Annotated in this window: 79 protein-coding genes and 1 pseudogene; 69 read left to right on the top strand and 11 right to left on the bottom strand. The window is 36.5% G+C overall.

What is annotated here, in order from left to right:
- Window positions 1-589 precede the first annotated feature (589 nt).
- The 3 genes from KFD70_RS22400 to KFD70_RS22390 all read right to left on the bottom strand — a co-directional run bounded on the left by KFD70_RS22400 (window position 590) and on the right by KFD70_RS22390 (window position 2,298).
- Window positions 590-1,120 (bottom strand): DUF4236 domain-containing protein, encoded by a 531-nt coding sequence (locus KFD70_RS22400; protein WP_431613417.1) that lies wholly within the window; start codon window positions 1,118-1,120, stop codon window positions 590-592.
- Between the two features lie 235 nt (window positions 1,121-1,355).
- On the bottom strand, window positions 1,356-1,760 hold the full coding sequence (locus KFD70_RS22395; protein WP_431613416.1) for a hypothetical protein: 405 nt from the start codon (window positions 1,758-1,760) through the stop codon (window positions 1,356-1,358).
- Window positions 1,761-1,953: 193 nt separating this feature from the next.
- A complete protein-coding gene (locus KFD70_RS22390; RefSeq protein ID WP_431613415.1) occupies window positions 1,954-2,298 on the bottom strand; it encodes a helix-turn-helix domain-containing protein in 345 nt (114 codons plus the stop codon).
- Between the two features lie 505 nt (window positions 2,299-2,803).
- On the opposite strand from KFD70_RS22390, the gene KFD70_RS22385 reads away from it, so the two are divergent.
- Together KFD70_RS22385 and KFD70_RS22380 are read left to right on the top strand one after the other, a co-directional pair.
- Complete coding sequence (locus KFD70_RS22385; RefSeq protein WP_431613419.1) at window positions 2,804-3,979, top strand: AimR family lysis-lysogeny pheromone receptor; 1,176 nt, start codon at window positions 2,804-2,806, stop codon at window positions 3,977-3,979.
- Between the two features lie 26 nt (window positions 3,980-4,005).
- Window positions 4,006-4,149: a hypothetical protein gene (locus KFD70_RS22380; RefSeq protein ID WP_431613414.1), complete on the top strand. Its 144-nt coding sequence runs from the start codon at window positions 4,006-4,008 to the stop codon at window positions 4,147-4,149.
- A gap of 313 nt (window positions 4,150-4,462) precedes the next feature.
- On the opposite strand, the gene KFD70_RS22375 is transcribed toward KFD70_RS22380, so the two are convergent.
- Entirely contained in the window at window positions 4,463-4,804 is a 342-nt protein-coding gene (locus KFD70_RS22375; RefSeq protein WP_431613413.1) for a helix-turn-helix domain-containing protein, read from the bottom strand.
- 188 nt (window positions 4,805-4,992) lie between these two features.
- Here KFD70_RS22375 and KFD70_RS22370 point away from each other — a divergent pair, with 188 nt between their 5' ends.
- The 63 genes and pseudogenes from KFD70_RS22370 (at window position 4,993) to KFD70_RS22060 (ending at window position 44,924) form a co-directional block, all read left to right on the top strand.
- Window positions 4,993-5,235 carry a helix-turn-helix transcriptional regulator gene (locus tag KFD70_RS22370; RefSeq protein WP_431613412.1) on the top strand — a complete coding sequence of 81 codons (243 nt, stop codon included), beginning with the start codon at window positions 4,993-4,995 and terminating at the stop codon, window positions 5,233-5,235.
- A gap of 17 nt (window positions 5,236-5,252) precedes the next feature.
- Window positions 5,253-6,026, top strand: a complete 774-nt coding sequence (locus tag KFD70_RS22365; RefSeq protein WP_431613411.1) for a BRO family protein — start codon at window positions 5,253-5,255, stop codon at window positions 6,024-6,026.
- A gap of 3 nt (window positions 6,027-6,029) precedes the next feature.
- Entirely contained in the window at window positions 6,030-6,143 is a 114-nt protein-coding gene (locus KFD70_RS22360; protein WP_431613410.1) for a FeoB-associated Cys-rich membrane protein, read from the top strand.
- Window positions 6,136-6,273 (top strand): hypothetical protein, encoded by a 138-nt coding sequence (locus tag KFD70_RS22355; protein ID WP_431613409.1) that lies wholly within the window; start codon window positions 6,136-6,138, stop codon window positions 6,271-6,273. The genes KFD70_RS22360 and KFD70_RS22355 overlap by 8 nt, the downstream gene beginning before the upstream one ends.
- Before the next feature lie 424 nt (window positions 6,274-6,697).
- Complete coding sequence (locus KFD70_RS22350; RefSeq protein ID WP_431613408.1) at window positions 6,698-7,114, top strand: YopX family protein; 417 nt, start codon at window positions 6,698-6,700, stop codon at window positions 7,112-7,114.
- A gap of 105 nt (window positions 7,115-7,219) precedes the next feature.
- Window positions 7,220-7,420: a hypothetical protein gene (locus KFD70_RS22345; protein WP_431613407.1), complete on the top strand. Its 201-nt coding sequence runs from the start codon at window positions 7,220-7,222 to the stop codon at window positions 7,418-7,420.
- A 1-nt stretch (window position 7,421) separates the two neighbouring features.
- Window positions 7,422-8,357: a YqaJ viral recombinase family nuclease gene (locus KFD70_RS22340; RefSeq protein ID WP_431613406.1), complete on the top strand. Its 936-nt coding sequence runs from the start codon at window positions 7,422-7,424 to the stop codon at window positions 8,355-8,357.
- Window positions 8,358-8,370: 13 nt separating this feature from the next.
- Window positions 8,371-9,180, top strand: a complete 810-nt coding sequence (gene recT / locus KFD70_RS22335) for a recombination protein RecT (protein ID WP_431613405.1) — start codon at window positions 8,371-8,373, stop codon at window positions 9,178-9,180.
- A 14-nt stretch (window positions 9,181-9,194) separates the two neighbouring features.
- Window positions 9,195-9,386, top strand: a complete 192-nt coding sequence (locus KFD70_RS22330) for a hypothetical protein (protein ID WP_431613404.1) — start codon at window positions 9,195-9,197, stop codon at window positions 9,384-9,386.
- Window positions 9,379-9,599: pseudogene (locus KFD70_RS22325) on the top strand (hypothetical protein). Before KFD70_RS22330 ends, KFD70_RS22325 begins: the two are co-directional and overlap by 8 nt.
- Window positions 9,600-10,382 carry a conserved phage C-terminal domain-containing protein gene (locus KFD70_RS22320; RefSeq protein ID WP_431613403.1) on the top strand — a complete coding sequence of 261 codons (783 nt, stop codon included), beginning with the start codon at window positions 9,600-9,602 and terminating at the stop codon, window positions 10,380-10,382.
- 10 nt (window positions 10,383-10,392) lie between these two features.
- Window positions 10,393-11,700 (top strand): replicative DNA helicase, encoded by a 1,308-nt coding sequence (locus tag KFD70_RS22315; RefSeq protein WP_431613402.1) that lies wholly within the window; start codon window positions 10,393-10,395, stop codon window positions 11,698-11,700.
- 4 nt (window positions 11,701-11,704) lie between these two features.
- Window positions 11,705-11,917, top strand: a complete 213-nt coding sequence (locus tag KFD70_RS22310; RefSeq protein WP_431613401.1) for a hypothetical protein — start codon at window positions 11,705-11,707, stop codon at window positions 11,915-11,917.
- A gap of 12 nt (window positions 11,918-11,929) precedes the next feature.
- Window positions 11,930-12,325, top strand: a complete 396-nt coding sequence (locus KFD70_RS22305; protein ID WP_431613400.1) for a hypothetical protein — start codon at window positions 11,930-11,932, stop codon at window positions 12,323-12,325.
- Window position 12,326: 1 nt separating this feature from the next.
- Window positions 12,327-12,596, top strand: a complete 270-nt coding sequence (locus tag KFD70_RS22300; RefSeq protein WP_431613399.1) for a hypothetical protein — start codon at window positions 12,327-12,329, stop codon at window positions 12,594-12,596.
- Between the two features lie 19 nt (window positions 12,597-12,615).
- Window positions 12,616-13,023: a hypothetical protein gene (locus tag KFD70_RS22295; RefSeq protein WP_431613398.1), complete on the top strand. Its 408-nt coding sequence runs from the start codon at window positions 12,616-12,618 to the stop codon at window positions 13,021-13,023.
- A 12-nt stretch (window positions 13,024-13,035) separates the two neighbouring features.
- Window positions 13,036-13,767, top strand: coding sequence for a sigma-70 family RNA polymerase sigma factor (locus KFD70_RS22290; RefSeq protein WP_431613397.1), 732 nt, complete (start codon window positions 13,036-13,038; stop codon window positions 13,765-13,767).
- Window positions 13,768-13,795: 28 nt separating this feature from the next.
- Entirely contained in the window at window positions 13,796-13,942 is a 147-nt protein-coding gene (locus KFD70_RS22285; protein WP_431613396.1) for a Fur-regulated basic protein FbpA, read from the top strand.
- On the top strand, window positions 13,926-14,213 hold the full coding sequence (locus KFD70_RS22280; protein WP_431613395.1) for a hypothetical protein: 288 nt from the start codon (window positions 13,926-13,928) through the stop codon (window positions 14,211-14,213). Before KFD70_RS22285 ends, KFD70_RS22280 begins: the two co-directional genes overlap by 17 nt.
- Window positions 14,203-14,445, top strand: a complete 243-nt coding sequence (locus KFD70_RS22275) for a glutaredoxin family protein (RefSeq protein WP_431613394.1) — start codon at window positions 14,203-14,205, stop codon at window positions 14,443-14,445. The genes KFD70_RS22280 and KFD70_RS22275 overlap by 11 nt, the downstream gene beginning before the upstream one ends.
- A 12-nt stretch (window positions 14,446-14,457) precedes the next feature.
- Window positions 14,458-14,679: a hypothetical protein gene (locus KFD70_RS22270; RefSeq protein ID WP_431613393.1), complete on the top strand. Its 222-nt coding sequence runs from the start codon at window positions 14,458-14,460 to the stop codon at window positions 14,677-14,679.
- A complete protein-coding gene (locus KFD70_RS22265; RefSeq protein ID WP_431613392.1) occupies window positions 14,645-15,130 on the top strand; it encodes a dUTP diphosphatase in 486 nt (161 codons plus the stop codon). The genes KFD70_RS22270 and KFD70_RS22265 overlap by 35 nt, the downstream gene beginning before the upstream one ends.
- Window positions 15,131-15,169: 39 nt before the next feature.
- Window positions 15,170-15,445 carry a hypothetical protein gene (locus tag KFD70_RS22260; protein ID WP_063220754.1) on the top strand — a complete coding sequence of 92 codons (276 nt, stop codon included), beginning with the start codon at window positions 15,170-15,172 and terminating at the stop codon, window positions 15,443-15,445.
- 57 nt (window positions 15,446-15,502) lie between these two features.
- Complete coding sequence (locus KFD70_RS22255) at window positions 15,503-15,691, top strand: hypothetical protein (RefSeq protein ID WP_431613391.1); 189 nt, start codon at window positions 15,503-15,505, stop codon at window positions 15,689-15,691.
- 155 nt (window positions 15,692-15,846) lie between these two features.
- A complete protein-coding gene (locus tag KFD70_RS22250; RefSeq protein ID WP_431613390.1) occupies window positions 15,847-16,092 on the top strand; it encodes a hypothetical protein in 246 nt (81 codons plus the stop codon).
- Window positions 16,093-16,129: 37 nt separating this feature from the next.
- The gene (locus KFD70_RS22245; protein ID WP_431613389.1) at window positions 16,130-16,537 is read left to right on the top strand and encodes a hypothetical protein; all 408 of its coding nucleotides are present in this window, start codon (window positions 16,130-16,132) and stop codon (window positions 16,535-16,537) included.
- 44 nt (window positions 16,538-16,581) lie between these two features.
- On the top strand, window positions 16,582-17,631 hold the full coding sequence (locus KFD70_RS22240; RefSeq protein WP_431613388.1) for a phosphoadenosine phosphosulfate reductase domain-containing protein: 1,050 nt from the start codon (window positions 16,582-16,584) through the stop codon (window positions 17,629-17,631).
- 35 nt (window positions 17,632-17,666) lie between these two features.
- Entirely contained in the window at window positions 17,667-17,948 is a 282-nt protein-coding gene (locus tag KFD70_RS22235) for a hypothetical protein (RefSeq protein WP_431613387.1), read from the top strand.
- Between the two features lie 97 nt (window positions 17,949-18,045).
- A complete protein-coding gene (locus KFD70_RS22230; protein WP_431613386.1) occupies window positions 18,046-18,408 on the top strand; it encodes a YopX family protein in 363 nt (120 codons plus the stop codon).
- Between the two features lie 29 nt (window positions 18,409-18,437).
- Window positions 18,438-18,611: a hypothetical protein gene (locus KFD70_RS22225; RefSeq protein WP_431613385.1), complete on the top strand. Its 174-nt coding sequence runs from the start codon at window positions 18,438-18,440 to the stop codon at window positions 18,609-18,611.
- A 16-nt stretch (window positions 18,612-18,627) separates the two neighbouring features.
- A complete protein-coding gene (locus tag KFD70_RS22220; RefSeq protein ID WP_431613384.1) occupies window positions 18,628-19,050 on the top strand; it encodes a DUF1064 domain-containing protein in 423 nt (140 codons plus the stop codon).
- 254 nt (window positions 19,051-19,304) lie between these two features.
- Entirely contained in the window at window positions 19,305-19,676 is a 372-nt protein-coding gene (locus KFD70_RS22215; RefSeq protein ID WP_000441079.1) for an ArpU family phage packaging/lysis transcriptional regulator, read from the top strand.
- Between the two features lie 1,104 nt (window positions 19,677-20,780).
- Entirely contained in the window at window positions 20,781-21,062 is a 282-nt protein-coding gene (locus KFD70_RS22210) for a hypothetical protein (protein ID WP_431613383.1), read from the top strand.
- Between the two features lie 237 nt (window positions 21,063-21,299).
- Window positions 21,300-22,085 (top strand): prohibitin family protein, encoded by a 786-nt coding sequence (locus KFD70_RS22205; RefSeq protein ID WP_431613382.1) that lies wholly within the window; start codon window positions 21,300-21,302, stop codon window positions 22,083-22,085.
- An 83-nt stretch (window positions 22,086-22,168) separates the two neighbouring features.
- Window positions 22,169-22,648: a hypothetical protein gene (locus tag KFD70_RS22200; protein WP_431613381.1), complete on the top strand. Its 480-nt coding sequence runs from the start codon at window positions 22,169-22,171 to the stop codon at window positions 22,646-22,648.
- Between the two features lie 4 nt (window positions 22,649-22,652).
- Complete coding sequence (locus KFD70_RS22195; protein WP_431613380.1) at window positions 22,653-22,904, top strand: transcription initiation factor TFIIIB; 252 nt, start codon at window positions 22,653-22,655, stop codon at window positions 22,902-22,904.
- A gap of 14 nt (window positions 22,905-22,918) precedes the next feature.
- On the top strand, window positions 22,919-23,092 hold the full coding sequence (locus tag KFD70_RS22190) for a hypothetical protein (protein ID WP_431613379.1): 174 nt from the start codon (window positions 22,919-22,921) through the stop codon (window positions 23,090-23,092).
- A gap of 222 nt (window positions 23,093-23,314) precedes the next feature.
- The gene (locus KFD70_RS22185; RefSeq protein WP_241818301.1) at window positions 23,315-23,542 is read left to right on the top strand and encodes a hypothetical protein; all 228 of its coding nucleotides are present in this window, start codon (window positions 23,315-23,317) and stop codon (window positions 23,540-23,542) included.
- Window positions 23,543-23,625: 83 nt separating this feature from the next.
- Window positions 23,626-23,943, top strand: coding sequence for a hypothetical protein (locus tag KFD70_RS22180; protein WP_431613378.1), 318 nt, complete (start codon window positions 23,626-23,628; stop codon window positions 23,941-23,943).
- A 62-nt stretch (window positions 23,944-24,005) separates the two neighbouring features.
- Window positions 24,006-24,908, top strand: a complete 903-nt coding sequence (locus KFD70_RS22175; protein ID WP_431613377.1) for a terminase small subunit — start codon at window positions 24,006-24,008, stop codon at window positions 24,906-24,908.
- Complete coding sequence (locus KFD70_RS22170) at window positions 24,889-26,166, top strand: PBSX family phage terminase large subunit (RefSeq protein ID WP_431613376.1); 1,278 nt, start codon at window positions 24,889-24,891, stop codon at window positions 26,164-26,166. Before KFD70_RS22175 ends, KFD70_RS22170 begins: the two co-directional genes overlap by 20 nt.
- A 12-nt stretch (window positions 26,167-26,178) precedes the next feature.
- The gene (locus KFD70_RS22165) at window positions 26,179-27,693 is read left to right on the top strand and encodes a phage portal protein (protein ID WP_431613375.1); all 1,515 of its coding nucleotides are present in this window, start codon (window positions 26,179-26,181) and stop codon (window positions 27,691-27,693) included.
- Window positions 27,693-28,814, top strand: a complete 1,122-nt coding sequence (locus KFD70_RS22160; RefSeq protein ID WP_431613374.1) for a phage minor capsid protein — start codon at window positions 27,693-27,695, stop codon at window positions 28,812-28,814. The genes KFD70_RS22165 and KFD70_RS22160 overlap by 1 nt, the downstream gene beginning before the upstream one ends.
- A gap of 11 nt (window positions 28,815-28,825) precedes the next feature.
- Complete coding sequence (locus KFD70_RS22155) at window positions 28,826-29,458, top strand: hypothetical protein (protein ID WP_431613373.1); 633 nt, start codon at window positions 28,826-28,828, stop codon at window positions 29,456-29,458.
- 28 nt (window positions 29,459-29,486) lie between these two features.
- On the top strand, window positions 29,487-30,389 hold the full coding sequence (locus KFD70_RS22150) for a capsid protein (RefSeq protein WP_431613372.1): 903 nt from the start codon (window positions 29,487-29,489) through the stop codon (window positions 30,387-30,389).
- A gap of 47 nt (window positions 30,390-30,436) precedes the next feature.
- Window positions 30,437-30,691, top strand: coding sequence for a hypothetical protein (locus KFD70_RS22145; protein ID WP_431613371.1), 255 nt, complete (start codon window positions 30,437-30,439; stop codon window positions 30,689-30,691).
- 8 nt (window positions 30,692-30,699) lie between these two features.
- Entirely contained in the window at window positions 30,700-31,101 is a 402-nt protein-coding gene (locus KFD70_RS22140) for a head-tail connector protein (protein ID WP_431613370.1), read from the top strand.
- The gene (locus KFD70_RS22135; protein ID WP_431613369.1) at window positions 31,094-31,429 is read left to right on the top strand and encodes a putative minor capsid protein; all 336 of its coding nucleotides are present in this window, start codon (window positions 31,094-31,096) and stop codon (window positions 31,427-31,429) included. Before KFD70_RS22140 ends, KFD70_RS22135 begins: the two co-directional genes overlap by 8 nt.
- On the top strand, window positions 31,426-31,776 hold the full coding sequence (locus KFD70_RS22130) for a minor capsid protein (protein ID WP_431613368.1): 351 nt from the start codon (window positions 31,426-31,428) through the stop codon (window positions 31,774-31,776). The genes KFD70_RS22135 and KFD70_RS22130 overlap by 4 nt, the downstream gene beginning before the upstream one ends.
- 10 nt (window positions 31,777-31,786) lie before the next feature.
- The gene (locus tag KFD70_RS22125) at window positions 31,787-32,206 is read left to right on the top strand and encodes a phage tail terminator protein (protein ID WP_431613367.1); all 420 of its coding nucleotides are present in this window, start codon (window positions 31,787-31,789) and stop codon (window positions 32,204-32,206) included.
- Window positions 32,207-32,209: 3 nt separating this feature from the next.
- A complete protein-coding gene (locus KFD70_RS22120) occupies window positions 32,210-32,653 on the top strand; it encodes a phage tail tube protein (protein ID WP_431613366.1) in 444 nt (147 codons plus the stop codon).
- 53 nt (window positions 32,654-32,706) lie between these two features.
- Window positions 32,707-33,108 carry a hypothetical protein gene (locus KFD70_RS22115; RefSeq protein WP_000191450.1) on the top strand — a complete coding sequence of 134 codons (402 nt, stop codon included), beginning with the start codon at window positions 32,707-32,709 and terminating at the stop codon, window positions 33,106-33,108.
- A complete protein-coding gene (locus tag KFD70_RS22110; protein ID WP_431613365.1) occupies window positions 33,108-33,755 on the top strand; it encodes a Gp15 family bacteriophage protein in 648 nt (215 codons plus the stop codon). The genes KFD70_RS22115 and KFD70_RS22110 overlap by 1 nt, the downstream gene beginning before the upstream one ends.
- Window positions 33,756-33,760: 5 nt before the next feature.
- Window positions 33,761-36,991, top strand: coding sequence for a phage tail protein (locus tag KFD70_RS22105; RefSeq protein ID WP_431613364.1), 3,231 nt, complete (start codon window positions 33,761-33,763; stop codon window positions 36,989-36,991).
- Window positions 36,988-37,794, top strand: coding sequence for a distal tail protein Dit (locus KFD70_RS22100; RefSeq protein WP_431613363.1), 807 nt, complete (start codon window positions 36,988-36,990; stop codon window positions 37,792-37,794). Before KFD70_RS22105 ends, KFD70_RS22100 begins: the two co-directional genes overlap by 4 nt.
- Before the next feature lie 14 nt (window positions 37,795-37,808).
- Complete coding sequence (locus KFD70_RS22095) at window positions 37,809-39,809, top strand: SGNH/GDSL hydrolase family protein (protein WP_431613362.1); 2,001 nt, start codon at window positions 37,809-37,811, stop codon at window positions 39,807-39,809.
- Window positions 39,802-41,880: a phage tail spike protein gene (locus KFD70_RS22090; protein ID WP_431613361.1), complete on the top strand. Its 2,079-nt coding sequence runs from the start codon at window positions 39,802-39,804 to the stop codon at window positions 41,878-41,880. The genes KFD70_RS22095 and KFD70_RS22090 overlap by 8 nt, the downstream gene beginning before the upstream one ends.
- A 65-nt stretch (window positions 41,881-41,945) precedes the next feature.
- Window positions 41,946-42,452 carry a hypothetical protein gene (locus KFD70_RS22085; RefSeq protein ID WP_431613360.1) on the top strand — a complete coding sequence of 169 codons (507 nt, stop codon included), beginning with the start codon at window positions 41,946-41,948 and terminating at the stop codon, window positions 42,450-42,452.
- Window positions 42,453-42,481: 29 nt separating this feature from the next.
- Window positions 42,482-43,096, top strand: coding sequence for a hypothetical protein (locus KFD70_RS22080; RefSeq protein ID WP_431613359.1), 615 nt, complete (start codon window positions 42,482-42,484; stop codon window positions 43,094-43,096).
- Between the two features lie 37 nt (window positions 43,097-43,133).
- Window positions 43,134-43,319 carry a hypothetical protein gene (locus KFD70_RS22075; RefSeq protein ID WP_431613358.1) on the top strand — a complete coding sequence of 62 codons (186 nt, stop codon included), beginning with the start codon at window positions 43,134-43,136 and terminating at the stop codon, window positions 43,317-43,319.
- A gap of 50 nt (window positions 43,320-43,369) precedes the next feature.
- Window positions 43,370-43,651, top strand: a complete 282-nt coding sequence (locus tag KFD70_RS22070; RefSeq protein ID WP_431613357.1) for a hypothetical protein — start codon at window positions 43,370-43,372, stop codon at window positions 43,649-43,651.
- Window positions 43,652-43,653: 2 nt separating this feature from the next.
- Window positions 43,654-43,860, top strand: a complete 207-nt coding sequence (locus KFD70_RS22065; RefSeq protein WP_431613356.1) for a hypothetical protein — start codon at window positions 43,654-43,656, stop codon at window positions 43,858-43,860.
- Window positions 43,860-44,924, top strand: a complete 1,065-nt coding sequence (locus KFD70_RS22060) for an N-acetylmuramoyl-L-alanine amidase (protein WP_431613355.1) — start codon at window positions 43,860-43,862, stop codon at window positions 44,922-44,924. Before KFD70_RS22065 ends, KFD70_RS22060 begins: the two co-directional genes overlap by 1 nt.
- Window positions 44,925-45,121: 197 nt before the next feature.
- On the opposite strand, the gene KFD70_RS22055 is transcribed toward KFD70_RS22060, so the two are convergent.
- Window positions 45,122-45,352, bottom strand: coding sequence for a helix-turn-helix domain-containing protein (locus KFD70_RS22055; RefSeq protein ID WP_431613354.1), 231 nt, complete (start codon window positions 45,350-45,352; stop codon window positions 45,122-45,124).
- Between the two features lie 145 nt (window positions 45,353-45,497).
- On the opposite strand from KFD70_RS22055, the gene KFD70_RS22050 reads away from it, so the two are divergent.
- The 4 genes from KFD70_RS22050 to KFD70_RS22035 all read left to right on the top strand — a co-directional run bounded on the left by KFD70_RS22050 (window position 45,498) and on the right by KFD70_RS22035 (window position 49,249).
- Window positions 45,498-45,842 carry a hypothetical protein gene (locus KFD70_RS22050; RefSeq protein ID WP_431613418.1) on the top strand — a complete coding sequence of 115 codons (345 nt, stop codon included), beginning with the start codon at window positions 45,498-45,500 and terminating at the stop codon, window positions 45,840-45,842.
- 125 nt (window positions 45,843-45,967) lie between these two features.
- A complete protein-coding gene (locus KFD70_RS22045) occupies window positions 45,968-46,321 on the top strand; it encodes a glycosyltransferase (protein ID WP_431613353.1) in 354 nt (117 codons plus the stop codon).
- A gap of 14 nt (window positions 46,322-46,335) precedes the next feature.
- A complete protein-coding gene (locus KFD70_RS22040) occupies window positions 46,336-46,689 on the top strand; it encodes a hypothetical protein (protein ID WP_431613352.1) in 354 nt (117 codons plus the stop codon).
- 1 nt (window position 46,690) lies between these two features.
- Window positions 46,691-49,249 (top strand): ATP-binding protein, encoded by a 2,559-nt coding sequence (locus tag KFD70_RS22035; protein ID WP_431613351.1) that lies wholly within the window; start codon window positions 46,691-46,693, stop codon window positions 49,247-49,249.
- 69 nt (window positions 49,250-49,318) lie between these two features.
- Here the strand turns inward: KFD70_RS22035 and KFD70_RS22030 are convergent, their stop codons facing one another.
- From KFD70_RS22030 to KFD70_RS22005, 6 genes are all read right to left on the bottom strand, one after another.
- Entirely contained in the window at window positions 49,319-49,558 is a 240-nt protein-coding gene (locus KFD70_RS22030; RefSeq protein ID WP_431613350.1) for a hypothetical protein, read from the bottom strand.
- Entirely contained in the window at window positions 49,548-50,558 is a 1,011-nt protein-coding gene (locus KFD70_RS22025; protein ID WP_431613349.1) for a ParM/StbA family protein, read from the bottom strand. Before KFD70_RS22025 ends, KFD70_RS22030 begins: the two co-directional genes overlap by 11 nt.
- Before the next feature lie 195 nt (window positions 50,559-50,753).
- On the bottom strand, window positions 50,754-51,560 hold the full coding sequence (locus KFD70_RS22020) for a hypothetical protein (protein WP_431613348.1): 807 nt from the start codon (window positions 51,558-51,560) through the stop codon (window positions 50,754-50,756).
- A gap of 79 nt (window positions 51,561-51,639) precedes the next feature.
- The gene (locus tag KFD70_RS22015) at window positions 51,640-52,167 is read right to left on the bottom strand and encodes a DUF3967 domain-containing protein (protein WP_431613347.1); all 528 of its coding nucleotides are present in this window, start codon (window positions 52,165-52,167) and stop codon (window positions 51,640-51,642) included.
- A gap of 168 nt (window positions 52,168-52,335) precedes the next feature.
- A complete protein-coding gene (locus KFD70_RS22010) occupies window positions 52,336-53,397 on the bottom strand; it encodes a hypothetical protein (RefSeq protein ID WP_431613346.1) in 1,062 nt (353 codons plus the stop codon).
- A 68-nt stretch (window positions 53,398-53,465) separates the two neighbouring features.
- A partial coding sequence (locus tag KFD70_RS22005) for a hypothetical protein (RefSeq protein ID WP_431613345.1) occupies window positions 53,466-54,395 on the bottom strand: 930 nt, incomplete at its 5' end.

The following is a 54,395-nucleotide window of genomic DNA, read 5'->3' as shown; positions in this document are numbered from 1 at the left end:
GTGAACAGAACTGAATTAAAAGGTATTTTGCCATTCCTGTAAGGTTACAATCATCAAGTAGAGCGTTCTCCACAACGCTGTGTCCTCGTTTCCGAGCGTGTTTAAAAACATCATTTGCCATTAAAAAAACCTCCAATTTCCACCCCGACCGAAAAATGGGTATAGGAAACTAGAGGTTTGTTATTCACATTTTTAAAAATATATGCTATCATACAGATAGATATTAAATATGTGAAAACAAACCTCGCGTTCTCATTTTCATCGGTTGTCGGGCGGCCAAACTCAACAAACCAATGGAAATCCTGTCGGGGTTTTATTTTTTATATAAAAGTATTTGTTTTGAAATCTATGTATCTATCCTTAATCATAGCAGAATCTTGACGAAAAAAGAAGAGTAATCAGGAAGCTTAACGAGGATTAGGGAAATCTCTAATAAGATAAAATTACATTTCACTAGAGGAAAAACGAGATTTTACTGTTTTGCCAGTGGGGTATGAATGTATTACGATAAAGTTGTTCATCCAACTGAACAGCTTCCTTTGGATCCTTGCACATTGTGCGGGGATTTTTTCATAAAGAATAGGCACCCTTATGAGTGCCTATTTATTATTAGAGTACTTTTACAACAAGAGCATTGCATCTCTTTTTGTTTAAATACTAAGTGTTGCCCTTTGCATGTTGGGCATATTACGCCAACAGGTGTCAAACTTAATCGATAGCATATAAAACCGATTACTGCAAATACTATTGCGAGTAAAATTTTTATGAACGACACTGAAGTGATAAATGCAATAAACATTAAAATAGATAGTGGTTTTGCTATTTTCCGAGTATTAATAGTAGCTTGGCTATCCCTAATTGTTATAGCGTCTACTTCCACTGTTTGAGGAGTATATATTGGTTTTTGATAATCTAATTCTTCTATGCTTGTTGACTTATTATTGATTTGTTTTTGATAAGAAATACCTGTTCCAGGGATTGAAGTTGTAACTCTTGTTCCTGATGGGCCAAAACTAACACGAGCTCCTTTTACACCAATACTAATTCCTATTCCCTTTTTGCTTGCATTTAACTTAATACCAGGGGCTATTTGCTTACTTTTATGAAATCTAAATCCCATATTTGTGATTCCTTTCCCTATTTATAAGTTCTTTATTAAAAATATCATAACAAAGCGGTAGAGGATATATTGTTGTATTTTGTAAATTTCATAAAGAAAAGACACCTTAAGGTGCCTTTCTCCGACTTGAACCACTCTACTTTTAATAATATAAATTGAATTCCCATCCAATTACCATTTTACCATATTTATCTATATTGGTTATTGAGAAAATATAAAGTGATCCTTTGAGTGTCTATTTCATTCCTGATTGTGATTTAGAAGAAACTCGTTTAGCTCCATCTTTTTCAACGAATGTTAAAGTGAAGTTTGCGCCCAAGTTTCCATTTATGTTTTTAGTCCAACTAGCTATACTCATTTTGAATTCGCCTGTTTGTGAATCTGATGTATTAGAAGGATCACCAAATTTCGAAACGATGTCTTGATATGTATCTCCACCTTCACCACTCATAGCATCTCCAGCTTTAATAGAATCATAATCAGCAAGAGTAATTTTTTTCTTCTCTTCCTTTTTCGTTTCCTGTTTCGGTTCAGTGGAAGTTTTTTCTGTTGAGTCTCCTCCACCCATAGCGCCGATGATAACTCCGATAACAATTAGTGCAATTACTCCTAAACATCCAAATTTAAAAATTTTACCCATTATTATGTTTCCTCCAGTACCCAAATGTAAGATTTCCGAAACTATCATAACAGAAACGGTTACAACTATTTTGTCAGATTCTGTCGAACGAAATAAAAAAGAGAGCCGAAGCTCCCGATTGGGTAAAATGGTCAAATAATGTCAAATTTTACCACTGGATATTGGAAAACTTTTCCCCTAAAATGAAAACAAATCAGAACGTTTCTTGGTTGTCTTTTATCATCCGTATGAACAATAAGACTTGCTTACAAAATCTTTCCTTCTGAGCTTCATCCAACGACCCATACGTCGATTGAGCTTCAGAAAGGACTTGTTGTATGGGTTCATCTTGGAATTCGTTAGAAAAGCCAACAAGAACGTCTAATGATACATTAAAAAAGGAGGCGATATTGAATAAAGTTTCAAGATCAGGTTGGAATCTGTCAGTTTCCCAATTCTTTATTTGGCTTTGACTCAAGTTAAGCCTGTCAGCTAATTGATGTTGAGTTAAGCCACGTGACTTTCTTAATTGTTTTAAAGTTTGTCCAAAGAGTATCATAATAGTTAAAGTATAAATATCTAACTATCACACTACTACAATTAGTTGTTTTATCAACTAATTTCATATTTTTAGGTGTTTAGTGACTAACATTCGAATAAAAATAAGAACACTCGTTCTCATTTTCGGTTTTATGTGGTAAAATCTAGATATGAGGTCTTTTGTATAATTTTTTTCATAAAGGAAACGTTGCAACTTAGCGTTTTTCTAATTTTCTCAAGACTTGTCTGATAACTCCATGACCGAATATTGGGAAATTTGTGTTATTATGAAAACAAATAAAAAAACGGACGCAAAAAAGACCCACGGTGTAAAAGGTGTTGGTAGCACCTTCTACACTGCCCCCTAACCAGTCTAGGGAACATTGTCGCGGATCTTGCACACAGATATTATAACACAACTTAGAGTGAGAGTGACACGTTTTCCTTTATATGTAAGAAATTGGGGTACGTGCCTTTTTGTCCAAAAAGGGAGGACAAATGTTGTGCAAGAATTATTAACTAATATGAATGAAACTTTAAAATCAAACGGTTACACTAACAGGAAACTAGCTAAACGCTTTGATGTGACACACACTACGGTGAATGGTTATTTCAAAACAAAAGGGAAATTTGATTTCATGCACTTTGTAGATGCACTAAGATTATACAAGCCGAATGACGTTGAATTCCGTAGAAAATGGGTAAAAAAAATGACCCCCCATTTATCACATAAAAATTTAAAATTAGCATTAGAAGTGTTAGATATGTTTGGGGAATATGAGCTTCAAGATGTGGTAATGCAACAGATAACGAGTCCTAAAAACAATGGAGACGAAAAAGAAAAGAAAAAAGGAAATTCAAAAACTGTACGGATAAACTTAAACTTAGTTCCTTTATACAGAACTTTGCGAGAAAGAAGCGAAAATACAATTACTCCTAAGATGTTCTTTGAGAAAGTTGATAAAATGAGAAAAAAGCAAAAGTATACAGATAATGAATTGGTAATATTATCAGTTTTAAATACAATATACTCTTTTTTTGATTTAGGTAATTACAAGATGGTTAATGAATATATCCAGCAATTATTACCTGATATTCTAGAAATCAAATGCCATACCTTAAGGGATTCATTTTTATTAAGAATAAAAGAAATGAATATTTTCGTGGAATTACACGAAAACAATTTAGATAGAGCTCGCAATATATGTTTTGAAATAATTAATGATGAAACGAATTGTTACGTCAGCACTAAAGCAGTTGCATACTGTAAAGTTGGAGAAAGCTATGTTTTTTCTGATTATCAGAGAGCGAAAGAATATATGGAGAAATCATTAGAAATTATCGGAAATCCGGTAAATAAGAAGTTAGAACTACGAAGAGATAAAGTTTTAAATACGCTTTTATTTTTAAGAATACATCATGAGAAAGATTTACATACTATAAATCCAGAAGAATTAGATAAAGCTGAAAAGGCGTTTTTATATGTAAAGTTAGGCGAAAATCAAAAAGCTATTGAAATTTTACAAGATTTACAAAATGAAAATGGTTATCTTAGTAGTTTTCAGTTGTATTATATGGGTCTTGCGGTTGGAGGAGAAAAAGGAAAAAAATACTTAGAAATGTCCATAGAAAGTTTTTCTAAATCAGGTGATTTTTTCTATATATCTCTACCAAAAGCAGCCCTAGAATGTTATAATTGAGTCATATATAAAAGGTGGTGAAGCACTTGAAAACTAAGCTAATTAAAGCGATTTTATCTATCGCTACTGTAGCTTGCCTTTCTGTGACAGCGTTCCAATTTACAGATCGAGAAGCTAATGAAACACAAATATCCAAGTATATGGTTGATCCAGGCCCAGGCGGCGGTTAATAAATATATATTAAAAATGACAGTGTCGAATGTGACACTGTCATTTCTGCTTTATAGGGAGTGGAAACATTTTGACGTAAACGACAAAAACTTTCCACTTTAGAAAAGGTATATAAATTATTAGGATGCAGGGGGAATTTATGATGACAAAAGAGCAATTATTAAAACAGGCGGCAATTGAATGGTTATTAAAAAGCGGTAACGATGATGTAGAGGAATTACTAAAAACAACTACATTAAGTACGTATAAAGAAGAATAGATAAAAAGAAAAAAAGACTACCAATATTGGTAAGTCTTTTTGTTTATATACCATTATTTTTTTGCTTTTTGGTACTGCACAAACATTTCTAAATGCTCTAGAGCTTTTTCTTGATCCGCATCCCCTAATTCCGAAATTAGTTTTTCGAGTTTCTTTGCCATTTCAGTCGCTTTATCATCTTGCTCTTTTGTTAGACGTGGATCTTCAGAACGTCCTAGTAAGTAATCTGTAGTTACTTTATAATAATCCGCAATCTTTTGTATTAAGTGTAAATCAGGTTCATTACGATCGTTTTCGAAGTGAGAATATCTAGGTCTAGAAATTTCAATACCTTTCGCTACCTCTTCCTGGGTCCTGTTACCTCTCAACGTTTTTAACTTTTCTCCAAATGTCATTTTATATAATCCCCTCTCGCACCGTGTCAATAAATAATTCAATATCTTTATTATAGATACAAATTGTATCACTTTAAACCCCTTTTATAAAAAAGATATAAAATGTATCAAAATGTGTTGACGATATGAAACGTATCATTTATACTACAGTTAACGATACAAAATGTATCAAAACGGTAGGTGATTAAATGAGGAAAAGAGTTATAACCGAACGTACAGCAAGGAATTTAACACAAGAAGCACTAGCAGAGGCTTTAGAATTATCAGCTGTATTTGTTCGCAAGATAGAAAAGGGTGAAAGGAACCCTAGTATCAAGACAATGAAGAAATACCAAAGGTTCTTTGGAGTTAGGGCAAATGATTTATTCCCTGACATTTTTAATGACCTTGATGATACAAAATGTATCAAAGATACGAAACTTATCGGATAGAGAGGGAGAAAAATAGAATGAACCAATTACAAAAATTCTCACACAACATGTTCGGCAACTTAGAAATTCTTATTAAAGAGGGGAAAGAATACTTTCCAGCAACTGATGTGGCAAAGGTATTAGGGTATTCAAATCCACAACAAGCTATTCGAAAGAATTGCAAAGAAGATGGGTGCTACACCGTAGCAGTCACAGATTCGTTAGGAAGACAACAACAAAAACGCTTCATCAACGAACCAAACTTATACCGCTTAATCGTTAAATCAAAACTTCCACAAGCGGAACAATTTGAAAAATGGGTGTTTGAAGAAGTGCTTCCAACAATCCGAAAACACGGAGCATACATGACAGACCAAGCGCTCGAAAAAGCAGTAACTGATCCAGACTTTATGATTGGCCTTCTCACTAACTTAAAAGAAGAAAAAGCAAAACGAATTGAAGCTGAGCGAAAAGTATTGCAACAACAACCACTGGTAACATTCGCTGAAGCTTGTATGCAGTCAGAACAAACGCTGAAAGTTAGTGAAGTTGCAAAACTGGCAACTAAACAAGGAGTGAAAATTGGTCAGCGTCAGTTATTTACAAAACTTCGAGAATGGGAGTTAATGTTCAAACGTTCTACTGAACCAACTCAAAAAGCAGTTGAAAGAGAATTATTCGAGGTTACACAAGGCGTTAAGAAAAAACCAAATGGTGAAGCCTTCACATGGACAACAACATACGTAACACCAAAAGGACAAGCCTACATCATAGACCGACTGAAGAAAGAAATGGAACAGGAGGCGATGTAAACGGTGGAACACTCAACGTCATTAGCAATCTTCGCAGTAATAGTCGTGAGTATATTCTATCTGATTTATAGAATTGATGTTTGGGATAAGAAAACAGGGTGGTCACAGGATGAATAAAGAGCAGCGAGATAAAGACGAACGAGAGAAAATCATCGCAATGATACGTGATTTAAGAGCTAGAGGAGTACATAACAGCGCAGATAAGGTTGAGGAAGTACATAAGAAGTATATCACTCTAGCTAAATAACTGATAAAGGGGAAAGGCGAAATGATAACAAAAGGAAAAATGAATACAGGTTTATGGAATTTATACTCACTTAATTTACATTCTAAAATTCGGGGTTACTGGGATATAGAAATTAGAATATCAGTACCAAAATCAATAAAAGTCGTCTTAGCGACTATAAATGAAGTGAAAACTTCGAAGCCCTTTAAGCTAAGAGCGTTGCTAGAATGGTTAATCCATGCTAGCAGGTAGGGAAGAAATAGCGAGAGCGAGCCACGATCCTGATAAAGGGGAGCCGCGCCACAATACATCGCAGGTCATCGCCAAGACGTCTTTTCTTAGGACAAGCACTGTGCTTGTCATCATGATCAGGAGCGGACACCCACACCCCTCCACCGCGCTTCTGGTCATGATGATGCGCATAGCATCAGAAAGGGGAATTGAGATGAGAGAAATTAAGTTTAGAACATGGGATAAAAAGTATCACATGTTGGAATATGATGCTTCACCCGATTTGTTAATTGGTACAGATGGAAAAGTATATCAAAAAGAAGAACGAAACTACGCTGGAACATCTTATGTTGAGTATGAAGTTGCAAATTATTATGAAATCATGCAATACACAGGATTAAAAGACAAGAATGGTAAGGAGATTTATGAAGGGGATATTGTAAGTCGTCATGAAGGCGGGATTCATTTTCAAGAAGAACCACTTGCTGAACATGTTGTTAGATGGGGAAAGTTTGGATGGTCTCCTTTTGAAATCGGACAAGGATATCAAAAGTGTGTATACGGTGAAATTTACGAATTTATAGTCATTGGAAATATCTACGAAAACCCAGAGTTACTTAAAACAAAATAAAAAACCGCCCTACCCCTAGGACGGTTTGAAGAAAACAAATGTAAAAAACTCTTACCCATATTATAACACATTTGTTTTCTCCAAGTAAACGAGGAGGAATAGAAAATGATTGAAAATCCAGTATTAATTGGTAACCATCATGACTCTCTAACAAGAGACTTCATCGAATATTGTGCAGGTTGCTTCGGAGAAATCTATTACGGTGAAAGTTGCTTAGATTTCGATGGTGATTACTTACATGCAGAAACAGAATGCATCAAACAATATGTAGAGTCTCATTCTACAAAGAAAGTTGCAGGTGAATGAGATGGAAGCGAACGTATTAATTACAACTAAGGATATGGCCCATGAACAATGGTTAGAAGCAAGAAAGGCTGGAATTGGTGGTTCGGATGCAGCAGCTATTGCGGGATTAAATAAATGGAGTTCACCAATCGGTGTTTATTACGACAAAACGAGTGAAATCAATAAGGATCAGTTACCAAGTGAAGCGGCATACTTCGGGAATGTATTAGAGGAAATTGTAGCAGATGAGTTCAGTAAACGAACTGAATTGAAAGTTAGAAAGTGCAATGCAATCTTACAACATCCTGATTACCCTTGGATGCTTGCAAATGTGGACAGGCTCATTATTGGTGAGAAAGTTGGTCTTGAATGTAAAACGGCTTCTGAATACTTAAAGAAAGAGTGGGAAGGCGAAGAAATCCCAGCATCTTACCTCATTCAATGTCAACACTATATGGCTGTAACAGGTTATAAAGCATGGTGGATTGCAGTTCTCATTGGTGGTAACAAATTCATCTATAAAAAGATTGATCGTGATGAAGAAATCATTCAGTACCTAATCGATATAGAAAAAGATTTTTGGCTAAACCATGTGGAGAAAGGAATCCCTCCAATGTTTGATGGTTCGGAAGCATCGGCAACATTGCTTAAAGAAATGTATCCAGATTCGGTTGAAGATAGCGAGATCGAGCTAGGTAATGAAGTTGAGTTATTAATAGAAGCTCGTGACCAAGTGGATAAAGAAATAAAAGCATTAGAAGAACAAAAAACAGAGTACGAAAACAAAATTAAAGCAAAACTTGGCCCGAATGAAGTTGGAAAAACCGAGAATTACAAGATTTCATGGAAAACACAAACTTCTAACAGACTTGATAGTAAACGTTTAAAAGAAGAGCAACCAGAGTTGTACAAGCAGTACTCAAAAGAATCTAAAAGTAGAAAATTCACAGTTAAATAGGGGGAAATAAACAATGGCAAACAATGAATCTATTAAAAATAAATTAGCAAATCGTACTGAAAATAAACCTGCAAGTCCTGAACAAACAGTTGAAGCATATATGAAAAAAATGGGTCCGAGAATGGCGGAAGTACTACCGAAGCACATGGACATGGACCGTATGAGCCGTATAGCTCTTACAACGATTCGAACAAACCCAGCGTTATTAGAATGCACAGTACCTTCCCTAATGGGAGCGGTGATGCAAGCGGTGCAGCTAGGATTAGAGCCAGGATTACTAGGGCATTGCTATTTACTTCCTTTCAACAAAAACTTTGGTACTAAAGAAAACCCAAAATGGGGTAAAGAAGTTCAATTCATTATCGGATACAAAGGAATGATTGATCTTGCAAGACGTTCTGGTCACATTCAAAGCATTTACGCTCATGCAGTGTACGAAAATGACGAGTTTGAATATGAATTGGGCTTACATCCTCAGTTAAAACATAAACCTTCATTTGGAGATCGTGGAGCGTTTATCGGAGCTTATGCAGTGGCACATTTTAAAGATGGTGGATATCAAATGGAATTCATGCCAGTAAGTGAGATTGAAAAGCGTCGTGGACGCTCTAAATCAAAAGATTTTGGCCCATGGAAAAGCGATTACGAAGAAATGGCAAAGAAAACAGTCGTGAGATCGATGTTTAAATACTTGCCAATCAGTATAGAAGTTCAAACGCAAGCTCAACAGGACGAAGTGATTCGCAAAGATATCACAGAGGAACCAGAGTTTATTGAAGCGGAAGAAACAGAACAAGTTGAAGTGTTAGAACAAACAAACTAAGGAGATGAAAACCCATGCTGAACCAACAAATTATATCAAATGTCGTCCTCCCAGCATGGGTCATGGAGGATGCAAAAACAGAACAAGAGATTAAGAGGAACGCTTGCAGGTATATCAATCGCATACCAAAGCGTTATCCCGGATATAAGGTTTTGGAAGTTAATGACGGTATAGCAAAATGCGAAAGGATGACGATTGATGTTTAAGATACCAGTAAGACGTGGATCTATGAAAGAAATGATAAAAGCGGTTCGTGATTTAGAAGCAAGAGGTTATGACTATATAACTCCAATTAAGAAAGTATATAGAGCGGAAAAACTTTTTATAACGACGGAAAGTTTAAAGGGAAGGACAAGATTCGATTCACGGGCATGGAGGATCATGTTAGTTACGAATGTTGGATGAAGAAGGTGAATTAATTGAGTAATTACAACACAATACGGACCATTATTTCTCAAATAAGCGGACAAGAGAACATAGTTGTTGTACCAAAGTTGTTCGTTAAATTGACAGGTGATCTTACAACAGCAATCCTTCTAAATCAAATCGTTTTTTATAGTGACAAATCAAAACGGACAGACGGTTTCTTCTATAAAACATATAAAGAATGGGAAGAAGAAATATGTTTAACCGAAAGACAAGTTAGATACTCTACTAAAAAATTAGTAAACGCTGGTTTTGTTGAGACAACTTTAAAGAAAGCGAACGGAGCGCCTACAGTTCACTATAAATTGGATTTTAACAAATTGTTAGATTCGATTCTTACAAATTGTCAGAATGGAAACTTACAAATTGTCGGAATGGAACCTGACAAAACGTCGGAATCTTTAACAGAGATTACTACAGAGAATACAACAAAGAATAATATATGTGCTGCTAAAGCAGACACGAAGAAGAAGCCTAAAAAGAATTCTTACAGTGATGATTTTGAAGAAATATGGAGTATCTATCCAAAGAAAAGAAACAAACCAAAAGCATATCAACGTTATAAAGAAGCTTTGGATAAAGATCATAGTCATGAAGACATTAAACATGGAATTGCATGCTATGCAAAAGATTGCGAGAAACAAAATACAGAATTACAGTACATCAAAATGTTAGAAGGTTTCCTAAATGACGAAAGATACCTTGAATACAAAAAGACAGAACCAAAGCAAAAGAAACAACAAACAGCGATCTCTATTGATAATTTACTTGATTGAGGTGTAACGGATGGATAAGTACCAGGTTCAATACGAAAACGAATGTTATAGTCTCGGCATGATGATGCGAGATAACAGTTTAATAGATGAAACAAGATTAAAACCGAAACATTACATGAATCCTCATAACAAAAACCTTTTTAAAGTTATGAAGGAATTACGAAATGAGGACAAGCCAGCTGATATGAACTCTCTTGCTCAAGTAGGAGAGAACAGAATGGCTACATTTGGTGGAGTAAACACATTAAGCACAGTTTACGAATTCGGAGTGTTAACGCATAACTTCAAATTTACGCAGGACAAAATGATTGAGTTTGTTGCAATTGAAGAAGCACTGAGTGAGGTTGAAAACTTCAAAGAGAAATCGAAATTCGTTCACAGTTCTAAACAACTGAATGAGCTAATTTCCAAGATTAATAATGTGCAAGTTGCCACTATAAAGCCACAGCCTTCGTTTAAAGAGAAGTTACAAATGAGGGTGCAACAACATAGCGCTATGCCGGAACATGGATTGAGCGGAACGCCAACAGGGTTTACGAGTCTTAACAAAGCATTGGATGGATGGCAACCTTCAGATTTAATCATTGTAGCAGCAAGGCCATCAGTCGGAAAGACAGCCTTTGTATTAGAAACAATGAGAAGGGGCGCAAAGGCATCGCAAGATTACATGGGAACATTCTTCTCTTGTGAAATGGATGAAACGAAGATCATTGATAGATGGATTGCAACAGAAGGAAAGATTCCAGTAGCTACAATGAACAATCCAAATAAGTTCTTTAATGGCCGCCAAGAATATTGGGAGAAATACCACAAAGCATGCGGAGAGTTAGCAGAACTCAATATAAATGTTCGCTCTGAGAATAACATTAACGAGATTCGTGCGGTGATTCGCAAAATTGTTAAAGAAAATCCAGGTAAGAAACATCTCTTTGCTATCGACCACTTAGGACATGTTGATATAGACGAATCCTTTGACAGCAACCATCTGAAATTTACATACATCATGAAACAACTGAAAGAAATGCAGAAGGAATTTAACGTGCCTATTATCCTCGTAGCACAGCTGAATCGTGGAGTGGAAGGAAAGCAAGATAAAGCGCCGACAATGGCTGATATAAGGGAATCAGGAAGTATAGAGGAGATTGCAGACGTGATTATCTTCCCGCATCGACCAGCTTACTTTGATAGAGAGCAAAGAGAAGTGGAAGACATACATGATGTTGAGTTAATTATTGCAAAGAACCGTAACGGATTCGTTGGAACATTACCGTTTCAGTTCGTTAAAAAGACTAATTTATTCATCGACCGAGGAGCGTGACCTAATGACGATTTTAGATATGTACACAGAAGCGAAGAAGGACGGAATCGTAAGTGCTTGGCTACTGATTGAATACCTTGTATTTGAACGAAAAGCAGTAACCTTTGCTGATGAAGTGGACAAGCTGAATTACTTCTTTGAAGAAAGATTCAGAAACAAAATGAACGAGTATTTAGCAGATTATATGATACAGCGCGGTATTAGCGCAGCGGCGTAAGGGTGATGAGGAATGGCAAAGGATGAAGAGAAGTTAAAGGAACTTTATGCAAGAGCAGCAGGATTGAATGAGGATCTTCCAGGGGATTTGCTCGAAAAACTCAAGATATATGGAGATATTCTCTCACTGACAGGAAAATTGCATGCAGCATCATTAAGTGACTGGAAGATGGCCGAGGCAGTTCGGAAGGAAACAATAGCGAAATGCTTCACTTACAATCCAAATGGAACAGCAAAAGAACGTGAGATGCAAGCGGAATTTGCTGCAAGTGACCATCGGAAAGCAGAAGCACAAGCGGAAGCTAACTGTATGAGATGGAGAAATGCATACAATTCCACATCTGAAATTATAAACATCTTGAAGATACAACTTAAAGATATGAAAGATCTGAAAAACGGAGGCGTTTAAGATGGCAGGACAGCTATCATTTGACGACATATTAGGAACTTTCGACTACAAAGCAAAGAGCACAGCGGAGCAATTCCTCTCGAAGAATCCAGTTATACCAACGTATGCGGTAGAGTTCTATGACAAAGACGAAAAACAGAAATTACGCTGGTTTGAAGCGAAGACAGAGGGCGAAGCCGAGGGAATGGCTAGAGATAAATACGGCAGGATTCAAATTATTAAGACCTATGTTTCGGATAGGACACTTAAAGAAATTATGGAGTTGGATTAGAAAGGAGAATATCTGAACGATGAAAATGAATTACCAAGTGCCTACCACTAAAGAAATCCAACAAGCAGCATCGATTGGAATTAGTAATAAGTTACTTGATCAAAGATTGAGACAAGGGTGGACAATGGAACGAGCAATAACATCTCCAGTAGGAACAAGTTACGAAGGTAGAGAGAAAAATGTAAAAATGCTGAAATTGGCTAAGAAAACAGGTATTAGCGAATCGACATACTATCGACGTCTCAGAGAAGGAATGACACCGTATGACGCCGCTACAACGCCAAAAGAAGAAAAGTACAGCGAATATATCGTGATTGCTACAAAGAATGGGATCGAACCTAAAACATTTTACAAAAGAGTAGAAAGAAAGATGGATCCGTTAGTGGCAGCAACAAAGCCTTTACGAAAGCGTAAGAAAATTATCTAGGAGGGAGAAAAGGTGAATTCAGAAGTGGAAGATATCAAAACGATGGATGATGAAGAGTTCATGAACAAATACGAAAAACTTGTTCATTACTATGTTCATAAATCATTTGCAGGACGAGCGAAAAGCGTAGAACATGAAACGAACTTAGATATGGATGATTTAGTGCAATGCGGAATGATGGGGTTAGTGAAAGCTAGAAACGGATTTGAGCCAGAGCTCGGATTTAAATTTTCAACTTATGCTGTACCTAGAATACTAGGAGAAGTGAAGAGATGGATTCGCGATTTACAAAAGATTAAGGTTTCGAGAGAAGTGTACAGAACTAAAGGGAATATTGCAGTAAAGCAGTTGGAGGGGGAAGGAGTAGAGAAAATTGCAAGTGTATTGGATGTTTCAGAAGAAACTGCAAAATTAGCTTTAGATTTCGACTCCAAGACAACTTCAATTCATCAGGTGATTTATCGATCTGGAGAAGGTGAGGACATTACTTTAGAGAGTATGTTGATGGATGAAACTTCTGAGGATGAGCAAGAAGATGTTAATAACAAGATTGTTCTCCAATCATTCTTAAATACACTAGACAGCCGAGAATACATCATATGGGATCTTCATTCTAAAAATATAAAGCAACGAGATATCGGAAAAGAACTTAAGACAAGTCAAGCTCAGATATGCAGAGTGTTAAAAAGAATTAATAAAAAAGCTGAAGCATACGGAGAAAAGAAGATGTTGCAAGCGATTTAAAGGAAGACTATGTGAAAGGCATGAGGTAATGGACAGGAAACAAATCTACATCGATGTGTTATTAACGAAAGGGATTTATAAGGAAGAAGATACAGGGCGGCAGCTTTATGAGATGTCAGAGCAGGAGCTGTTTGAATTGATAAAAGGGGATGGGGAGAATGAGGAAGGATATTGAAAAAGTTATTAGTCAATTGTGTGAAGCAGCAACAGAAAGCAATAAGTATGCTGACGAAGCATTCGCGAAAGGGGATTCTGGGCTTTCCGGATACCATAAAGGTCAATCAGAAGCTTTCCTTTGTACTGCACTAGCTTTATCTAAAGTGATGCTTGAAGATACTTTAAAAAATCATGAGGAGATGAAGGAAATGAAACAAATGGAGAACAGTGTATATGAAATCACTCAACTATTAGCAGGAGCAAAGGAGACTGAACGAAATGGCAACTAAGATCGTTATGTATACAAAAAACGATTGTCCAAACTGCAAGCGAGCAAAGCATTTCTTAGGATTCGCGCCAGTAGAGATTGAATTGGAAGAAAGAAATATTGAAGAAAACATTACTTATAAAGCGGAAGCTGATGAGTTAGGTTTAATGAGTTTACCAGCTTTTAAGTTTGAAAACGGAAATGTCGTGAGAGGATTTGAAGAAGGAAAGATCATGAACGAATTAGGACTATAAAGGGGTGTTTGGATGAAGACTGAACATATTGATCTGTATGAACAAGCACTGAATCATGAGCAAGGACAGGCTAATAAGTGGTTTTGCGAGATTAATAATTTACGAGCACAGTTACAGATGGCAGAGTCACATTACAAACACCACAAAGAAGAAAGTGAACGATTACAAACTTTAGTTATGAGATGGAAGGGGCAAGGACATGAACTTACGAGTGAAAATCAAGCGGTTAAATGAATCAGTAGAGATTCCTAAATATGCCAGAGAATTTGATGCTGGTTTCGATCTAGTAGCAGCAGAGGATGTAATTATTAATCCGGGAGAAACAAAAGTGATTCCCACAGGCCTTGCGTTCGAGATCCCACCAGGATATGAACTTCAAGTAAGACCGCGGAGCGGGATTTCACGTAAAACATTTTTAAGAGTGGTCCTTGGTACGGTGGATAGTGGTTTTAGAGGTGAGGTAGGAGTTATAGTCAGCAATACATCATATCTAGGAAACTCAATTACGCTAGGAATCAATGATGAACACGGAATATGTGCAAGCGTTAAATATGAAATCAAAAAAGGAGACAGAATTGCTCAAGGCGTCATAGCACCAGTGGAAACAGCTCATTTTGTGGAAGTGGACAAGTTATCGGAATCAGAAAGAGGAAAAGGTGGGTTCGGATCTACAGGGGTAAAGTAAGACCAAATTTGAATTTTATTAAGAAATGAGGGGCGAGAAATGAAATACGCAAAGGTTAGCGGTAATAATGTGGTAATCAAATTACCAATTGATATGTTAGTAGTCGCTTTTAATGATAATCCAAATAATTATGATGAAGAAATTAAAGTTAAATACAAAAGGAAATTTGCTGAAGGATTCGCTGAACATGTAAACGAGCATAGCAGTAATGGCGAAACAGGTTTAACGGTGTTCCAAGAGTGGATTGACCAAATCTTTGAAGAAATGATTGAAGGCGACTCATCTTATATTAAATATCCTAAGGAAGAATTATAACAAAAGCGTTATTTTGTCAAGAAGGGAAGATAAAAGATGGAGACCAATGACCAACGGATGCGAAGAATAGTGAAACAGCTTGCAACAGATAGATTAAATGAACTGGGTTGGGAATTTAAAAAGGTTACTTTGGGTTACGAACTATTAGATGAAAAAGGAGAATTAATTAAGACCTTTGGTGGTTACGCAACTTTACATCTATATCTTGAAGAACAAAGAATGAGTGGTGAATCGGATGCAAGGTAAATGTACGAAATGTAAACAAAAGTCTGGAAGGTTCGTTAAATTCCGAGGAGAAACAATTTGTTGGTTGTGTTATCAAAAAATTCCGTATGCAGATAAAGTGAAAGAAATACAAGAAGAAAACCAAACAAAATAGTTATTTTGGAGGGAAAAGAGAAATGACTAAATTAGAAATACTAAACAAGTTAGCTGAGAATATTGAAAATTATGATGCGGATAACGAGATTTTATATTTCGCATATGTACCACGTACTGAAGCGAATTTGGAACTTTTCTTAGAGTTAGTAGATAACGGTAATGAAATTGAAGATGCGCTAGACACTCCTAAAAGAATCGATTTGGTTCCAGTTTGTTGGAAATATTCGAATTGGTTTACAGGTGAACGCTTTCTTTATAAAAACTAAACAAAATTCTTATTTTGGAGAAAAAGGGGAACAAAAGATGAATTATAAAGTGTTTACAAGTACAAGCGGTTTAGAACTAATTGTTAAACATAGAAAGTCAGCGGTTATTTTCGAAGCAAACACAGAGCAAGCAGCTGAAAAGAAACATGATTTCACATTTGAATTCACTTCTCAAGTGTTTAGTGGATTACTAGAATACATTGAAGAAATTTCTAATAAGTCTTGGTCGAACTTAATCTCGAAGGAATGCGATAGCTTCGGGAGTGATTATTACGAGTATTATGACAGACCACTTGATAACAATGGCTATCTGAGAATAGGAAAGAATGTACTATTCCTTGAAAGACCAACTACAGAAAGTGAAAGGTTATATAAATTTGATAAAAGAAAAATGCAATCGTTTATTTATGATTTTAGGAAATTAGCAATTCCTGAAGCATCGTAATTTAAAACAAAAACGCTATTTTATTAGAAAGGAGGGATCACCAATTGCTTAGTTTAGAACTTGCTATAGAAGACGCATTGTATCGAATAAAAAGGGAGTACGAAAGAACAGGCGGGAAGATCTACCTTTCTTTTAGCGGAGGCAAAGACAGTCGGGTGGTAATGGAACTTCTTATCATGGCTGGTCTTGCTGATAAAGTAACAGCAGCCTTCGCGAATACACGAATAGAGCTAGGAGCGACTGTACGATATGTGAAAGAGCTAAGGGATACCATTTACCCTAACACGGAGTTCCTGAAACCAAGAAAGCCATTCGGAGCGATCCTAAAGGAATATGGAAAACCAGCGTTATCTAAATTAAAAAGCGAAGCGTTGAGCACATATCAGAACAATATGGATGATCCACTAAGTTCCGCTCGAGTACGGCAAATGATTTCAGGGGAAGCGGAGAAAGGTGGGGAGAAGCAAGGATTTAGAACAATGTACTCACTTCCGCTATCTAAATTCCACTTCCTACATCCTGATCGAGAGTACAAGGTAGCGAATAAATGCTGTCAGTACATGAAGAAGTATCCATTTGAAGATTACGCAAAGGAAAATGACATGCTAGGTAGTTTTACAGGAATACGAGTTGCTGAAGGTGGCGTAAGGTCAATTGCTTATACAAGTTGTGTTCATATCAAGAAGGTAAACAACAAAGATTTCATTATGTCGATGCCGATCTTTGACTGGTCAGATGAAATTGTAGACGAGTTCATTGCGAAAAGAGAGATCAGGTTATCAGATGCTTATGAGGTGTATGGAGCAACAAGAACAGGATGTATCGGATGTCCATTCTCTAAAAATATTAGAGAAGATTTGAAAACACTGTACGATCACGAACCTAATATGTATAAGGCCTCTATGAAATGGTTGGGTGATGTGTACATGGATCAGGATGTTGTCTGTGATTGGGACCCGGAATACCTAGATAAGTATATTGAAAGAAAGTCATTGAATGAGGAACGCAAGCAAGAGGTAATTGATCAATTTAATGGTGAGATATCAGAGATCAAGAAGCCGAGAAGATTATACGAGCAACTGAAATTAATATAAAAATTTCATTTTGTAGAAAAGGGGAATGGATTGATATGTACGATAAAGAGAAAGTTTACGATGAGGAAATTGCACCATTATTGCAGCAAATCTTAGAAATTTGTAAAAGAGAAGAACTTCCAATGGTCGCGCAGTTTTATTTAGCAGAAGAGTCTCCATACAGCGACTCAGTTCAACCGTTATATTGTTCGTCGGTAATCATCCCAGGCGAACGTAATGAAGAAGAGGGAATTCAGCAATTAAAATCAATTTCTCAAATTATGAAATACGGAACGAACGGGCCACCAGTGGTAATGACAGCAATGATTCGAAAATAAAAGAGCAGCTAGCAAAAGCTAACTGCTCGGGTAATGGAGAAATGGGTATCTACAGTATTTACGGAATGTTGAGTTTTATTCAGGGAGGTAGAGGGAAATGGAAACAATTGAATTTAGAGCGTGGGACATAAAACGGAAAGAAATGATTATGATTGATGATCTATATTTCTTTGAACAAGAAGGTATACATGAAATTGTAGATGGTATAGCGAAAGGGCATCATGCTGAATACAAAATCATGCAGTATACGGGCATTAAAGATAAAAATGGTAAGAAGATTTTTTTAGGTGATATTGTCAAATGTCATAATGACTTAATTTATATCGTTGAATGGCATGAGAAAGACGCTATGTTTTATTACAAAGATTCTTATGGTGATGAAGATGATGATTTGAGAATGAGTGCAGTGTCGTTCGAAATTATCGGTAATGTATATAAAAATCAAAACTTAATAAAATAATCCTTTGAATAGAAAGTGAGGTTAAAAGAATGGAAGATAACGTAAAGCTATTAGGTGCAGACGGAATGTGTGGAATGGAGTTTAAAGGGAGTAAAGTTAATGTTTATAACGATGAAGGATGCGTAATGGAAAGTATGACAACAAGGGAACATATTCAGGAAGTTATTGATTTTCTTGAAGAGTGTAAAGAACAAATGAAATAGAAAGCGAGGTTACTAGTTGATTAGAAAGAGAAGGGCGAAAATCAAGAAAAAGAATGCGCCACGGATTAAAAGTATTCCTACTGTCGTTGATGGAATACAATTCGATTCCAGGACCGAGGCAAGGTATTACAGGTATTTAAAGAATAGAAGTGATGTCGCTCAAATAGAGTGCCATCCTTCTTACACTCTTATTCCGTCATTTACGATTAAAAGCAGTTTAACGAAATCAGGTAAGTCAAAAAAGGAAGCATTAAAGTTTACACCAGACTTTAAAGTAACGTACTCAGATGGACGTGTAGAGGTTATAGATGTAAAGGGCAGTAAGAAGGCTATAAACGATGGATTTCCGATTAGAAGGAAGTTATGGGAGTTCCAACACCAGCAGGAGTTAATTGTTGAGATATGGGACAAGGATACAAGGAAGTGGACAAGATCTTAAAGGAGTTGAACGGATGAAAAAGATTTATGTGTGGGATCGTTTTGAAAATGGTTTACAAGTAGTAGACGTATATTTCAGCAAACCAAAGCGTTTTACGTATACTGAGTGGATTTAATGGATAACGGAACCATGCAGAGTAGATTGGTGGGGGCTACTTTACTAAGCATCGTTCCCTTATTCAGAAGATAGGTATTAAAATTTCACATACCTGATGTAAGTGTAAAAACTAAAATTCGAAATAGGGGGATTCCTTCATGGAGAGACAATTAACATTATTACCGGCTATCGATGATAAGAAAGTACAAAAGGAAGTAGTAAGCGTGTTAAAGGAATACAGAGCACTCAAGATGCGATTTAGTAATGATGTGGAGCAGGAAGGAATCAGTTTATTCCCTGAGTTACGTGATTCAAGGAATACGAGTAAATGGAAGGTGCAGCAGGTAGAGAAAGCACTTAATAATTTATTAGATGAGGACGAGCGTAAAATAGTTGAGCGGAAGTTTCTGACAAACGAGAGAGTAAAAGATTCAGATGTTTATCATGATCTACTACTTAAGAAGACATATTTCTATGAGAAGAAGCAGAGTGCGGTTAAATTGATTGCTACAGCACTTGGAATCATCTAAAAATAGCGAACAAAACGCGAACTTTTTGGGGGACTAAATAAAATGCTAAAAATTATAAATTATATGTACAAGCCCTTTGACAACCGCATATCGAAGAGGATTAGTACACCTATCAGTGAAACGTTCTTATGCGAGAATGTCACGGTAACGTATACCGCATCAAAAAAGGGGCGGGCTAGGCGGTAAGAATCCGTAATGAGACGAAAAGACCAATTGAAACTAATTAAAACATATTCCAGTATGGCGGGTGTGATATTACTCGCATTCGTCATACTGTTTCTATTGTATTTATCATTCAGCTTAGGAGTCGTCCCCTGAGTTGATAGTAAATATAATTACTATACTAGATGCCATGTTTATGATTTCCATATTTGAAAATGGAATGGGTGATGGTTCATATGATTGAATGAATCGCACAATTTCAAAACTGAAGTAATAAGTAATAAGAACAATTTTTCAATTTAAATTTAATCATTCATTTCACCTTCTAGTGATCGCTGCGAACTTTCACTAGGCAGAGAGCTTCCGCTCTTTGTTTGAGCCAATACATTGGATACCCCCCCCTCCCTGTCCGATATGTGTGTTGGTTCACGCAAGGCGTCGGAAGAAATGATACGTCTTGATACAAATTAAAGGACATTCCCATATCCGAAAATGCGGAAGGTAGGCGCCAGGTGCACGATTCACGCACATGAAAGAGGGGTTCGACTCCCTGTAGCCGTGACTCTACGGAGGATAAATGAGAAATGGTTTCGACTGTTTCTCCCTGGTTCAATATGGTTAGCACACGTGCTTATAAGAATGATAACTCCGCGGTAAATATCTTATAAGGTTAGTTATATTGTCCAGGGAGAAGTAGTTGAGACAAGAAGAGCTTTCGCTCTTTTCTCGGTCACTGACGCAAAGCGCGTAGCTTAAAGTATACAGTGCGGTGATCGAGAAAAGAATGAGAGTAATCTTATTCTTGAAGAGATACTTATTGCCATTTGTTATCTCTCTTTCCAATCCCCTCTATTGAGCTGTCACTTCGGTGGCGGCTTTTTGTTTTGTAGGATATTCTTCTTTTTTGTCGAATAAGGCTATATGACAAAGGGGGATGGTACCATGAGTTTAGAAGATAAAAAAGAAATTGTTTCGTTTACTTCAAGAGTAGAAAACTACTACTTGAGAATTAATGTTGAAGTACCAGAATTACAACTTATCTTTAAACCCACTGTATGGAATTGGGAAGTGAAAATAGCTATAGATTCCAATGATATTTATTATGGGTCTGCTGTTGAAATAAAACGTGGAGTAACAATCCCATGGAGAAAACTAAAAAAACATGAATATACAGAAGAGATGAAACAATTATGTTTAAAGTATTCAAAGAGTGGTCGTTTTTAAATTAATGCAACAAAAGCATCCATAACGGGTGCTTTTTTCTTTGTTATATAGAAATTACATAATTACTGAACAAAATGGACATAGGAGGAATAATATGTTCTCACTGTTTGTTGGTCTAATAGTCATAATTATGATTATATCAGTAGCGTGGATCATAGCTGGTAAATTAGGAATCTTTGGTTTTATAGGAAATGCAGTTTTAAAACTTAGAAACATTTTCAAGGAGGAAGAAAAATAATGAGAAAAATCATAGGAGCAACAGCATTAGGTGCAGGTCTTTTAGTTGGTGGGATTTTAATAGCAATGAGCGTAGAGGTAATCGATCAAGGGCATGCGGGTGTAGTTTATAACAGAAGTGTAGGAGTTGAAAAAGAAACATTAGGACAAGGGTGGCATTTAGTTTCTCCATTTAAACGTGTAACGGAGTATCCAGTTTCTACCGAAACAGTTCGAGTAAAGAATTTCAATGTACAAACGAAGGACGGAAAACCATTAGCAGTTAGTTTGTCTTATGACTATGCAAACGATGTAGAAAAATTACCTAAAATCTATAACAAGTTTAAAGGACAATCACCAGATGTGATAGAGAATGGATGGTTGCAAACTCGTATCAAGAAAGCTACTCTAAACGTATTTTCTAAGTATTCCGTTCTTGAAGTTTTCCAGCATCAAGGAGAGATCAATTCAGCTATTGAAAAAGAATTCCGTGGAATTGTAGGTGATACTGGATTTATGGTTGATTCTGTGACATTAGAAGCCCCAAAACCGGATGCAAATACAGCAAAAGCAATTCAAGGAGTAGTAGATGCTCAACAAAAACTAGAGAAGTTAGAAGTTGAGAAAAAACAAGCAATCGTTGCTGCGGAACGTGATATTGAAGAAGCAAAGGGTAAAGCACAAGCAAACGATATTTTAAAACAGTCTCTTTCTCCTGAAATTGTAGAAATGAAAAAGATTGAGAAATGGGACGGAAAATTACCTCAAGTAAGCGGCGGAGCTACACCGTTCGTTCAAGTTAAATAAATGATTAAACCAATAACAATTATTGTAGGCGCTACCTTCATCGGTTTAGCGTCTTATTTTATTGTGCGAAGGAAGTGATGGGAATGGGCGTGAATTCAACATCTTCATACACACCTTTGATAGTTACTGTAGGTATTAGTGAATGGGCTGGCAAGGTAATTGAAGAAGTAGATGATGCTATTCAAAAACGAAAGGGAAAAACCTTAAATCAACATGAATATAGCGAGTTAATGAATGAGATTATTGAAAGAGTCATTAAACATGCTACATATGTAGAAGGTGGACCTTTTGCTATAAAAGCTCATTGTAATAATATTGAATTACCAAAAGAAGGCGTTTCTATTAAAGAACCAATTCAAGTGAATGTACCACTACCTAATGATATTGAAAATATTCAATTCTATTCTAATAAAGAGTGTCCATATAATTTAAGTGATATGGCTACTCATCCGATAAGAATAGCAGGTGGTGGATTCGTAACTAGTTCATCACAACTTGATATTGATAAATCAGTAGAAAAGGAAATAGAGCAGTTGAGAGCGATAAGGGATGATAAGGGGTGAGGGGATGACAAAGACTATTGAATGTAAGAAGTGTCATCATCTTAATACTGAGAATGATATTGATTATATGAATACAACATGTGGAGAGTCGTGTGGTTGCGAGGGCTATGAATACGACTTAACTTGTAGTGCATGCGGCAATGAAATATATAGTGGTAGTGAATGGGGAGAATTTGATAGAACAGAAGTGTTTAATGAAATCATAGATGAGCTTGCTGAGTCTAACAAAACAAACAAACTCAACGAACAAAAATAGAGGAGGGGAAATCGATGGAGCTAGAATTATTCAAAGAACGTGTTAAGAAGAAGGTTAAAGAAGATCATGGAAATTTACCATTAGATACAGATGGATGGTTAACAGTTATTTATGAATGTCTGTTTGTGTATACAGAACATCAAAACGAAATGAGAAGAAAAATGATGTACAAAAGTATACAAAAATAGAGATAGTTAATTTAAATTGAATTTCTTTTAAAATTCATTTTCATATAAAAGAAATTAAAGTATAACAATAGAAAATAGAACATTTTCTATACTAGTTATCCGTTTGCTATAACGATGTATTTTAAATTAATTAACAAACAACGTATGGTTACAATTAATCATAAGTAGCGAATCCGCTGCTTTTTTATCTTGTGATATCCTTGTTATAAGGAGTTGATGCACTTGAAGATATATGAAGTGTATAAGGATTTTTCGGATGAATATAACCAAGATTATGAGTCATTCGGACATTTCTTAAATAAAGATAAAGCAGTTGAAAAGTTTGGTCTCGTTCTTAAAGAAAGAGAATCATTAAGTGACGAGGAAATAAAAGATGCTAAAAGAGATTGTTCATACGATGTATACTACGTTGGGTTTTATGGTGTGAAAGAAATAGATGTTATTGAATAAGTAGCCTAACAGCTGCTTTTTTATTTTATAAAGGATATTGTTTAATCTTGTCGAACCCTAAGTATATGAAAGGTGGTGACGGAATGACTAATAAAGCTAATTATACTAACGAAGATATAGAGGGTTATATATATCCTAAATTAGGAGATTATGAAGCTGTAAGTTTTTGCAAAGACGGGAATCAGATTCTTGTATTAGGAATATCTGGACCTGCTTTAGCAAATCACCATTGTGGATTGCAAAATGTAGATGTATATCGCTGGTTATGGGATAAAGGTAATGGATTTATTAATGAACTAGAAGAAAGCGAAAAATTAATGATTAAACATACCGATGTTTCAAACGGTGAGTTGACTGTCCATTGGACTAATTTAGATAAGATGCAAGATAGCTATTTGTAGTAGAAAAAACATCCTGAATGGGTGTTTTTATTTTACAAAGGAATTACCGCGAGGTGGTGAATATGGCTAGGCAACGAAGCCCAGATCGTGACAAAGCATTTGAAATATATAAAGCAAGTAAAGGTGAGAAGCCATTAATTGATATTGCAGCTGAGTTAAACCTCAAGCCTTCGCAAATCAGAAAGTGGAAATCACAAGACAAATGGGATGAGCAAATGAATGGTAACGTTACTATTGCGAAAAGGAGCGTTACCAATGTGAAAAATCCTAAAACAAAAGAAAAATTAAAAGAGATTTTAGAAGATGAAGAGCTGACTGAAAAGGAACGGCTCTTTTGTTTGTATTACGTGAAGTACTTTAATGGCACACAAGCTGCAATCAAGGCAGGATACGCCAAAGAGAGCGCACATGTGCAGAGTAGTCGTTTATTACGACGTGAACGAGTTTCTTCTTATATAAAAGAGCTTAAAGGTGAGTTGGTTGAAAATGTATTCGTGGAAGCGATGGATGTGTTGAAAGAGTACATTAAGATTGCATTTGCTGATATTACTAACTATGTGACCTTTGGGCAAAGAGAAGTTGAGTTTGAAAGTGAAGATGGAACTCCTATTACAAGAATGATGAATTTTGTTGACTTACAAGATCATGAAGTAGTTGATGGGTCGATTATTACCGAAGTAAAACAAGGAAGAGATGGTGTTTCCATTAAACTTGCCGACAAGATGAAAGCATTAGATAAATTGGCTCAGTACTTCGACTTGGTTCCTGACAACTTCAAGCGTCAAATTGAAGAAGAACGTCATCGTATGCAAAAAGAAATGCAGCATGTACAGGTTGAGAAGCTTAAAGCTGATACTGACTTCGCTAAAGAGCGCGCTGCTAAACTCAAAGGTCAAAAGAAAGATACTGGTTTGTTAGAAGCTTTAATAGAGGGGCGTAAACAATATGAGCAAAACAGCGATTAAGTTTTCCCCTAAACAATTAGAAGTTATCTATCGACCGTATAACTATACTTTCGATGTACTTGAAGGAACACCGCGTTCAGGGAAAACAACAGCAGGGCATTTCCGCTACGCTGATTATTTAACTCGAACAAGAGACACAAACCATTTAATTACTGCGTATAACCAGGAACAAGCATACCGTTTATTTATAGATGGTGATGGCACTGGGTTACAGCATATATTCGGTAATTTAGCTGAGATTAAGCATGATGAACATGGATCACACCTTGAAATACACACTCCTAACGATATTAAGAAAGTGTATTACAAAGGCGCTGGCAAAAGTAATAGTGTTGGTGCTGTAACTGGTATGTCGCTTGGTAGCGTAGTATTTTGTGAGATTAACTTACTTAATCTAGGTATGATTCAAGAATGTTTTAGGCGTACATTCGCTGCTCAAGATCGTTATCATTTAGCAGATTTAAACCCTCCCGCTCCACATCATCCAGTTATTTCAGAGGTATTTGATGTACAGGATACTCGATGGACTCATTGGACGATACAAGACAATCCGATTATTACTGAAGAACGTAAGAAAGAAATATACGATATCCTTTCGAAGAACCCTTATCTATTGGAACGAGATTGGTATGGTAAGCGGGTTATGCCACAAGGCGTTATCTACTCGATGTTTGATATGAAAAAGAATGTAATACCAGCTATTCGTGGCAAAAGGTACGAAATGTACTTTACTGCTGATGGTGGTCAATCAGATGCTACATCATGCAGTTGTCATATTGTAGTGAGGTATGAGGATAAGTTCCGACTGCTGCGTGTAGCTAACTACTATCACAGTGGGAAAGATACAGGACAAGTTAAGGCAATGTCCACTTATGCAAAAGAGATTAAAAAGTTCATAGAATGGTGCGTTATGAAGTTTGAAATGCATTATACAGAAGTGTTTGTTGACCCTGCATGTAAGTCTTTGAGAGAAGAATTGCACCTGTTAGGAATTCAAACGAGAGCAGCTGATAACAACGCTCATGATGTAAAGGGAGCAAGTAAAGGGAAAGAGGTTGGTATTGAACGACTTCAAAATTCCATTACTAATGAACAATTCATTCTCGTTGAATGTGATGAATACGATCATTATAACTTCTTAAAAGAAATTGGTATGTATGTACGTTTGGATAACGGTGAACCGATAGATGATTATAACCACGCACTAGATGAATGTAGATACGCAAACAACTACTTCTATAAACAATACGTAAAATAAGGCGGTGAGAACTTGTTTAGTAACATCGTTGCAAAAGTAAGGGGGTGGCTATATAAAATGGGCCTAATTCGTGGAGTTAAAAAGATATCTGATAAAAAAGAAATACCTATTAATGAGGAATCCTACAAGAATATCGATATGTGGAAGGCACTATACAGTGGATATTATAGCGATTGGCATGATGTTAAGTATCATACGATTGAAGGGAAGAAAAGCAGAAAGATGGCATCGCTAAACATGGCGAAAGTTATATCACAAGAGATGGCTGCTCTCATCTTTAATGAGAAGTGTTCGATTAACATTTCTGATGACACCCTTTCAGATAATATCAAGAATGTCCTAGATGAAAACAACTTCATTAAGGAGTTTCAAAGGTATCTAGAGTACACCTTCGCTTTGGGCGGAATGGTTATTAAAGTTTACTGGGATGAAGGCATTAAGCTTTCCTACGTCACAGCAGACTGTTTTATTCCTATTGCATGGGATAACAAGCACATCACTGAAGGCGTGTTTGTAAATGAAGTCTCAAAGGGTGATAAGAAGTACACACTACTTGAATGGCACCTTATTGAAAAAGGAGAAGCAGGGGAAAGATACGTAATTAAGAATGAGCTGTACGAGAGCAAGAATCAAGGCGACTTGGGTGTGAAAGTTCCGCTTTCTACTTTATATCCTAACTTAGAGGAAGAAGTAGGGATTAAAGATATATCAAGACCTATATTCGTATACTTTAAACCTAACACAGCAAATAACTTAGATTTATATTCACCACTTGGAATTTCAATCTATGCTAACGCATTAAGTACTTTGAAATCACTTGATATCGCATTCGATAGCTTCCAACGTGAGTTTGTTTTAGGGAAGAAACGTATTATGGTGCCAACTTCTGCAATCAGAACAGTTGTAGATCCACAAACAGGTATGCCTTTGAGATATTTCGATGCGACTGATGAAGTGTATGAGGCAATGAACTTTGAAGATAATGCTAAACCAATACATGATATATCAATCGAATTGCGTGTAGAAGAGCATACAGCTGCTATCAACGCGCTATTAAACTATGTATCGATGCAAGTTGGCTTCTCCGCTGGAGCTTTTAGTTTTGATGGACAAGGCGTTAAAACTGCAACAGAGGTTGTCAGTGAAAACTCCAAGACGTTCAGGACAAAGCAGTCTCATGAAACGATTATTGAAGATGGTATTCGTGATTTGGTTGATATTATTATCGAAATCGCTTCTTTATATGATGAGTTCGAGAGTACAGATGAATATGAAGTTACTGTTACTTTTGATGATTCCATTGCAGAAGACCAAACAGCAGAAATCAATAAGCAGGTAACGCTTGTTATGAATGGATTAACTACTAAGAAGTTAGCCATTATGAAGATACATGGTGTGTCTGAAGAAGAAGCGAAGAAAATCGTAGAGGAAATACAAAATGAGAACAAGATAGTTATGCCGGAAAACGTTGATTTCTTCGGGATGAATAACAAACAACAAAATAAAGGTTCAGGAGATGAAGGGTAATGGCACTCCCTCCTGAGAAGTTACAGCAACTCTCTATGTTTGTAGTGGATATCTACAATGCGATCGAAGAAGAGTTGCTTTTAAATATGGCCCGAATGCTAAAGTATGATAGGGAATTACTATTAACTGCCGAGGATTTTATGGAGTATCAGCATTGGCGCATTGTTCAGTTGAATAAGTTAGGTAAGTTAAATCAACAACAAATGAATACTATAGCTAGTCATAGTGGTAAAACGGCTGAAGAAGTGCGGAAGATGTTAGAAGGTGCTGGGTTTATGGCAGTGGAACAACACGAACCGTTATACCAGGAAGCAGTACAAGCGGGAAGTATAGCAGCTGCTCCTGCGATGTATACAAGTGCCGCGTTAATCGGAATACTTAACGCTTATGAGCAACAAGCTTTAGATACGCTGAACCTTGTAAATACAACGATGTTGAAACAGTCGCAACAGGTTTATCTTGATGTTTTAAATAAGACAGTAGGTAAACTGCTAGGTGGTGTTATAACTCCGCAACAAGCACTTAGGCAGACTGTTTCCGAATGGGCACAGCGAGGGATTCCGGCTTTAATCGATAAAGGTGGTAAACGTTGGAGTGCTGAAGCGTATGTGAATATGATTACCCGTTCTGTTAGTCAGAATGTAGCAAATGAGATGCAGATGACTCGCATGGACGAATACGACGTAGATCTAATTGAAACAAGCTCACACCTTGGAGCAAGACCACGCTGTGCTCCGTATCAAGGACGTATCTACTCTAAAAGCGGAAAGAGCAAGAGATACCCTCCGTTCTCCAGTACATCGTATGGTGAAGCGGCAGGGTTACTAGGCGTGAATTGTCGTCATATCATCTATCCTTATATACAAGGGAAATCGACTAAGCGTTATGAACCGTACGACAATGATGAGAACTCAAAAGCATATAAGGAAAGCCAACAACAAAGAAGCTTAGAACGACAAATCAGGAAAGCGAAGAAAGAAGTAAAGGTTATGGAAGCGTTGGGCGATGCAGAAGGTGTGAAGGAAGCGAAGAACAAGGTTTCACAACGCCAATCTAATATGAGAGAGTTCATTAATCAAACGAAGCGTAAACGCCAATATAACCGCGAACAAATTGTTTAGGAGGAATTACGATGCTAAAACCATATAGATTACGATTAAATGAAATGCAGTTCTTCTCTGAAGGGGGAGAAAATCCACCAGTTGCACCGGAAGGAGGTGAGCTTAATGTAGCGACACCAGAAACTACACCGCCAGCAAATCAAGAACCACCTGCACAACCGCCAGTTACTTTTACACAAGAACAATTAGAGGAAGCTAAACAGCAACAAGAAGCAGCGTTACTAAAGAAACTTGGTGTAGATAACTTAGATCAGCTAAAACAAACGGTAAAAGGTTGGAATGAGTACCAGGAATCACAGAAAACAGAGCAAGAAAAGACAAATGAAAAATTAACAGCCTTTGAGACTCAGTTGCAAGAAAAGAATGAGTCTCTTTTTAATTTGCAAGCAGAAAACGCTGCGATTAAGTCAGGTATTACAGAAGAAAAGAACTTAAATGCAGTTATTACTCTAGCAAAAACAAAGGTTAGTGATGATATAGACATTACAAAAGCTATCGAAATGGTAGTTGAAGAGTTCCCTCATTTTAAAGGTGTAGTGGAAGAACCACAAGGAACTCCAAAGCCTACATTTACAACTGGTCAACACCAGAAACAAACGTTGACTGAAGCTGATAAATGGAAAGCCGCTTTTGCACAAATCTAAAATTTAAATAATAGGAGTGATTTATTACATGGCTACATTAAATTATGCTACGCAATATCAAGAAGCACTGGTTCAAAAATTCACGAAAGGTGCATCTTTTGGAGCGTTATACAATACGCCGAATAACAATATTATCAAATGGACTGGCCCTAAAACGATTCAGATTCCAAGTATCAAAGTTGGCGGATATACTGATGTTGATCGTAATGTTGTCGGTGGTTACACTCGTCGTGTTGACAACTCATTTGAGCCTAAGACTTTAGCTCATGACCGTGAATTCCGTACCTTAGTTGATCCGGTTGATATCGATGAAACAAATATGGCTGTTTCTATTGCAAACATTACTCGTGTATTCGTAAATGAAGAGTCAATTCCAGAACATGACAAATACATGGCATCTAAACTTTACTCTGAATTCACTGGATTCGGGAAAACAGCAGATGTTACTGCTCTTACCGCTGCAAATGTTTTAGGAGTATTTGATACATTCATGTTAGAAATGGATGAAGCGGAAGTTCCGCAAGAAGGTCGTATCCTTTATGTAACTCCTGCGGTTAAAAAGTTACTAAAAGAAGCAGAACAAATTCAACGTACACTTGATATCAAAGGTACTGGCGAAAATGCAATCAATCGTAATGTCTACTCTTTAGATGATGTAACGATTGTAACTGTGCCTTCATCTCGTATGAAAACTGCTTATAACTTTACTAGTGGCGCAGTAGCTGATCCAACCGCGAAGCAAATCAACATGATTTTAATTCACCCATTATCAGTTGTAGCTCCACAAAAATATGAGTTTGTAGACGTTGATACACCTAGCGCGGCAACTGGCGGTAAATATCTGTACTACGAGCGTAAGTACTGGGATGTATTCTTACTACAAGCTAAAGCTGATGGTGTGAAATTTAATATTGTGGGTGCAGGAGCGTAAGAGAGGACTTAAACAGTTCTCTCTTTTCTTATGAAAGGAGAATGTAGATGAGTAACGTTGTAAAAGTAAAACGATTAAATAAAACATTAAATATTGATAAGGATCGTTTAGCTAGTTATCTACTCGATGGTTACGACCAAATTGATGAAGAGGGTAACATTGTCACTCGTGCGACAGGCGGACGAAATGTTTCGTTGGCTGAGTACAACAAAGTACTAGACGAAAAAGATGAGTTGGAGAAGGAAAATAAAAAGCTAAAATCAGAAGTAGCCAAGCTGAAGAAGGAAGCTGCTACTAAGTAGGTGATCTCATGGTATATATAGATGCTGATTACTACAATGACGAATACAAAGGTACTCCAGTATCGGATGTGGTGCTATTGGATAGGTTAATCACTCGTGCTAGTGATCAAATCGACCACGTTATAAATTATAAATTGGAAGGCGTCGACTTTGATAAGTTGGCACCTTTTATTAAGAAGCAGGTAAAAAAAGCTACTGCTGCTCAAGTTGAGTTTTTAGCGATTAATGGAGAAACTTCTGCAACTGTAAGTGAAGGTAGCGGAGGTTTTTCTGTGGGGGCTTATTCTGAGAATGTTATGAGTGCAGGGGCAGCAGATGCACCTAGTCATTATGATCGTTATGCAATTACCGTAGTTGATTACTTACGACCGACTGGATTACTTTACTCAGGTGTGTGTGTACATGGCTAAACCAATCAGACGTTCATTATTAATCCATACTGTCGATTATTTGGAATATAAGGGTGAGGATGACACTTGGGGTGGAAGTGATAACTATGCACCTGCTGCAACGATTGAAAGGGTACGAATTGAACCTAAAAAGACATTTGTATCTAATGATAATGGCGACAGTACTGTTATGCAAACACTGTTATTTCATGATGCAGTACATTCAACACCCGTTACTTTCAAAGAAAAGTCAAAAGTCATATTCAACGGAAAAGAAATGACCGTTAGTAAAGTTAGCGACTTTTATGATAGAAGCAGTCTTCACCATGTGGAGGTGGTGCTTGTATGATTCGGGTAAATATTAAACTCGATACACCTGCTATTGAAGGGCAAGTAATGGAAGCTATTCAGAAAGCACAATTCGCATTAGATCAGCAGGTGCTTAAAGATAGTAACTTTTATATACCAAAAGATACAGGTGAGTTAGAACGTTCTTCTATTCGTTTCAGTAGACCTGGAGAAGGTCATATAGAGTGGAATACCCCTTATGCAAGGAGGATTTATTATAATCCCCAATATAATTTCTCTAAAGATGTTAATCCTAATGCCAGAGGTCTCTGGTTCGAGGAAGCAAAGGCTAGGCATGTTATGGATTGGGCTAGAATCGTAGAAAACGAGATTAAACGGAACTTATAGGAGGGCAAACATGATATGGCTAATTGAATCGATCAAGAAGCATTTAACTACTTCTTTACAGCCTAGTATTCTATTCGCTCCTATAAAAGCCGATTTATTGGATATAGGAGTAAATGATACACCACGAAAAAGTATTGCTATAAGAATGATTCCTTCTGCTCCAGGAGAGCAATATTACGATGGTGAAATTATCAACAAACAAATTCAAATTCTTGCAAAAAGTAGTAACCAACTGGAAGTAAATAACACAGTTGAATTTATTACAAGGGAATTAAATAACGTTCATAGGCGTGTATTTAACGCTATTGACGGCTCCTATACACTAAGAAGATTAAATGTGTATGTGGAGCCTAATTTCGTTGAGAAGACAGCAGCAAATGAGTTTATATATATGGCACTATTTAGTGCGGAATTAGAAATAGGAGGTTAGAATATGTCATTTTTACTGAACTACGGTTACAAATTTGAAATCGACATAACGCCAGGCGGACAAACACCTACAAAGGCTGCAATTGCAAAAGGTATCACATCGGTTGATCCGGATAATAACGAAGAAACAGAAGAAACGTACTACTACGATGGTGGTGGTTCTGCAGAACGTGATGTAACTGGTGGTATGCTGGGATACGGATTTGAAGGGCATCGTTTCTACGGAGACGCAGCGCAAGATTATATCATGAGTTTGCTGAATAAATTTGGGCCCGCTCGTAAAACAACATTCACGGTAACAGAACCAAATGGTGACAAATGGGAAGGTAAAGCAACAATTTCTGAAATTAAAGCTCCCGGAGGCGACGCCAATAGCAAGGGCGAAATTGAATTCACTATCTCATTCGATGGGAAACCAACATTCACAGAAGCACCTGTAACACCTTAAGAAAGAGTCGTTAATACGGCTCTTTTTCTATTATCTAAAAAGGAGAGAAATACATGACACAATTTAAGTTTGAATTTGAAAAAACGTATAAAGAGGTAGATATTGCAGGAGAAATTCATAGAGTGGATTTTAATGATGATTCAATTTTGAAATACGGTAAAGCTTTCAAGAAGTTTGATGAGGATTCCAAAAAGATTACGGGATTAATTCAAAACTTCGAAACTGCTACTGATGAGGAGATTGAACAGTTATCAGTTCACCAAAAAGAATTAGTGAAAGACATCGTTGAAACTTTCTTAGGCGAAGGAACATTTGCTTCTCTTTATGAAAAAGCGGGAAGATCTTCTGCGAATTTAATGGGGCTAGTTCAGTATTTAAATGAAATTTATGTGGAAGAAAGTCAGAAGAAAACAGATGAAACTCGTAATAAATATCTAAGCAACGTGAAGAAATAATGCTTAAATTAACCGAACGTGATTATGATTTCTATACATGGAATGGCGTTCGTTTAGAATTGAATTTAGCCTTTGATAATATCCTTTTGCTGTTCGATTTGTTTGAAGATGAAAGTATTAATGAGCACCTTAAAACTGACATTGCATTGAATATGTTGGTTGTAGATAAAGTGTCCATGAATCAGTTGGATATGGAACGTAAATCAATGTTGTTACTGGACATTTTAAAAGATAGGTTAGATATTGATTTGAAATTATTAATGAAAAAGAAAATAGAGGAGAAAGAAGAGGAAAAGGCGCCGACCATCCCTACTGTAGATTTTGTAGTAGATGCAGAACGGATTTTTTCCTCTTTTTTGTTTGACTATAATATCGATCTAATTGAACAACAAGGGAAAATGCAATGGAATAAGTTTATTGCTCTCTTCCGCAATCTTTCTAGCAAATCTCCAATGGGACAAGCGCTTTATTATCGAACTTGTGAGATTCCGCCAAAGGAGAAACACAACGCTGACGAGAGAAAACGTATCAAGAAAATGAAAGAAATGTACGAACTTCCGAGAGCAAAAGAAATTAGAGAGTATCAGGAATTTATAGCATTCCAAAAGAGAATGGAAGCACAAAAGTCACAGCTTGAAGGTAGGTGAAATGAATGGCGGATGGACGTGTTGAGATAGATACCAGGTTAGATACTGGGAACATTCGAAGGGATGTACAACGAGTAAATGATGAGTTAAATCATATTGGTGATGGGGTTGCACAAGCTACTCGTGGTTTAACTGATGAAGTAGGAGCACGTTATGATAGCTTAGGAAGACGTATTCGCTATGTATATCGAGGTACTTCTGAAGAAGCTAGACAAATGTATAGTGAAATGGCGAGCGCTCACCGACAACAAGCTATTGCAATGCGCGGTGTTAAAGATCAAATGATCGGAGCTCAATATCAATATTTTAAGTTAGCACAAGCGTCTCAAAATTACACAGGTACAACTAGAGAATTCTTAGCGGAAGTTCAAAGAGTAGGAAAAGCTCAAAAAGCAGCAGCAGACGCAGCTATAAACTCAAATAGATTAGCTATGATGGGAATGTTACAGACCATAGGTTATATGCAGAATATGACGACGCAAGCAACTCGTATACGTGAAAATTATACAAGAATGGCAAATCCTCTATACACAATCAATAACGCTGGTTTACGTGCTGCGGATGCGCTAAACAGAATGGCTAATGCAGGTAACGCTTCAGTACTGGCTCTGAAAATGTTGGGTCCAACTGCGAGTATGAAAGATTTACAGAATATGACCATGATGATTAACCAAGGTTTAATGAGGTTCCAAATGGTTGCTTTAGCGGCTGCGGCATCATCCGTATTGCTTTATGGAGCGTTACACAAATCTAATATGGAAATGAATCCAAAGTATGCGGAAGCCTACACTAAAATGTTAGAGAAACTTTCAAAAGCATTTCAGCCTATGAAAGATGCTTTTGCTGCAATGATGATTCCTATTTATAACTTTATTAGCGCAATAGCAGATCTTGTTATCAAATTTAATGAAGCACATCCAGTACTAGCTAAATTCATCCAGGGCACGATGATGTTAATACCATTATTAACATTGATACTCTCTCCTTTAGCTATAGGTATTGGACTATGGAACGGTATGTTAGCTGCATGGTCTTCTATTTGGATGCTTATCGGACCACTAATTACAGGTTTAGCAGCTATGAGTGCGACGGTATGGGTTGTAGCGGCAGCGGTAGTAGGTTTGGCGATGTATCTCTCTCATTTATGGAAAACAAATGAACAATTTAGAGCAGGAGTTATGAAAGCATTAGGTGCTGTTAAACAATTCGGACAAGCTATCGCAGTTTTAGGAAAGTATCTGTTTTGGACTGCTGTTGATGGAGATTATCTGAACGACTGGATTACACATTTGCCAGAAAGCTTTCAACCTGCTGCGGAGAAGATAGGTCGTGCAGTAGCAAAAATCCACGACGCAGTTTCAATTGCTATAGGTTCAGTTGCTCGATTTGGGCAACATATTGTAAACCTAGGAAAATACTTATTCTGGACAGCGGTAGATGGGGATTACTTAAATGATTGGATTACTCACTTACCAGAAGGTTTTCAAAATGCCGCGCAGGCTATCGGTATGGCTGTAGCAAAAATAAGAGAAGTAATCGTTCAGTTAGTAGATGCTGTAAAATCTGCATTTCAAGGTAATTTCGACCCGTTGATTCAATTTTTTGTCACTTTAATACCTAATATTATCGCACTAATTATCGGAGGGATACCGGGTCTAATTATTGGCATTACCACAATGTTTGCAAGAATGTCAGATGGAGTAAACACTGGTGGCGCTCAATTGGTAACTAAGTTTGGAGAAATAGTAAACAACATCGTTACCGCATTTACTACATTCATATCAACACAATTGCCAACTATCGTAGAGCAAGGTGTAAAAATAATAGTAAGTATAATTCAAGGTATTTCACAATCACTTCCACAACTTGTAACAGCGGTCACACAAGTTATCACAACGTTTATCACTGGACTTGTTACACTATTACCTCAACTTGTTACTGTAGGTATTAACTTGATACAGACTTTAGTTACAGCTATCACGCAAGCACTCCCACAAATAATTTTAGCAGCTGTACAAATCATAAATGCTTTAGTACAAGGGATTGTTCAAGTTCTTCCAATGATTGTGAATGCAGCTATACAAATTATCACAACATTGATTCAAGCTATTATCCCTTTAATTCCTCAATTGCTTGATGCAGGAATACAAATCTTAATGGCTCTGATAAATGGAATTATTCAATGTTTGCCACAAATTATAACTGCGATTTTACAAGTGATTCAAACACTTGTTAATACAATAGTTACATTGTTACCACAAATCATTGATGCAGGTATTAAGATCTTAATGGCGCTAATTGATGGGATTATTCAAATCCTCCCTCAATTAATCGAAACAGCTATCATGTTGATTACTAAAATTTGCGACATGCTTATTCAAAACCTCCCAAAATTAATTGATGCAGGTATAAAAATCCTAATGGCATTGATTGACGGGATTATCCAAGTGTTACCTCAATTAATCGATGCAGCAATTAAGATAATCATTAAATTAGTTGAAGTTTTAATACAAAACCTTCCTAAAATAATTGAGGCTGGTGTAAAAATACTTACAGCATTAATTGAGGGGATTATTAAAATCTTGCCAAAATTAATCGAGACGGGATTAAAATTAATCGTCGAAATAGCTAAAGCGATTATAGATAACTTGCCAAAGATACTCGAAGCAGGTGGAAAGATTATATTAGAACTTATCAAAGGTATTATAGCCCTTGTAGGTAAGTTAGGAAGCACAATTAAAGATAGTGTAGTTAAAAGTATGACTGATAAGTTAAATGATGCTAAAGACACATTCTTTAAAGCTGGTCAAGGTTTAATGGATATGCTTAAAGATGGATTGAACAGTATGAAAGACAAGGTTTTAGGTACAATGTCTGATATTGCAGGGAAAGTTCGTGATTTTCTTCCTTTCTCTCCTGCAAAAACAGGTCCTTTAAGCGACTTAGACCATTTAGATTTTGGCGGGCCAATCTCTGATAGTATTAAACTCGCTTTCCCGCAAGTAAAAGGACTCTTAGGGGACTTGCTTACTACGCCAGATATTCAAACACAGTCTGTTGAAACGATGTTAGGCAAAATCGCTAACACTCCTTCAAACGGAGGAAATACTTATAATTTCGATAGAATGCTTGAGGGAACCACATTTATTGTTCGTGAAGAAGCTGATATACAAAAGATCGCTAGAGAACTAGGCAAATATGTTCAAGGAGTTAGTAGAAGTGGGGGATATAGATGAGTTTAACAATAGACGGAAAACACATAAGCGAACTAAACTTATCTCTATTAAGAGAGCACCAAAACCCTGCTGCCCCAGCTACACGTGATAACACTATTACGATACCAGGAATGCATGGAGCATATGATTTTGGTGCTACTTTAGGACCAAGAGAATTCAGCTTACCGCTTCACGTGAAATTGAAAAAAGAAACAGATTCATTACCAGAAGCAATCAGAAAAATGGTAATGGCCTTTATTGATCCATACGGTAAGCCTAAAACCGTAAAACTAATATTTGATTATGAACCTGATAAATATTATTTGGCCCGTTATAGCGGTTCGATACCAATTGACCGTTATTTTAGTATGGGTAAATTCGAATTACCTTTAACTGCGTATGATCCACATGCTTATTCAGTATTTGATACCTCTGGTGATGTTTTATGGGGAGATGATATCCCTTTCATGTCAGATATACCATTTGGTATTGGTGATTTTAGTTATGAGGTCACTACACCAACAACAGTACAAATTGAAAATGTAGGTTCACTTGTAGTTCGCCCAATAATTACGATAACTGGAAGTGCAAGTTCAATGACTCTTACCACAAATGGTAAGAGTTTTTCTGTGGGCCCATTTCCTGAAGGTGCCAATCTTTTAATTGATAGCCAACACTATGTGGTCACTAGGGATGGACAGAATTATATATCGAAGATGACAGGAGACTTTTTAGAGTTACTTCCAGGTGAAAATTCGATTTCTATTACTGGTACAAACCTACATTTTCAAATTTCATTTGAATTCAACGCAAAATATATGTAGAAGGTGGTGGCGCTATGGCTGATATGACTGAAATAACTTTTACTCCAGCGCAAGAATTATTACCGTCAGATAAATTAAGAGAAGGTTACCCCAAAATAAATCAAGCGATTCGTAATTCTAACGAGTCGTTGCAACCAGCATCACGAAGCCGTATTGCTGATAATGCTGTTAACTTCGAGAAAATGTATGTTCCTGAAGTACAGGTAATCAATCGAAATTATATCGAAGTTAACTATAAAACTCGAAAAATTACAGTTCTAAAGAATTGTTATGTATCTATAGAAAAGTATGCATTTAATATATCACCTTCACAGATTGAATTATCATTACCAGATTCAAGTAATGATGGTGTATTGCACTTATTGGTTTATAACCACAGAACAAGCGAGTTAATTTGTAAGCCATATACTTCAGCAGGAGATAATGAATTATCAATCGCTCGTTTTTACGGGAAAAAAGTATATGGTCAAAACTACGAATTCATTACATTTATTAGTGACGATGATAATTATAACTATCTAACTGATAGAAAAATCACCGTTACAAATGCAAACGTTGCTGCAGATGCATTAGATTACACTCGAATTAATATGTATGAAGCAACAATTATATCAAAAGATATGATTACCGTTAATTTGAAGAGTAAAAGACTCGTTATTAAACCTAATACATTCGCAACAATCGGTACTGACATTTTTAATTTGAATCAGACAGGAACAAACCTTTATATTGATCTCCCTGCTGATACAAAATTATATGCGTTTGTTTTAGATATAACGAAATCTCCTTTTACCGTTTCGTTTGAAGTATATAATGATAAGCTGAAGTTTAAAAATAAGAGATTACTTTTTTACTATTACAACAGTATTCCTCTGGGGAAAAATACGAATTTTATAAAGATAATTGGGGCAGCGGATGAAGTTCTAACAATTAAGGAAATCATTCATAAACATTTAAACAATCCGTTTGTTAGGACAGTCATTAAACTCATTGGAGACTCAATTACAGCTGGCCTGTGTGGTACTGGTTACTCAGCAACCGATAAACCGATTGGTAACACTGGATTTAAAACAAACGTAACAACTGCAGTTTGTTGGGCAAATATGCTAAGAGATCATGTTTTAGCTGAGTATAATCGTGAATTCGACGTCTCAGTGAATGATCCAAACATTTCTTTCTTAGCAGCAACACATCAAATTGTAGAGAATAACGCTGCCACGTTTAAATGGCAAGCTTTCTTTTCTAATACAACGGAAAACAACGGAATCCAATTCACTTTTTACGGTGACCATTTCAGTATTTACCATGCTACTATTGGCGGTGGTGGCATTATGGATATTTATGTGGATGGTGTGAAGTGGGGAGAATTAGATACTTATGGAACATATGCCGATAATGTAGAAAAGAAAGTTACTGGCTTGGTATTAGGCGATCACTTAGTAGAAATTCGGGAGACAAACCGAAAAAATACTAGCGCGTCCGCTAACTCTATTTACATTCAAGGGTTAAAAATCCCTAAAAGCGCTGATGTTATTAATTTTGGTATTAGCGGTAAACATTCACAGTATCTATACCAACAAAGAGATCAATTAATTGAATCAAATGACAACATTGTTATTATGCAAATCGGCACGAATGACCGTCATAATTTCAAAACAACGGCTGTTACAAAAAGTTATCAAAGAGAGCTCATTAAATACATTCGTTCGTTAGGAAAAGACGTAATTGTCATGGCAGCAAATCCGGTTTCTGTAGCGAACGATATGGAAGCGGTACGTAATTTCAAAATGGATGACGTAGACCGCTCAATTCATCAGGTGACCAAAGAATTTAAGATGGATTACATTTCAAATTATAAAGGTTATATGGAATATGCGGTTAATACTGGCGTAACCATCGATTCTTTATTATTTGACGGACTACACCCAAACGATGAAGGATACAAAGTAATGTTTGAGAATACCGCAAAGGGGCTTGGTTTAACATTATTAAGAGATGGTGTAAGCTATGCATAATGTGAATGTTAAACTCTATAACAAACAAATGCAGCTCAAGGCCTATCTTGAGAACGCATATAAAATAAAGTACAACCCGCCTCTGAACGAAGTTTGGACAGCGGGTTTTTCATTGCCCTACGATGATATGAAACGAAAAGAAATCGATACCTTTGATTTTGTAGAGATATTCGATAACGGTAAGCGTATCGGAATGTTTCGTGTCATGGATAGTGTAACTGAAAGAGATGAAGAAAAGAAAATCATAACGTATGACTGCGAGCACGTTCTATCCACTCTTATGGATAGCGTGCTTTTTGGTTTGCATCAGCGAGTAAATTTACCTACAAGAGATAACATTGAATACTTACTGAGTAAGCAGAAGACTAAACACTGGCAGTTAGGTGCATGTCAATTCACTCGATATTTTCATTACAATTGGGAAAACGAATCAACATTATTAGGTCCATTGTTCAGTATTCCAAAGCCGTTTGATCAAAGGTATCAATGGACGTGGGATGACTCTACGTATCCATGGACATTGCATCTTATGCAGGTGACTGACGAGATCACAGCCGAGATTCGATACAGGAAGAATATGAAGGGGATTAAACGGTATATTGAGTCAAAAGAGGTAATGACACGTATTTATCCACTTGGATATGGCGAAGGGGTTAATCAACTTACGATTAAAGATGTGAACGGAGGAGTACCTTATATAGACGCTCCTTTTTCTATTTTAGAGCAATATGAAGGATTCGAATACATTTGGGCTGACAGACGCTTCAAAGACCCGAAAGCACTTTACGATTCCGCTAAAGCATTATTGTTAGAACGATGCGTACCAAAAGTGACATATGAAGTGGATGCAATAGATTATGAGTTAATAGATCCATACAAACTTGAAAAATTCCGAACTGGTAAGTTAGTTCGTGTTATAGATGAAGAATTAGGTGTAAAAGTGGATGTACGGGTTATGAGCCATTCGAAAGATGATGCAGATGGAAACCCGCTCGCTGTGAAATTGGTATTAGCGAATAAACTTGAGGATTTAGGAACGACACAGGCTGATTTGGAGAAACGACAGAAGGTTAATGAGGTGTATTCGCAGGGAAGTACAAATATGGATTCGAGTTCATTTTCTGATAACTGTGATTCTAAACATCCGGCTGTAATTAAATTTTATTTACCAGAAGATGTAGTAAATATTAATAGTATGATGCTTTCTTATGAAACTAGTGCTTTTCGTGCTTTTGAGCGCGCTACGAAAGGCGGAGGCGCTACAACAGTTTCTAGTTCCGCTGGCGGAGCAAACGTGTCCTCGACCTCAGCTGGCGGAGCAAACGTGTCCTCGACTTCTTCCGGTGGCGGCACGGTAGGTTCGACTTCCGCTGGTGGTGCTTCAGTGCAAACGAGTTCTAGCGGTGGTGGAATTGCTAAGTCGACTGCTTCTGGTGGCAGCTCGACACAAACTAGTTCGAGTGGTGGTGGTTCAGTTTCTACAACTTCATCAAAAATATTTGGTGAAATGCAAATTGAAACAAGTATTTCTACTGGAGGGGACTTAGAAAACCATAGGCATACTACAACCTTTACCGACCAATTCAACCATAACCATTCTGTAAATGTACCATCACACACTCATAGTGTTTCAGTGCCATCGCATACACATAATTTTGATATACCTGATCATTCACATACTACGAATATTCCAGATCATGCTCATAGTATAAATATACCTAATCATACTCACGAAGTAACGATACCAAACCATACGCATACCGTCGAAATTCCAAATCATACACATGAAGTGACGATACCGGACCATATTCACGAAATAGACTTTGGGATTTATGAATTAAATAGGACGCCTTCTTCTATAAAAATCACTGTTGACGGAAATGTAGTTCCAATTACAGATACAAGTAAGGAGAATATAGATATCATCCCGTACCTTTCAAAAGATACAGATGGGAAAATAAATCGTGGTAGATGGGTAGAGATCAAATTAACTCCTAATGATTTAGCACGAATAACAGCTACTGTTAATTCACGTTTGTTCATAAGTTCTAATATTGGCGGAAACTTCTAAAAATATAACATAATAGTATGAAAGGTGTGATAGAATGTAAGAAAACAGCACGGGGGTAATTGGGGATGAAGAAAAGACTATCATTAATTTTAGCGTCTGCTCTAGCAATAGGTAGTTTAACAGCTTGTGGTGATACTGATAAGACAACCAAGCCCGAAGCAAAGCAAGTTAGTTCAGATGTTCAAAAAGAAAATAAATCCAAAGAGAATTCAACACCAACTAACAGAACAGTTGATTTAAAATCAGAAAAATATCCATGGCGCTTCGCTTCAAGAGATATTATCAAAGGTTGGCAGGATAAAGGGGAAACTGTTTATTTATGGTCGGATGCTAACGCTTTGGAGGAATATATCGCTAGTGAAGTTACACGTGATAATAAACATAAACAAGAAGATTTACCTAGATCAGCAGGTTATGTTCAATTGTTTATTGATGAAGTGAAGAAAGACGTTCCTGATAAGAAAGAATACTTCGATAAACTTTCTGAGGTAGTAACAGATATGCAATCGGTTAATACGGACGGCGCAAAAGTAAAAATTGAAGAAGCAAAAAAACTGAGAGAAGCTAAATAGCTTCTCTTTTTTATTGGAGGAATGAAGATATGAAGACAATTGAAGTGTATACAAGTAGCGAGAAGTTAGTGGTACAAACAGACGAATACAATCCTGTATTACTTAATGAGCAATTAAACAATGGGGAAATTACAACGGTACTAATTGGAGATCTTATTAGTGCACGTCTTGATGTAAAAAGAGTTGTAGTTCCTGTAGAAAATACAGATAACACCTCTAAAAAAGTGAAAGTGCTATTAAGAAATGGACAATCCGTAGAAATTCCTGTAGACATTGATTTCGATATCAAGTTTTTGAATTCACAGCTAAACAGTTCTAATGTAACTACGGTTTTAATCGGCTATAATATTTATCAAAAATTCGAGGTGACGCAAGTTGTTCTAATTAAAGAAGAACCGAAAGAGCCGGAACAACCACCCGTAACTGAACCCGAGCAACCAACAGATCCAGTTGAACCACCAATGACAGAACCACCGACTGAAGGTGGAACGACTGACCCTGGTACTCCACCAACAACTGAAGAACCAACTGAAGGAACAGGTGAAGGCAGCACAACTACTGAGCCAACTACACCACCAACGGAAGAAGAAGGAACACCAGAAACACCAACTGAAAATCAAACAGGCACTACAGAGCAGCAATAAGCTGTTCTTTTTTTATTGCCTAAAAGGAGGTTGTTTTATGAGTTTTATCATTAAATGTCCTAAATGTGGAGAAGAACAAGAATTCAAAAGTGATGAATTAAAAAAAGGAAAGATTGAAATACACCTTACCTCTTATTCATTCAGTGGTGGCTGCAGTAACGCCTCTGTAGATATTGATTGTGAATGTGGTAACGGCTTAGAGTATGAAAAATATTCATGTTAAACAAAAGAGGGGCATAATGCTCCTCTTTTTATTTTGAAAGGAGGTAAACAATGACAATTGAAATTGGTGTGCTAATTGCAGTGTTATCCCTTGCTATTAGCTACTTAGCATACTCTTTGAATAAAACAAAAGCAATTAAATCGGATGGGCAACAGAGTGCAGAAATGAGAGCTGAATTGGGGTATATCCGCAAGGGTGTTGATGATATTCGAATTGATTTGAAAGCAAGTGAGAAACAAATGATTGCGCTTGGTGAACGAGTCACAAGGGTTGAAGAAAGCTCGAAACAAGCACACAAACGTCTTGACAATTTAGAAAAGGAGGCAAATTAAAAATGCCACTTACAAAAGAAAATATTTTAAAACGCTTGCGCAACTGGAAAACATGGGTTGCGCTTTTTTCATGCTTTGGATTAATTTTATCGGTCTTTGGAGTGACTGGATTCGAGGGGAACTTGGATAATGTCGAAAAGGCCGTTTACTTATTCGGGATTGCTTTGGGTATTTGGACTGATCACGAAGAAAAAGGAGAAGATGCCTAATGAAAAAATCAATTAAACTCATTTCCTCTGCATTTATGACTCTATTGCTCCTGTTAAGCTTTGCTACAGGGGCTTTTGCTGATAGAACGCTTATTATTGAGGATTTACCTAAAATTCCATACCGTTATGGTGTGGGTGCTTACGAGGGCGTTGTAGCTCATAGTACAGCAACTCCAGAAGCTCCAGCTATTAATATTCAAAAATATGAAACTCGTACATGGCGTAATGCTTTCGTTCATTATGCAGTTGATTGGAACGAAACCATTCAAATTGCAGATACAAAGTATATTGCGTATGGCGGTGGCCCTGCTGCTAATAAACGTTTTGTACATGTGGAGCTTTGCGAAACAAAAGATTACGAGAAATTTAAACGTAGTTATGATAAGTATGTGAAGCTACTTGCTAAAATCCTACGTGATCGTGGTATTAGTGTAGAAAAAGGTTTATGGACGCATAGCGATGTGACGCATCATCTTGGCGGTACTGACCACGAAGATCCACTTGATTACTTACGTAGTCATGGCGTATCAGAAGCGCAATTCCGCGCTGATGTGAAGCGTGCATACAATAATTCTAATGTTGATGTTTCTGTTCCAGAACAACCATCTAAACCAGAAGAAGTACCAACAGCAGTAACAGATGGAGTTGCGCATATTAATGGTTACAACGTGAATTTACGTAAAGGACCAGATACAAGTTACTCAAAAATTCGTCAGTTAAACAAACCAGAAGCTTATGTTGTATGGGCTGAAAAAGATGGTTGGTTAAATTTAGGGGGAGAACAGTGGATTAAATACGATTCCTCTTATGTGAAATTCGATAAGAAAAGTACAGTAGATTCATCTATTGTAGGCAAACGCGTTGTTTCTAAAGTGAACAACCTACGTTTCTACGATTCTCCATCTTGGCAGGATAAAGATGTTGCTGGTTCTGTAGATACAGGATTAGGGTTTACTATCGATGCAAAAGTAACTGTCAATGGATCACCACAATACAAAGTACACAATAGCAAGGGCAAAACATACTATGTTACTGCAAATGCAGCCTATGTATATGTGAAGTAAGTGAAAAGAGGGGTTCCCTAAATATGGGGAATCCCTCTTTTTTATTTGTCTTAAAATTATTATTTATGTACACGCAACAAAAGCATATCCTCTGCATATAGCTAATAGCGTAACGCGCGCTTATAGCTAACCAACAAGTCCACTGCCAAAGTAGGGCTATTTTTTATGTCTTTTTCGATAATATCGGTATTACCGTTTTACATAGTCCAAAAGTCTGTTATTTGCTTTCTTGGTTCATGCTTTCTAACTACCTTCATAATCTTCTGCATCGTAGTTGGTGATGGTATGTAATCTTTATCATTACACAACTGCCCCACTGTATTTCTGTTCACTTTGCTAACCTTTGAAAATTCCTGTATTGAATAATCGTAGCTAGCTAGAAATTTAGCTAGCTTTGTTTTATGTCTCCCAATACCTCTACCCCACACTTGAATCTCCTCCACTGATTTTTTAACCATTCTTGTCCCAAATGCAAAAAAATATACGCAATTGCAAAATAGATTAGGCATATTGTGCAAGCAATACTAAATATCCTTTAACGAAGCGATATCACCGCTACTACCAAAAGGAGTGATAAAAGTGGCTAAATTTAGCAAACCAGTAGCTTTTAATGAAAAAAACGAGAAAGATAGATTGATGTTACAACACGTTAAACGTCGTAATTTTAGTGGATACGTGAAGAAGTTGATTTGGGAAGCTATGAACCTTAAACAAGAAGAAACTGCTCATACAAAGGAATCTGAACAACCTGAAGTTATAGTAAAAGAAATCCCAAAAGAAAAAGAAGTAAAACCTGCTCCAATTCCTCAAAAACAAACTGCATCCGAACGAATTCAGCAACTTAAAGCACAAACAAAAAAGCAGCAGACCTCATCAAGTCCACTGCCATTTATGCCATCTAACCCCCAAAAACATTAACCAGTGTGCCAATAATTGCCCCAACTGCTACAGCAATAGCAACATGCATAATAAGTACCTCCATAATTTAAGGATTTGCTGTTAGTATGTCCGTTTTTAAAAATTTCATGTGAGAGGTGTACATCATGGCAAAAACAGAAGTAATACCGTTTCGAGATTTCATGGATGGGAGTTATAAAAACAAGAAAAAAAGTGATGTTACCGCATTTAAAAAAGTTATTACCGCTACTACCGGTTCATTAATCATGATCCTACCTAAAGTAACACTTGCGGCTACTGTTAATAGCACCTTCGGAAATGTTCATGGGGCGATTATGAACAGTTTCGATGCAGGAGTAGTGCTTGTTATTATCTTTTCTGGTGCTAGTTGGGCTTTGGGACATCGTACAAAAGCTTTGGAAATATTGATTGGTGTATGCTGCGGATACGTGCTTGCCAGGCATGCAGTTGATATCAGGGACTTCCTAAAAGGGATATAAAGGAGGATTTGACAATGAAATTCGTATTAAATGGTGGTCAAATGATATTGGCTAATTCGAGTGCATATATAGGTGAAAAGGCGAAAGAAGGAACTTTCATGGATAAGATAAATGATTTTTCTGATTGGGTTGTACATGGTGAAGTTGAACTTATTTTTAAACCGATAGGTCATTTCATTAAAGAGTGTGCATCTATAGTGTGGGATTTGTTTGTTATTAACCTTCCTGACATCATGGGATACACAACAATTGCAGCAGGTGCATTCATTATTCTTTCATCTATGTTAGGTAAAGGGAGTTTAATGAAAACGATAAGTTGGTATACAGCATTTCTAATCCTTGCCCTTACGATTCTTGGAGGTGTGTGAAGTGGATGAAAAGAAAGACCATTTTCCTGAACGACCTCAATTTTACTACCCGGCAATTTACCTAGGTGGTGTTCCTGCTGAAATACCACCCAAGAAGAAAAAGAAATGGTGGAAGCGAACAGAAACCATTTCATGGTCAGATTTCTTTCAAACAGAGCAAAATAAAATGGTTGTGTATCGTATTATCCCTCATAGCAATGTCTCCAATAATACACGTCGATTATGGAAATCCATTTACAAGATGTACGAAATGTATGAGTCACCAGGAACACGTATAGAGCGTGATGGATTCAGGTTTGTATACCGTGAAAAGGATCTGTTTTGGTTTGATGTGATATTCAAGCAAGAGAATGGACAGAAAAAGATTGAATTTTATGTTTCCACTTCAGAGTACCAGGCAATCAAATTAAAACGAAAGCTAGAAAATAAAATGCAGGTGACAATAAAAGAAGCTTCTCTTGAGCAAATTAAGGTCCCGGAAGAAAACACGATTGTCCAAGAGTTGAAATATCTTAAACACGATATATTTAGCTTGAATACAAATGCAAACGAGCAGAGAACTCCTATCGCTACAATCATGAACACAATAGATGAATTACAGTATGATGGTGATTTTGCAAGGTTAAGTATTTGTAATGAAGCAGAGAACCGCCAGAAGTGGATAAAAAACGCATCATGGGCTTACGAAAAACTTTCGAAAGGGAAAATACCTCAAAGAGCTACATTGAACTCTAGGATGGTATTAGGTGCTTCTAAAAAAGCGCTTGGAGGTTTTGTGAATGAAGTCAATTTCTTGATAACGGATTTGTTCAATGCTTTAGCAAATTCATTCTTTAAAAGTGATAAATCATACAATAAAAACAAAGTGATTGATAAACCTTTCTCTTTAGAAGATGAAATAAATGCACGTCATGTTAGTAGTGCAAGTCGCGAAAAGTTAAACAATCCTGTTTTCAAAAGTCATATACGTATCGCAGCGCATTCACAAGACCGTTTAACACGAGAAACGATTGGTGAAACCTTATCCCTTTCTTTTAGTGAAATAGCCGATAACAACGAATTGCATGGTGTTAAAATTAACATTAAAAGCAGAAAGAAAGAAGTTCTTGATGAATTGAACACGCTACACTTATCCAAACGTACCAGATTAAATGGTAACGTGAATTTAATATCAACTGATGAAATGACTAAATTAGCAATGCAAATGCCTACATCGGAGCTGCAAAGGCGCTATGAAGATGCGTTAAACGTTAAAAAGAAAACAGAAACGGATATTCCAAGTGTATTATGTGATCCGAGTGGTATTCATTTAGGTGAAAGTGAATTGAAAGATAAGAAAATACCAATCTACTTCCCTGTTAAGAATCCTGATGAATTGTACAGAGGGTATACCTTTATAGGACAGCAAGGTTCTGGTAAGGACACTGCAATTAAGAATTGGATAGTAGATGGCTGTTTAAATCATGGTATTAGTGCTATCATTCCTGAAGTAATTTGTGAAGCAGGAGAGAGAGGGATGGCAGATGGAATACGTGATGCGCTTCCTCCAGATAAAATAATAGATATCGATTTAAGCGATGAAAATTACATTGTGCCGATGGATTTGACTGAGGTTATTACGAAGCTAGGACGTAAAGGTGCAAGCCGATTTGCAGATGAAGTAATTGATTTCTTTGGAGACATGGAGAAAATGGCACGATCTAAGCGATATTTGAAAGCAGCAGCAAAGGCAGCGGGTGGATCTTTGTTTAATATCAAAAGAATCATAGAGGATGAGGAGTTTCGTGTAAGTGTAATTGAAAAGCTGCTTGGGGAAGGCAATAACAGATTAGCAGAAGAGTTATTGTCATGGGGGGATAATACTGAATTAGGGAGTAAAGTGGATGCGGTTTTAAATCGATTAGATGATTTCTTTGGTAACGACACCTTATATGACATCTTTTCGCAGGATCCAAAGGAAGAAGTAGATTTCGCTAAGTGGATGCAGGAAGGCAAAGTTGTTATTATTCGTATACCAAACCGTAAATTAGGAGAATTGGCCTCTAAAACACTTGTACACTGGATAACACTTAAAACATTCATGACACGTATGCTTATGAATAAGAAAGAACAAGCTAACGGTTGTTTTATTGTGTTTAATGAGCCTGAGCAATACGCTACTGAAGGATTGACTAAATTGATGGGGCGTATCGGTACAGAAGGACGTAAGGAACGGTTTGGAGCGTTATATGCATTCCATCATTGGAATAAGCTACCTACTTCTTTACAGGAAAACTTACAAGGCGGCGGTGTACAACAAATATTATTCGCCAATGACCACATTAAAACATTCGAGTTGTCCCAACATCGATTAGAACCAACTATTTCAATTGATGATGCAGCAAGATTACCGAGATTTCATGCAATCATTTCTGTAAGAGCAGATGGCGATCTGCAGCATGCATTTATCTGCAAAATGAAACCACCTGTTGAACAGAAATATAGTAACTCTTCCCTAACTAAACAGCACACCCAGTTGTACGGTCGAAGCTGGGAAGAGTTACAAGGTAACAGGCAATAATTATGTTATGTAATCAAAGGTGAAGATAGAATAGAAAAAGCCCTGAATAATCAGGGCCTTTATTTGTTATTAGGATTCGAAATCTCCACCACGTTTTAATTTAGGACGCTTCTTTTCTTTTGGTTCTTCTTTCTTTTCGACTACCGGAGCAATAGCAATAACAGGCGCTGTCCCACTAGTATGCATGTATTGTCTAATAGCTGTCCTTACCATTTCCGCTTTGCGATTACGCGGTAACGATTCGAGCCACAATTTGATATCCTTATCTAGTACATCATCATAAGACAAAAGGTACGTCTTATTCGCCATCTTCTTCGCCTACCTCGAATTTTCCGTATCTATAGAATCCCTCTACGTTTGCAGTTTGACTTTCTTCTAACTTTGTTACTTTACCAATCCATTCTTCCAATAACTCATGGAATGTATTCGCACCTCCACCAGAAACAAGAACTTCGTCAAAGCGATCAAATGTTTTCCAAGCATTATTTACACCATTTACAATGAAATCGTAAACTTCTTTAATAGATGCTGTCTTCTCGTCATTGAAATTGATTGGATCCATACGCTTAGAAGCTTGATATTCGCCAATTTCAAATACTTTTTCTAATTTGTAATCATTGATACTAGCACTTGTTTCTTTCTTGATTTTAGATACAATCGGCTCGTATACATCGTGCATCCCTTTTGGGACTGAAGTGGATTCTTTTTCACGTCGTAACATTGATACTACATCTAAATCAGTTGTACCTGTTCCGATATCAATGATACCAACAGTCATATCTTCGTAAGAATCATCACTCACAAAACCATCTTCATCAAGGTAACGACTCATAACTGTACCTACTGGCTGAGCAAGAACGATTACGTCAACAACATTAATAGTTACTTTCTTACCGTTCACTTCAACTTCATGAGTTCCTTGGTACACTTCTTTGATTTCATCAACTGCTTTTGTACCAATTTCTTGGCTAGGAACACCAGTTACAACTAAAACTTCATCGTAACCTTTTACGTTTGTTTTTATCGCCATTTCAGCTAGAGCAATTTTGGATAATGTTTTGTATTGGTTTGTTTTATAGCGATTTTGTTGAGCGTATGTGTTCAAAGTGTTGCTTACTTTAATGATATCATCGCCCCATACATACTCAGCGCCATCGACTTTGTAAGTTTTAAGCTTCATTTTTCCGCCAGATAAAGCTTCTCCTACATTGGAAGCGAATGAGTAAATAGATGGAAGTGTCTTTTTAAAGACATCTGTACGCATTTTAACAGCGCCATTACCATGATCAATTGCAAATACTTTCGTCATTTTATTTCCCCCTAGAAAATAATTAATACTTATTCATCAGTTATATAATAGTTATGTATTTACGGATTTATTCTACATTAGTTTAAATAAAACTACAACAAATTATTAATTATGATATAACAATTATATAACTGTTATATAAGTTCATAAAAAAAGAAAACCCGTACATAATAGTAAGGGTTTCAAAAGAGGCTACTATTCATTTGTGTTTTTTGTTTTTAGTTCCTTTTGAAGTTTTTTGAATAGATCTAACCTCAATTTATCTATTTCGGTATTTATTTCTTCATTTGCTTCACGTAATTCTTCGGTATACTCTGGATCTACAGCAAATCTAGAGTCAGGGTCTAAATTAAACAATAAAACATACGTGTTATGTATTAAGGTGTTCGCAATTGCACTGATTTTATCAGAAAAGTACAATCGATGGGAAAAATAGAATCTTTCCGCCGCACGATGTATTTTCTCTGCCTCACTGTACTCTATTCTATGTAGAATATATTCAAGATCCCTGACACCTAATGCTCTATTGTTATCCCAAGTTGAAAGGATCAGATCCTTTTCAGATGGTTTAAATGGTTTATCTGAGATATATACAGTTATATCTTCTTTAGTAAAGGTTAAGAAGTCTAAAGGGGATTCTAAATTTCGTCCTCTAAGCTCTAAATCTTTTACTCTCTCAATACATAATTCTATATTTTTATACAGCTCAGGGTAATATTCATGTTTCTTTACCGCATACAACTCATATTCCTTTGAAATTCTACTTATTTCCGCTTTTTGTTGCTCCATTTCAACTTGGAATGTAGTCTTTACTGATTCTTGTAGCTTTGTTATCTCTTGTATATCTTCTTTAGTAGCGAGATTTTTCCCTCTCTCTCTGAGTAATGCAAGTTCTTCGCTATCCTTCTTTAACGCATCGTTCTTTGCCTTTTGTGTAATGAATGCTGTAATGTACCCCATTAATAACCCTATAATCACATAGATGATTTCTGACATTGTCATTACTATATCTCTCCCATGATTTTAATTTCCTGTCCATGCAGAATACATCGTAATAAGTAGTTACCTTGGTGGAAAATCTTCACCATAATTTCCACCAAGGTTTCTTATTCGTTGCTGCTGTTTCTAAAAGTGCTTTTTGTTCTTGTGTTTCTCTAATGGCTCGCATAAGCATTTCATCTCGTTTTTCTAATTTCTCATCAATATACCGTTGCTGATCATCTAATTTCTTTGCCATCTTCTTCAACAATTCATTCTGTTGCTGAATCATTTCTTTTAACTCGTTATATCGCTCGTCATGTTGCTCAGATTCCTTTATAACATTCGTATCAACCTCTGACATATCTTTTTCTTTAACCCATGTCATTATTGCGCTACAAGCATGTTTTAATGTCATATCAGGGTGTGACTTAATTTCTATTAATTTCCGGAGCGTTATAACATCGTTATCAAGGAATCCACGATGGCCATGTTCGTTCTTGTGGAAGTGGTATCCTTGCTCTTCAAGCATGATACAGTACTTGCGTAAAGTTGACTCCTGGATTTTGAGCATTACCGCCACATCTTTGCTGATATATATGGATTGAGATCTGTCTGTTTTATCTGTCATAACACCATCACCTCTTGTTATAGCATTCGTGATGGTGGAAGGAAAATCCTTGTCTTCGTCAAAATCCCCTATAGACCAAAAACTTCATTTACACAACAGATATAGTACGTGAAATTTTTAAAAAATAAAAACACCATTAACAATGGTGTTTGATTAAATAACAATTGATTACATATTTAAACTTTCATTTCTCTTACTTACAAGTTCAATGAATCTAGATTCATTTCTATTCTTCCAATCACAAATAAACCCATCCATTCCGAAAACTCCATTGAACTGATTACTTAGTTTAATAACCGTTTCAAAATGACCTCCATAAAAACTAATGATCCCAAACAAATCATTACGATCTTGAACAATCATAATTATATGAGCGAATTGTGGTAAGTCTATAAGAGCAAATACTCGTTCGAGTTTTTGCCCTCCAGTTAAATTGGCGAATGTATTTTCACCACCATTTACAATCCACTCTCTTATTGGATTAAACTGTTCCTCTAAAACAAATTCTTGTCCTTTAACAAAAGCCAAAAAGTTAAAAACTATTTTAGAACAAACTCGAAAATACGTATCTGTGAACTGCAAGCTTTGCTCAGTAGTAACTTGAGCACTTCTAAATTCAGAATTTATTGTTTGAATGCCACCTTGATTCAGTATACTTTCGATACAACTATCAATTCGTGAAACCAACTCTTCATTACTTAAACAAACATGCCATGTTCGTCCATCTTCTTCTAATCCAATAACAAATTCATTAGGGTCAACTTTATCATCCATATGAAGAATGTATCTTCCTTTAAAACTTCTTAACTTCTGATTAAAGTTTTCAAGGAATTGGTCAATATTACTAAAATCAGACCCAACACGTATATGAAAGTTTCCATTTGCATTTATTTTTAATTGTTGAATAAAGAATGGCTGACCTAATTTCATATAGCCTAAGAAAACTGTATTGGGTTCATCTTCATAACTCATAAGGCATATTTGTGATCTAGTAGCTTTTCGAACATTTAAACTACCTCTTTTTCCCGGTCCATAAAATTGTCTTGGTAGCGAAATCAGGGAGTTCCTCATGAATTCTAATTCCATGGTTGAAAAGCTGTTGTTACATTGATCACTCACATAATTACTAGGTAACTTTTGAATTCCACCTATGCCTGCAGGAAAAATATGTTCCTCCGAAACAAATGATAAAGTTGGTTCAGTATCTCTTAAATAAATACAACGCTTCATTAAAATCACCCACCTAATAATTTTTAATGTTCTATTTCAGTATACATTTTTGAAAATTAAAAATCATTTTATGAAGCTAACCAATCATAAAATGGAACTTTACCTGTATATTCGTGTGTTGAAAGCGACTGAGTTATAACATTACGATCCAATTTATCTTCTTGTAATTGTTTCTTAGCATTTTCTTTAATTCTACGAAGTTCCAACTCTTCAATTTTATTAACCAAAGCCGTAATCAAATAATCCCTAAAATTAGAGACTTTCCCTTGATTATATTTATCCATTACTTTTCGCAAAACCGATTTAAAGCTTCGATCTGTTAATTCGTCTTTTGTAGCTTCCCGAAGAGAATTAATAATTAAATTTAATTGTTCTTCTGTTAGGGAAGGAGAAGAGAAGCTTCGCTTATCATCATCAAATTCCGCTATATCATTTATATATATATTGGTATTTTCTTTTTTGGTATTTTTTCTTTGGTTATTTATATTGTACTGGATTTCCGGATTCGGGTTTTCCACATCCGGATTTTCAGGAAACGGATTTTTGGAGCTCTCCGAACCTCCGGAAACCATTTCCGGGTTTTCAGGAAGTGGCTCTCCGAATTCCACCCGAACTGTATATCCTTCCGAAATTTGTTCTTGGATTGTTTCATCTAACATTTCGGCTACATCTTCTTTTATTTGCCCGTAAATGTAAATTTGCTGTATGAACTTACCTTTGTCTAAAACTTTAACACGAGCAGCATATTTATTATGTATCAATTCTGTAAGTGCGTTATAATGCGCGTCACGTCCGTTTTTAGAACGTTTAATAATATCTGGCATGTTAACCTTCCAAACACCATCGCGATGTGAACAGAACTGAATTAAAAGGTATTTTGCCATTCCTGTAAGGTTACAATCATCAAGTAGAGCGTTCTCCACAACGCTGTGTCCTCGTTTCCGAGCGTGTTTAAAAACATCATTTGCCATTAAAAAAACCTCCAATTTCCACCCCGA

Origin of the sequence: Bacillus pfraonensis, assembly GCF_050768835.1 — a bacterium.
Classification (GTDB): domain Bacteria; phylum Bacillota; class Bacilli; order Bacillales; family Bacillaceae_G; genus Bacillus_A; species Bacillus_A pfraonensis.
Note: the sequence above shows the minus strand (reverse complement) of the source record. Positions and strands in the feature narration are given on the sequence as shown.

Bases quoted from the DNA above. Each gene is read 5' to 3' on its own strand.
- KFD70_RS22025 (WP_431613349.1), bottom strand. From the start codon at position 50,558: ATGACGAAAGTATTTGCAATTGATCATGGTAATGGCGCTGTTAAAATG.
- KFD70_RS22340 (WP_431613406.1), top strand. From the start codon at position 7,422: ATGGAAGCGAACGTATTAATTACAACTAAGGATATGGCCCATGAACAA.
- KFD70_RS22205 (WP_431613382.1), top strand. From the start codon at position 21,300: ATGAGAAAAATCATAGGAGCAACAGCATTAGGTGCAGGTCTTTTAGTT.
- KFD70_RS22060 (WP_431613355.1), top strand. From the start codon at position 43,860: ATGAAAAAATCAATTAAACTCATTTCCTCTGCATTTATGACTCTATTG.
- KFD70_RS22040 (WP_431613352.1), top strand. From the start codon at position 46,336: ATGAAATTCGTATTAAATGGTGGTCAAATGATATTGGCTAATTCGAGT.
- KFD70_RS22075 (WP_431613358.1), top strand. From the start codon at position 43,134: ATGAGTTTTATCATTAAATGTCCTAAATGTGGAGAAGAACAAGAATTC.
- KFD70_RS22400 (WP_431613417.1), bottom strand. From the start codon at position 1,120: ATGGGATTTAGATTTCATAAAAGTAAGCAAATAGCCCCTGGTATTAAG.
- KFD70_RS22125 (WP_431613367.1), top strand. From the start codon at position 31,787: ATGATATGGCTAATTGAATCGATCAAGAAGCATTTAACTACTTCTTTA.
- KFD70_RS22275 (WP_431613394.1), top strand. From the start codon at position 14,203: ATGGCAACTAAGATCGTTATGTATACAAAAAACGATTGTCCAAACTGC.
- KFD70_RS22045 (WP_431613353.1), top strand. From the start codon at position 45,968: ATGGCAAAAACAGAAGTAATACCGTTTCGAGATTTCATGGATGGGAGT.
- KFD70_RS22310 (WP_431613401.1), top strand. From the start codon at position 11,705: ATGACGATTTTAGATATGTACACAGAAGCGAAGAAGGACGGAATCGTA.
- KFD70_RS22120 (WP_431613366.1), top strand. From the start codon at position 32,210: ATGTCATTTTTACTGAACTACGGTTACAAATTTGAAATCGACATAACG.
- KFD70_RS22355 (WP_431613409.1), top strand. From the start codon at position 6,136: ATGAATAAAGAGCAGCGAGATAAAGACGAACGAGAGAAAATCATCGCA.
- KFD70_RS22140 (WP_431613370.1), top strand. From the start codon at position 30,700: ATGGTATATATAGATGCTGATTACTACAATGACGAATACAAAGGTACT.
- KFD70_RS22285 (WP_431613396.1), top strand. From the start codon at position 13,796: ATGGACAGGAAACAAATCTACATCGATGTGTTATTAACGAAAGGGATT.
- KFD70_RS22395 (WP_431613416.1), bottom strand. From the start codon at position 1,760: ATGGGTAAAATTTTTAAATTTGGATGTTTAGGAGTAATTGCACTAATT.
- KFD70_RS22215 (WP_000441079.1), top strand. From the start codon at position 19,305: ATGGAGAGACAATTAACATTATTACCGGCTATCGATGATAAGAAAGTA.
- KFD70_RS22345 (WP_431613407.1), top strand. From the start codon at position 7,220: ATGATTGAAAATCCAGTATTAATTGGTAACCATCATGACTCTCTAACA.
- KFD70_RS22260 (WP_063220754.1), top strand. From the start codon at position 15,170: ATGAAATACGCAAAGGTTAGCGGTAATAATGTGGTAATCAAATTACCA.
- KFD70_RS22350 (WP_431613408.1), top strand. From the start codon at position 6,698: ATGAGAGAAATTAAGTTTAGAACATGGGATAAAAAGTATCACATGTTG.
- KFD70_RS22020 (WP_431613348.1), bottom strand. From the start codon at position 51,560: ATGACAATGTCAGAAATCATCTATGTGATTATAGGGTTATTAATGGGG.
- KFD70_RS22235 (WP_431613387.1), top strand. From the start codon at position 17,667: ATGTACGATAAAGAGAAAGTTTACGATGAGGAAATTGCACCATTATTG.
- KFD70_RS22170 (WP_431613376.1), top strand. From the start codon at position 24,889: ATGAGCAAAACAGCGATTAAGTTTTCCCCTAAACAATTAGAAGTTATC.
- KFD70_RS22365 (WP_431613411.1), top strand. From the start codon at position 5,253: ATGAACCAATTACAAAAATTCTCACACAACATGTTCGGCAACTTAGAA.
- KFD70_RS22295 (WP_431613398.1), top strand. From the start codon at position 12,616: ATGAAAATGAATTACCAAGTGCCTACCACTAAAGAAATCCAACAAGCA.
- KFD70_RS22085 (WP_431613360.1), top strand. From the start codon at position 41,946: ATGAAGAAAAGACTATCATTAATTTTAGCGTCTGCTCTAGCAATAGGT.
- KFD70_RS22115 (WP_000191450.1), top strand. From the start codon at position 32,707: ATGACACAATTTAAGTTTGAATTTGAAAAAACGTATAAAGAGGTAGAT.
- KFD70_RS22015 (WP_431613347.1), bottom strand. From the start codon at position 52,167: ATGACAGATAAAACAGACAGATCTCAATCCATATATATCAGCAAAGAT.
- KFD70_RS22375 (WP_431613413.1), bottom strand. From the start codon at position 4,804: ATGACATTTGGAGAAAAGTTAAAAACGTTGAGAGGTAACAGGACCCAG.
- KFD70_RS22210 (WP_431613383.1), top strand. From the start codon at position 20,781: ATGAGTTTAGAAGATAAAAAAGAAATTGTTTCGTTTACTTCAAGAGTA.
- KFD70_RS22250 (WP_431613390.1), top strand. From the start codon at position 15,847: ATGACTAAATTAGAAATACTAAACAAGTTAGCTGAGAATATTGAAAAT.
- KFD70_RS22280 (WP_431613395.1), top strand. From the start codon at position 13,926: ATGAGGAAGGATATTGAAAAAGTTATTAGTCAATTGTGTGAAGCAGCA.
- KFD70_RS22225 (WP_431613385.1), top strand. From the start codon at position 18,438: ATGGAAGATAACGTAAAGCTATTAGGTGCAGACGGAATGTGTGGAATG.
- KFD70_RS22245 (WP_431613389.1), top strand. From the start codon at position 16,130: ATGAATTATAAAGTGTTTACAAGTACAAGCGGTTTAGAACTAATTGTT.
- KFD70_RS22315 (WP_431613402.1), top strand. From the start codon at position 10,393: ATGGATAAGTACCAGGTTCAATACGAAAACGAATGTTATAGTCTCGGC.
- KFD70_RS22370 (WP_431613412.1), top strand. From the start codon at position 4,993: ATGAGGAAAAGAGTTATAACCGAACGTACAGCAAGGAATTTAACACAA.
- KFD70_RS22230 (WP_431613386.1), top strand. From the start codon at position 18,046: ATGGAAACAATTGAATTTAGAGCGTGGGACATAAAACGGAAAGAAATG.
- KFD70_RS22100 (WP_431613363.1), top strand. From the start codon at position 36,988: ATGAGTTTAACAATAGACGGAAAACACATAAGCGAACTAAACTTATCT.
- KFD70_RS22135 (WP_431613369.1), top strand. From the start codon at position 31,094: ATGGCTAAACCAATCAGACGTTCATTATTAATCCATACTGTCGATTAT.
- KFD70_RS22030 (WP_431613350.1), bottom strand. From the start codon at position 49,558: ATGGCGAATAAGACGTACCTTTTGTCTTATGATGATGTACTAGATAAG.
- KFD70_RS22180 (WP_431613378.1), top strand. From the start codon at position 23,626: ATGACTAATAAAGCTAATTATACTAACGAAGATATAGAGGGTTATATA.
- KFD70_RS22300 (WP_431613399.1), top strand. From the start codon at position 12,327: ATGGCAGGACAGCTATCATTTGACGACATATTAGGAACTTTCGACTAC.
- KFD70_RS22385 (WP_431613419.1), top strand. From the start codon at position 2,804: ATGAATGAAACTTTAAAATCAAACGGTTACACTAACAGGAAACTAGCT.
- KFD70_RS22150 (WP_431613372.1), top strand. From the start codon at position 29,487: ATGGCTACATTAAATTATGCTACGCAATATCAAGAAGCACTGGTTCAA.
- KFD70_RS22160 (WP_431613374.1), top strand. From the start codon at position 27,693: ATGGCACTCCCTCCTGAGAAGTTACAGCAACTCTCTATGTTTGTAGTG.
- KFD70_RS22265 (WP_431613392.1), top strand. From the start codon at position 14,645: ATGAACTTACGAGTGAAAATCAAGCGGTTAAATGAATCAGTAGAGATT.
- KFD70_RS22175 (WP_431613377.1), top strand. From the start codon at position 24,006: ATGGCTAGGCAACGAAGCCCAGATCGTGACAAAGCATTTGAAATATAT.
- KFD70_RS22390 (WP_431613415.1), bottom strand. From the start codon at position 2,298: ATGATACTCTTTGGACAAACTTTAAAACAATTAAGAAAGTCACGTGGC.
- KFD70_RS22330 (WP_431613404.1), top strand. From the start codon at position 9,195: ATGCTGAACCAACAAATTATATCAAATGTCGTCCTCCCAGCATGGGTC.
- KFD70_RS22130 (WP_431613368.1), top strand. From the start codon at position 31,426: ATGATTCGGGTAAATATTAAACTCGATACACCTGCTATTGAAGGGCAA.
- KFD70_RS22010 (WP_431613346.1), bottom strand. From the start codon at position 53,397: ATGAAGCGTTGTATTTATTTAAGAGATACTGAACCAACTTTATCATTT.
- KFD70_RS22200 (WP_431613381.1), top strand. From the start codon at position 22,169: ATGGGCGTGAATTCAACATCTTCATACACACCTTTGATAGTTACTGTA.
- KFD70_RS22155 (WP_431613373.1), top strand. From the start codon at position 28,826: ATGCTAAAACCATATAGATTACGATTAAATGAAATGCAGTTCTTCTCT.
- KFD70_RS22145 (WP_431613371.1), top strand. From the start codon at position 30,437: ATGAGTAACGTTGTAAAAGTAAAACGATTAAATAAAACATTAAATATT.
- KFD70_RS22190 (WP_431613379.1), top strand. From the start codon at position 22,919: ATGGAGCTAGAATTATTCAAAGAACGTGTTAAGAAGAAGGTTAAAGAA.
- KFD70_RS22070 (WP_431613357.1), top strand. From the start codon at position 43,370: ATGACAATTGAAATTGGTGTGCTAATTGCAGTGTTATCCCTTGCTATT.
- KFD70_RS22080 (WP_431613359.1), top strand. From the start codon at position 42,482: ATGAAGACAATTGAAGTGTATACAAGTAGCGAGAAGTTAGTGGTACAA.
- KFD70_RS22255 (WP_431613391.1), top strand. From the start codon at position 15,503: ATGCGAAGAATAGTGAAACAGCTTGCAACAGATAGATTAAATGAACTG.
- KFD70_RS22110 (WP_431613365.1), top strand. From the start codon at position 33,108: ATGCTTAAATTAACCGAACGTGATTATGATTTCTATACATGGAATGGC.
- KFD70_RS22305 (WP_431613400.1), top strand. From the start codon at position 11,930: ATGGCAAAGGATGAAGAGAAGTTAAAGGAACTTTATGCAAGAGCAGCA.
- KFD70_RS22270 (WP_431613393.1), top strand. From the start codon at position 14,458: ATGAAGACTGAACATATTGATCTGTATGAACAAGCACTGAATCATGAG.
- KFD70_RS22195 (WP_431613380.1), top strand. From the start codon at position 22,653: ATGACAAAGACTATTGAATGTAAGAAGTGTCATCATCTTAATACTGAG.
- recT (WP_431613405.1), top strand. From the start codon at position 8,371: ATGGCAAACAATGAATCTATTAAAAATAAATTAGCAAATCGTACTGAA.
- KFD70_RS22065 (WP_431613356.1), top strand. From the start codon at position 43,654: ATGCCACTTACAAAAGAAAATATTTTAAAACGCTTGCGCAACTGGAAA.
- KFD70_RS22095 (WP_431613362.1), top strand. From the start codon at position 37,809: ATGGCTGATATGACTGAAATAACTTTTACTCCAGCGCAAGAATTATTA.
- KFD70_RS22090 (WP_431613361.1), top strand. From the start codon at position 39,802: ATGCATAATGTGAATGTTAAACTCTATAACAAACAAATGCAGCTCAAG.
- KFD70_RS22105 (WP_431613364.1), top strand. From the start codon at position 33,761: ATGGCGGATGGACGTGTTGAGATAGATACCAGGTTAGATACTGGGAAC.